This window comes from Klebsiella sp. GFKo11 (genome assembly GCF_056490265.1).
The window spans coordinates 5739635-5795465 of record NZ_CM151369.1; the positions used below are offsets into that span (position 1 = coordinate 5739635).

A 55831-nucleotide genomic window follows, 5' to 3' on the forward strand; every position below is an offset into this window, starting at 1 on the left:
AGAATCTGAGTGATACCCAGTATGTATAAGTTTATTTACTCTTTGATGACATTAATTCAGAGTTTTCGTTTCAGGCATCCGATGAAGGTAGTATAAGTCGCCGATTTTGGACGAATTTGTGCGTTAACCCGCAAACTGGCACCATCATTGCGGGTAATGCTCATAGATCGCACTTATGATTAAAGAAGACCAAGTGGTCGGATCACCTGCAAAAATAATAAAAGGAAACACCATGACCCTACGTAGATTACTGGCCGCTTCATGTCTCCTCTTCCCACTGGTGGCGTCGGCACATAACTTTGTCGACGGTCAGCGCGTCGCGCCGGTCGGCGTGGCGGACCGGGGAGAATTAGTGCTGGATAATGATAAGTTTAGCTATAAAAACTGGAATAGCTCGCTGCTGGCAGGAAAAGTGCGCGTCGTACAGCACATTGCCGGACGCTCATCGGCAAAAGAGAAAAACGCAACGCTGATTGAGGCGATTAAAAGCGCGAAGTTGCCGCACGATCGCTATCAAACCACCACCATCGTCAATACCGACGATGCTATCCCCGGCTCGAGTATATTTGTCCGCAGCAGCATTGAGAGCAATAAGCAGCTCTATCCGTGGTCGCAGTTTATTGTCGATAGCAATGGCGTGGTGCGCAAAGCGTGGCAGCTTAATGAAGAGAGTTCCGCAATCGTGGTGTTGGATAAAGACGGTCGCGTGCAGTGGGCCAAAGATGGTGCGCTCACTCAGGATGAAGTGCAGCAGGTGGTCGCCCTGCTGCACAAACTACTCAGTAAATAGAGACCCGGAAGCCGGGGTTGAGGAACGATTCACGCGGCGTGTAATCAAGGGTGCGCCCCTGCCAGTCGTGAACGTGCGCCCCGGCAGCGCTGGCTACGGCGTGACCAGCTGCGGTGTCCCAGGTACAGGTCGGCCCGAAACGCGGATAAAGTTGGGCCTGACCTTCAGCCACCAGGCAGAACTTGAGCGAGGAACCGATTGAGGTGGTCTGGTGTTCACCAAGCTGCTCCAGATACTCCTTCAGCTCCGGATCATTGCCGTGGGAGCGGCTAATCACCACCAGCGGCGGGCGCGCATCACGAACCTGAATCTGCTTATGGACGCCGCACTCTTCTTTCCATGCTTTCCCCTTTTCCGCGCTGTACATCACCTTCATTACCGGGGCATAAACCACACCAAGCGTCGGTTTCCCGTTTTCAATCAAGGCGATATTGACGGTGAATTCACCGTTACGTTTGATAAATTCTTTGGTACCGTCCAGCGGGTCTACCAGCCAGTAGCGCTGCCAGTGTTGGCGGATTTCCCATGCCGGCGGATCCTCCTCCGACAGAACCGGGATATCAGGAGTCAACGCCATCAGGCCGCTAATAATCACCTTATGCGCTGCAATATCCGCCGCCGTGACCGGAGAATCGTCCTTCTTGCTGGCAACATCCATCGGTTGTTTTCCATCGTAAACGTCCATGATGGCATCACCCGCGATCCGTGCAAGCTGACATACTTGTTCTAACATTCTCCACCTCTTCTGGTTACAGTGGCGTTAACTCGTTGTTTTATTTATATCGCATCATGGTGAGTTCCGCTATCTGTGATAACGCTGGCGGTTTCATTGACCGTTTTTCTGGCATGATTCACATTTCTGTAAGCAACAGAATGTAAAAACATTTTCTACTGTGTCATAGCTCATGAAAGGATGCCTCTGATGATTAAGTTTAGCGCAACGCTGCTGGCCACGCTGATCGCTGCCAGCGTAAATGCGGCAACGGTCGATCTACGAATTATGGAAACCACCGATCTGCACAGCAACATGATGGACTTTGACTATTACAAAGATACCGCGACGGAAAAATTTGGTCTCGTACGCACCGCATCTTTGATTGAAAAAGCGCGTCAGGAAGCCAAAAACAGCGTGCTGGTTGATAATGGCGATGCTATCCAGGGAAGCCCGCTGGCTGACTATACGGTTGCTGAAGGGCAGAAAAAAGGCGATATCCACCCAGTATATAAAGCGATGAATACCCTGGATTATGTGGTAGGCAACCTCGGCAACCACGAATTTAACTATGGTCTCGAGTTCCTGCGCAAAGCGCTTTCGGGTTCGAAATTCCCCTACGTAAACGCCAATATCATCGACGCCACGACCAACAAACCGATGTTTACCCCTTACCTCATTCAGGATACTCAGGTTCAGGATCATGACGGTAAAACTCACACATTGCGTATTGGCTATATTGGCCTTGTGCCGCCGCAAATCATGAGCTGGGATAAAAAAAATCTCCAGGATAAGGTCACCGTCGAGGACATTACCGAAACTGCCAAAAAATACGTTCCGGAGATGCGTGAAAAAGGCGCTGATGTGGTGGTGGTGATCGCCCACTCCGGCCTTTCTGCCGATCCCTATCAGGCGATGGCGGAAAACTCCGTTTACTATTTAAGCGAAGTTCCCGGCGTCGACGCCATTATGTTTGGCCACGCTCATGCGGTGTTCCCGAGCAAAGATTTCGCCGATATTAAAGGCGCAGATATCGACAAAGGTACGCTTAACGGCGTTCCGGCGGTCATGCCTGGAATGTGGGGAGATCATCTTGGGGTCGTCGATCTGGTGCTAAATAACGACAGCGGTAAATGGCAGGTCACTCAGGCGAAAGCCGAAGCTCGGCCAATTTATGATGCCGTCGCAAAAAAATCGCTGGCGGCGCAGGACAGTAAAATGGTGGCGGTATTAAAAGCCGACCATGACGCTACACGCGAGTTCGTCGGTAAACCGATCGGTAAATCGTCGGACAACATGTACAGCTACCTGGCGCTGGTACAAGACGATCCGACCGTGCAGGTGGTGAATATGGCGCAGAAAGCCTATGTCGAGCGCCATCTTGAGGAGAATTCTGACCTGGCGGATCTGGCGAAACTGCCGGTACTCTCCGCCGCCGCGCCGTTCAAGGTTGGCGGACGTAAAAACGACCCGGCTGGCTTTGTTGTTGTGGAAAAAGGCGAGCTAACCTTCCGCAACGCGGCAGACCTGTATCCGTTCCCAAATACTTTGGTGGTGATGAAGGTCAGCGGTACAGAGGTCAAAGAGTGGCTGGAGTGCTCCGCCGGGCAGTTCAATCAGATCGACCCAACCAGCAGTAAACCACAATCTCTAATTAACTGGGACGACTTCCGCACCTATAACTTTGATGTCATTGATGGTGTGGATTACCAGATTGATATTACTCAACCAGCACGCTACGACGGCGAATGTAATGAAATTAATCCGCAAGCCGAGCGGATTAAGAACCTGACCTTTAACGGTAAACCTGTTGACCCGAATGCCACATTCCTCATTGCCACCAACAACTACCGCGCCTACGGCGGTAAATTCAAGGGCACCGGCGAAGACCATATTGCCTTCGCCTCGACCGATGAGAACCGCACAGTGCTGATAGACTGGGTTGACGCACAGACGAAGAAAAATGGAGAGATCCACCCAACAGCGGATAACAACTGGCGCCTGGCCCCCATCCACAGTAAAACACCGCTGGATATTCGCTTTGAGACTTCACCGGACAATAAAGCCGCAGCGTTTATTAAAGAGAAAGCACAGTATCCGATGCATCAGGTAGATACCGACAAGATTGGTTTCGCCATTTATCAGCTGGATTTGAGTAAGTAATGACCTGTTAGCCGGGAACTCTCCCGGCTCACGCCACTTGCTCGTGGTTCGCCAGAACTGCGGGCAGATTCAGCTCTATCCAGTCAGCCAGTTCCGCCACCTTCTCACTCACCTGCTCGCCGAGCGGAGTCAGACTATATTCAACATGCGGCGGTACAACGGGATACGACACGCGATCGATAAACCCATCCAGCTCCAGCGCCTGCAGCGACTGGGCCAGCATCTTTTCGCTCACGCCGCCTATCTTGCGGCGCAGATCGCTAAACCGATGGGTGCCATCACGCAGGGCCACCAGAATCAGTACGCCCCAGCGGCTGGTCACATGCTTGAGCACTTCGCGTGAAGGGCACTGTTCGGCAAACAGGTTGCCGTTGCGTAGCTGCTCACTCAACGTCAGATTCGCCATATTCATACTTACCTTTTTGTACGTACTTACTAAAAGTTAGTTAAGGTGTTAGCTTACCACAACTACTCATGAACACGAAGGAGAAGACCCATGATCGCAATTACTGGTGCTACCGGCCAGCTTGGTCAGCACGTTCTGGAAAACCTGTTAAACACCATCCCTGCCGGGCAGATTGTCGCTATTGTGCGCAATCCTGCCAAAGCCGAATCTCTAAGCCAACGAGGCGTAGTGGTTCGTCAGGGCGACTACAGCGATGAAGCCGCGTTGACCGCCGCCCTGCAGGGTGTCGATAAACTGCTGCTGATCTCATCGAGCGAAGTGGGCCAGCGCGCCGTCCAGCACCGCAACGTGATTAATGCCGCTAAGGCCGCTGGGGTGAAATTTATCGCGTATACCAGCCTGTTGCACGCCGATACATCCCCGCTGGGGCTGGCGGATGAACATATCGCCACCGAAAAAATGCTCGCTGACTCCGATATTGCGTATGCCCTGCTGCGCAACGGCTGGTACACCGAAAACTACCTCGCCAGCGCGCCGCCGTCGATTGAGCATGGCGTGTTTATCGGTGCCGCCGGTAACGGCAAAATCGCCTCCGCCACCCGCGCTGATTACGCCGCCGCCGCGGCTCGCGTGATCGTCGAAGAGGGCCATGCCGGGAAAGTGTATGAACTGGCGGGTGACGACGCCTGGACGCTGAGCGAACTTGCCGCAGAGCTGGGCAAACAAAGCGGTAAAAACGTGGTATATCAAAACCTCAGCGAAGCCGACTTCGCCGCTGCGCTGAAAGGCGTCGGCCTGCCTGCTGGTCTGGCTGATATGCTGGCCGACTCTGATGTTGGCGCATCAAAAGGCGGCCTGTTTGACGATAGCCGCACCCTGAGCGCGCTGATTGGCCGCCCGACCACTACGCTGGCTGAGAGCGTCAAAGGCATTCTGTAACTGTTACATACTGGTTAATTTTTGTAGCATCCCGGCGGGCCATCCTCAATAATGAAAGGATGTTCGTCGGGAGTAATTACATGCAAGGCGTACCAGAACAGTTCAATGATGAAAAAGACAGCGCGCGCTTTCGCCACCTGGCGCAGGTGCCAGGCGTCGAACTGTACCATGCCCATATCTCCCGCTACGCCTTTGAACCACACACCCACGAAGCCTTTGGTATTGGCGCGATTGAACTCGGTGCCGAGCGTTTTCGCTATCGCGGCAGCCAGCACGTGGCGTCGGTCAACTCCATCGTTACCATGAACCCCGATGAACTGCATACCGGCGAGGCGGAAACCGCCGATGGCTGGCGCTATCGAATGATATATCTCGATCCGGATATGCTGGAAGAGGTGACCGGCGTGCGCCACTGGTGGTTCAGGGAAGTGGTACGTCAGGACCCGCTGCGCTCCCGGCAAATTGGCAATTTGATCTACGGCCTGTGGCACACCGACGATCCGCTGGCGCAGCAGGGTCTGCTGCTGGATTTAATCGACACCTTCCGTCCGTTCGCCCACCACGCCGCTATATTGCCCGAGGCTGCTCACCGCTTTGAGCGCGTACGCGAATATCTGCACGACAACTATATGCGCACAGTTACCCTGGATGAGCTGGCGCAGGTGGCGGCGCTCAGCCCGTATCATTTCCAGCGCCAGTTTAAGGCCCACTTCCACGTTACGCCACACCAGATGCTGATGGCTATCCGCCTGTGGCGCGCCAAAGCTTTTCTCACCCACGGCATGCCCGCCGCCGATGTCGCCCTCGCCGCCGGATTAACCGACCAGTCGCATCTGACCCGCGCGTTCACCCGCCGCTATGGCATTACGCCAGTACGTTATCAAAAACAGGTTCTCCCGCGCTAAAGCGCAATCTCATACAATATTCTCGCATTCACCCCACCTATACTTTCGCCAACAGAAATAGCGATGGAAGACATGATGATTAGCGGTGTGCTGTATGCCCTGCTGGCAGGGTTGATGTGGGGATTGATATTCGTCGGTCCATTATTGGTCCCGGAATATCCGGCGGTATTGCAGTCGATGGGGCGCTACCTGGCGCTGGGGCTAATTGCCCTGCCGCTGGCCTGGCTTGGTCGCGCCCGGCTGCGTCAGCTCTCCGGCAAAGACTGGTGGACGGCGCTGGGGCTGACCATGATGGGCAACTTAATCTATTACGTCTGCCTGGCCAGCGCCATTCAACGTACTGGCGCGCCGGTCTCAACGATGATTATCGGTACCCTGCCGGTGGTGTTGCCGGTCTTTGCCAACCTGCTCTATAGCCAGCGTGACGGTAAGCTACCGTGGCGACGTCTGTTCCCGGCGCTAATTTGCATTGCCGTCGGCCTGGCGTGCGTCAATATCGCCGAACTGCGTCAGGGTCTGCCTGATTTCAGCCCCTGGCGCTATGGCTCCGGCGTTGGTCTGGCCTGCATTTCTGTGGTCTGTTGGGCCTGGTATGCCCTGCGCAATGCGCGCTGGCTGCGGGAAAACCCCGATAAACCGCCGATGATGTGGGCCACGGCGCAGGCGCTGGTGACGCTGCCGGTTTCGCTGGCCGGATACCTTGCCGCCTGCTGGTGGCTGCACGGACAGCAGGTTAGCTTTCCGCTGCCCTTTGGCCCGCGCCCAACGGTGTTTATCACGTTGATGCTGGCGATCGCCGTGTTCTGTTCATGGGTCGGCGCGTGGTGCTGGAACGTAGCCAGCCAGCGCCTGCCGACGGTGATCCTTGGGCCGCTGATTGTCTTCGAAACCCTCGCCGGTCTGCTGTATACCTTTATTTTGCGCCAGAGTCTTCCGCCGTTTCTGACGTTCAGCGGCATTCTGCTACTGGTGCTCGGCGTGGTGTCCGCAGTGCGTGCTCGTCCGGAAAAACCCGTATTACAAGAACTGGTCAGCGAGAAAAAATAGCCAGGTACCCTAAAGGGGTATTCCCTTGCCAATAAGATGCATTTAAAATACATCTTATATTTTTGATAACGAGGTAACTGCATATGGCTTTCCGTGACCAACCTTTAGGTGAGCTGGCGCTGACAATTCCGCGCGCCTCCGCGCTGTTCCGTAAATACGATATGGACTACTGCTGCGGCGGCAAACAGACGCTGGATCGCGCGGCATCCCGCAAAGAGCTGGACGTCGCGGTGATTGAGGCCGAGTTAGCGAAACTGGCGGAGCAGCCAGTCGAGCGCGACTGGCGAGTGGTGCCGTATGCGGAAATCATCGATCATATTATCGTTCGCTACCACGACAGGCACCGCGAGCAGCTGCCGGAGCTGATTTTACAGGCCACTAAAGTGGAACGCGTTCACGCCGACAAACCTAACGTTCCTAAAGGCTTGACCAAATATCTGACCATGCTGCATCAGGAGCTTTCCAGCCATATGATGAAGGAAGAGCAGATTTTGTTCCCGATGATCAAACAGGGGATGGGGACTCAGGCTGGCGGCCCCATCAGCGTGATGGAAAGTGAGCATGATGATGCTGGCGAGCTGCTGGAAGTGATTAAACACATCACCAACAACGTGACGCCGCCACCAGAAGCCTGCACCACCTGGAAAGCGATGTACAACGGCATCAACGAACTCATTGATGACCTAATGGAGCACATCAGCCTGGAAAACAACGTGCTGTTCCCGCGTGCACTGGCTGGCGCTTAAGACATCCCACGCCGTCGCAGTGTTGCGGCGGCGCACGATTTAACGCCAGGGTTCCGGCTTTTGCGCTTTGGCCGGAAAAAATTCATTGTTAGAAGAGCTGTACGTTCCTTCCACTGTGATCAGATCGCCACTCTCACTGAGGTGAGCGGCATCAAGTTCGCGCGTTTCGTGACGCCGTAAGCCATCGTGGATAAGCCATTCGCCTAAATAGTAGATATAGCGCCCGTCATGAGCAAAGTCTGGAGAGCGCACGCCATCAGGGCGTTTAAACCACGTTAGCGGCCCGGTCGCTTCGATAGTTTGCACATTATCAGCATCAATAACGTAGATCTGGTTACCTGCAATATTAAAACCGCGCTTCAGCTCCAGCTTAGGGTCAGGCAACCGCGTCACCGTCAGCGCTTTATCCTGTGCAGAAATAAACTTCACCTGATACAACAAATCCTTATACTGCGCCGCCGTCTCATTAAGCGGACGGAAATATTGCGGGTCGACATCGGGAATAGTTGCTACCCGGCAGTCATCGCCTCGCCGGGAAGCATCACGCATAAGCCATGTGACTTTATCCTGCTGAACATCAAAAGTGTTGAGACAGTCCTTGCCGAATGAGTAACGTTTCTCACCCGCTTTATCGCGATAAATCAGCAGCGAACCGGGGATCCAGCGCACAATATGGAAGGAATCCGCGTCGCCATCAATCGCTACGCCGTTGACAAAAACCTGCGTGGCGGTACGCAGAATGGTATCCCACGGCCCGGGATTATTACTGAGATCGCAGGACGTTTTCGGCGACAGCGGGCCGCGCGGATCCCAGGATTTAATCCCCAGGATAGCGTATCCCTGCGCTTCGCCCAGCCAGCGCCCCTGAAAATAGAGGTTGCGGTAATCTTTGAGCACTTCCCCGGAATCATTGAATTGAAGGTTACCGCCAACCTGTTGTAGCGAGGCGATATCCACCCGCTTTTCACCATGGTTATCATCCGTGCGCACGCCGTCAAAATAGAGGTTGTCTTTATCGGCGGCAAAGCGGCCGTATGCGCGGAACGACACCACATCAACCTTTGGCGTACCCGCAGGATTTTGTACGATTTTCCCCGCCCACAGAACATGGCGACCATCGGTCAGCCAGTCAAAGCGCCAGCCGCCATTTTTAATTAATTCGGAAAAAGCCGCCCGCATAACAGCGTCATGATTAATCTCGCCAGGTGGGTCGTATTCATCATACTCACGCGGGATAGCGTCAGGGACGTGCCGCAGTTGGCTAAATTTAACCTGCGGCAGAGGGATCGCCGGAAAATCGATACCATAATCATTGTAGTCTTCAACAACATATTGCGTTCCCTGTCCCATTGGCTGATAGGAGAACGAGGCCGATGGAATACCGGAGCAGGCCAGAGAGAGCGGCGGGGCCAGCATGAAAACCAGGGAAAGACAGAGCTGTTTTTTTCGCAACATGGCGTCATCCTGATGCTGTTAGCGCGATGAATTTGTCTGAGGATATAGAGAAATAAGGCCCGTCGGTTTTTGCGACACCGTTATCCATATTGATGATTGTGGGTTATAGCGTTGCCATACGTTTTCAGATAACTGGCGATATAATTGCCCGTTCGCCGTCATCGATAAATTTCGGGAGTACAGTGTCCCCATCGCGAAATAGTCTTCATTGAGAAACGATGGCAGTTCCTGCGGGGTGATGATGCGCAGATCGCCCTCACCAAGCTCATTTGTTTTCACCAGATAAATACGGCCTTTATAGCTGGCCACCTGCGCATTCAGAAGATAAAAATATTCAGGGTCAACGCCATCCAGGGTTTCAACGTTGTAATCGTTGCCTGCGGCGGTTTCCTCATGTTTAAGCCATGTCACCTTATCCTGGCCGATATTAAAAAAGCCGCAATCCTGCAGCCACTCATGACACTCCATACTCCAGGCGGCCCCGGTGAATAAAGGTAGCGCTACAACTAACCACCGGACTTGTTTAGCCATAATATCGCCCTGAGATAAGTCACAAATTTTGATGATAAGCCTCAGCCCTGGCGTACTGTCCAGTGCATGTCGACTTTTTAGGATTCTATCAAGATGGTCTTCAGGGCATGAAAAAGGGCGTCCGTAGACGCCCTCAAACGGGGTAAACCCAGTCGATATTTTATTTCGCCAGACGTTTCTTACCAGCAAACAGCCAGCCAGCCCCCAGCAGAATAAACCACAGCGGGGTCACGATCAGCGCTTCGCGCGTATCGGCTTCCAGCGTCAGCAGCACCAACACAAAGACGAAGAACGCCATGCATACCCAGCACATCAGCTTGCCCAGCGGCATCTTATATTTAGACTGCTCATGCAGTTGCGGACGCTTTTTGCGATACACCAGATATGAGCACAGGATAATCGTCCAGACGAACATGAACAGAATCGCTGAAACCGTGGTGATCATGGTAAAAGCAGCAATCACGCTCGGGTTGACCATCAGCATCACCACGCCGCCAAGCAGGCACATGCAGGAGAAGGTCAGGCCTTTCGCCGGGACAGCACGCTTAGACAGTTTGGCGAACATTTTCGGTGCCTGTCCATCCTGCGCCAGACCAAACAGCATACGGCTGGTCGAGAATACGCCGCTGTTGGCGGAAGAAGCCGCCGAAGTCAGCACCACGAAGTTAATCAGGCTGGCTGCCGCTGGCAGACCGACCAGCACAAACAGCTCAACGAACGGGCTCTTCGACGGTACCACTGAGCTCCACGGCGTCACCGACATAATCACAATCAGCGCGAAAACGTAGAACATAATGATACGCAGCGGGATGGAATTAATTGCGCGCGGCAGGGATTTCTCCGGATCTTTGGTTTCCGCCGCCGTGGTGCCCACCAGCTCGATACCGACAAAAGCAAAGACTGCTATCTGGAAGCCGGCAAAGAATCCGCTAATACCTTTCGGGAACCAGCCGCCGTCATTCCATAGATGAGCGAAAGAGGCTTCGACGCCGGTCGGTGACTGGAAGTGCATCAGCACCATCACCAGCCCAACCACGATCAGCGCCACAATGGCGACGATTTTGATCATCGCAAACCAGAACTCCATCTCACCGAACATCTTCACGGTGGCGAGGTTAAGGCTCAGCAGCAGCAGAATAACCGCCAACGATGCAACCCAATCGGAAAGCCCCGGGAACCAGAACTGAGCGTAGGCGGTGATCGCCACCACGTCCGCCATGCCGGTGACCACCCAACAGAACCAGTAGGTCCAGCCGGTAAAATAGCCTGCCCACGGCCCCAGCAGGTCGGCGGCAAAGTCGCTAAACGATTTATATTCGAGATTCGAAAGCAGTAATTCACCCATGGCGCGCATGACGAAAAACAGCATGAAGCCGATTATCATATAAACAAAAATAATTGATGGCCCGGCGAGGCTAATAGTTTTGCCGGAGCCCATAAACAGCCCGGTGCCTATCGCACCACCGATAGCAATAAGCTGAATATGCCGGTTAGTGAGATTTCGCCGCAGCGATTGTTCAGTCGGAGCCTGCTCGTCGGCAGCGACTTTGACCTGATCTACCATGTGATTTTTTCCTGTTGTACCTGTCTGTGTTGTTCGGGCTCTATTGGCCCTTAATTCGTCTTAACCCTGGAACGAGGGGTTTATCGATATTAGGTAAGAATCGGAGGGATGAATACTATGATTTAGAGATAATGTTAATTTTATGTTTAAAGTGAGTGTTATATCACTCCAGTTGCGCGAAAGAGCTCACAAAAATACACCCATAAAGCAGATATGCAATACAAAGCTCTAATAAATTCCTAACTTAAGGGTTTTACACTATTTAAAGCGCCCCCTCCCCCTAACGGGAGAGGAAGCCCCTGCTGTTTAGATAATATCCAGCAGTTCAACTTCAAAAATCAGGGTGCTGAACGGAGGAATGGATGCTCCCGCGCCGCGCTCACCGTAGGCCAGGTTGTGTGGAATGGTCAGTTCCCATTTGGAGCCCACCGGCATCAGGGTCAGCGCTTCAATCCAGCCGCCGATAACGCCGGTTACCGGGAACTCAGCCGGCTCGCCGCGCGCGACGGAGCTATCAAAGACGGTACCGTCAATCAGTTTACCGGTGTAATGAACGCGAACGTGGTCAGTACGGGCCGGGATCGGGCCTTCACCCTGGGTCAGAACGCGGAACTGCAGGCCGGATTCGGTGCTGTTCACACCTTCGCGTTCGCGGTTTTCATCCAGGTATTTCTCGCCATCCGCGGCCATTTCCTGGAAACGCTCGCGACGCACGGCATCCGCACGTTCGTGGATTTCACGCAGCGCGCGATGAACGGCTTCCACCGGCACCTGCGGCTGTTTACCTTCCAATGCATCAGCGATACCGGCGACCAGCGCTTCCGGTAGCAGCCCCTGCAGGCCAGATTCGCTCAGCTGTTGTCCAACCTGCAAGCCGATACCGTAACTTGCCTGTGCTTCAGTCGTGTCAAAAGTCGGGGTTGCCATCTTTGTTCCTTTTTTCAGGGGGAATCTCATACTCTATGGATCTCGAATTGCGAGAAGACGACGAGTAGAGAAAAATAGGTGGGAAGCATAGCAGTCGCAGCACGACGGGTAAAACTTTGTCGCCTGGATGATGACAAATCTAAGGGAAACAGAAACAATAGAGAAGTAAGGTTAACCTCACGAAACATATCTTTGTCTCGTCCTTCAGGAAGTTAGCCATCTATACTCTAGAGAGCAGGATAAAAATATGCGGAGCAGGAGGAAAGCCATGCCCGGGCGCTTTGAACTGACATCTACCCTGGCGAAGATCTGGCACGCCCCGGATCGTATTCGCATCATGGACCCATTACCGCCCATGCATCGCCGGGGCATCATTGCTGGTGCCCTGCTGGTGATTATCGGTATTCTGCTCCCGTCTGAAGATAACAGCAGCCCGGCGCAGGCCAGCCGTGAAGCGAATCTCGACCTGCAATCTCAGTCGCAGCCGCAATCTTCAGGCAATCAGGCCGTCCCGTTGCCGCCTATCACCAACACGCCGCCGGTCAACGACGCCGACCAGATGGCACCGGTTGCGCCGGAGCCCATTCAGGATGAACAACCGGACCAGGCACCACAGCAGACTGCATCTCAACCGTACCAGGAGCCACAATCAACCCCCGGTATAGAGCAGCAGTGGCGGACCTATCGCATTGAATCAGGTAAAACTCTCGCGCAGCTATTCCGCGACCATAACCTGCCGCCAACCGATGTTTACGCCATGGCGCAGGTGGAAGGCCCGGGTAAACCGCTCAGTACACTGCAAACCGGGCAGACGGTGCAGATTCGCCAGAACGCCAGCGGCGTGGTGACCGGGCTGACTATCGATACCGGCGGCGGCCAGCAGGTGTTGTTTACCCGCCAGTCGAACGGTAGCTTTATTCGCGCCCGCTAAGAGAACCAGGCGTCACGAGAAGCCAGCTCAGAATGGTTTCTTTGATGACCCGACGCCTGACTTCCAGAGCCTGCGGCGAGACCATACTAATGTGGTAAACCAGCCCTAAAGTATGCTGGTTAATTAAGTAATACCCCCCAAGGGCGGCAATACTAATATTGACCTGGAGCGGGTCGATATCGGCTTTGAAGATATTTTGTCGCTTCCCTTCGTCAAGCAGCGAAGCCATTAGTTGCAGGTGCGAGTGGTTAATTTCCGGCAGACGCGTTGATTTTGCATAATGAACACCTTTGCTCTGGTTTTCACTATGAACGATTTTGAGAAACCAGGGATTGTCGATGTAATAATCCCACGTAAAATCGATAATCTTCTCGATGGCTTTATTAGGGGAAAGCCCTGATACATCAAGATTTTTCTCTTTCTGGCGAATATCGTTCCAGATATATTCCAGGACTTCGATAAATAAATTTTCTTTATTACCGAAGTGGTGGTAAACGGTTTGTTTACTGCACTCTGCCGCTTTAACAATATTATCAACCCTGGCGCCTTCATAACCATATTCGGCAAATTCATTGACTGCGCTTAAAAGCAGTTTTTCTTTCAGGCTTTGTGCATTGCTGGTATCAAGATACATTCCGGTTCCCCATTCGCCCCACGCGGTACTTATCATAACGTTATTTTGCACCAGCTCCAGTAAAAAGCATAAAAACAATACAATTCAGTATGTTATTAAGAACCCAGTGATCGAACTCACAAACCAACCAACTAGATGGTTGATCTTTTAATGTTCCGGAGGCATTTTGATACCACCAGGGGATGCCCTTCTTCATTGTGAGGTTACAAATGACATCGAATAAATCCGTCGCCATCATCACCGGAGCCGCTCGCGGTATTGGCAAAGGCTGCGCGCTTGAGCTGGCTCGTGCCGGATTCAATCTTTTAATCAACGATCGTCCGGATGCTGAAAGTATTGAAAAGCTGAAAGCCACCCAGCAGGAATGCATCGCCGAAGGCGCGGAGGTTATCAGCTTCCCGGCGGATATTGCCGACCTGTCGCTGCACGAAGAGATGCTCGACGCCGCGCAAAATCAATGGGGTCGGCTGGATTGCCTGTTGAACAACGCCGGGATCTCGGTCAAAAAGCGCGGCGATATTCTCGACATGCAGCCGGACAGCTTTGACGAAAATATTGCCGTCAACACCCGCGCCCCCTTCTTCCTCGCGCAGTCGTTCAGCAAGCGCCTGCTGGCGCAGCCGAAGCCGGAAAACGAACTCCCGCATCGCTCGATTATTTTCGTCAGCTCAATCAACGCCATCATGCTGGCAATGAATCGCGGCGAATACACGATGGCCAAAACCGCCGTCTCTGCCGCCGCTCGCCTGTTCGCAGCCCGCCTGTGCAACGAGCAAATTGGCGTTTATGAAGTCCGTCCCGGGCTGATTAAAACCGAAATGACCGTTCCCGCCACCGCCTACTATGACGATCTGATCGCCAAAGGGCTGGTGCCGTGGGGCCGCTGGGGCTTCCCGGCAGATATCGCTTCAACCGTCCGTGCCATGGCGGAAGGCAAGCTGATCTACACCTGTGGGCAGGCTGTTGCGATTGATGGCGGCCTGAGCATGCCGCGTTTCTGAGGTCGAAGAATGAGAGATTTGTTGCAACGCCCCGACCTGTTTAGCATCAATACCGCGACGCTCGGCTACAAAATGCCGCTGCCCGCCATCATTGATGCCTGCGCCGAGCGCGGTATTGGCGCGATTGCGCCGTGGCGAAGAGAGCTTGCGGGCGAAAATTTAGCAAACATCGCCCAGCAGCTGAAGGCGAACAATATGGCGGTGTCCGGATACTGCCGCAGCACGTACTACACCGCGCCGACGCTGTCAGAACGTAAGATCGCCATTGATGACAACCGCCGTGCTCTGGACGATGCCGCAACCCTGAATGCCGCCTGCTATATGCAGGTGGTGGGCGGACTACCGCAGGGGAGCAAAGATTTATACGAGGCGCGGGAGCAGGTGAAGTACGGCATTCGCCAGTTATTGCCGCATTCAAGGGAAGTCGGCGTGCCTATCGCCCTGGAGCCGCTGCACCCGATGACCGCCGCCGACCGCTCCTGCCTGTGCACCCTGCGCCAGGCGCTGGACTGGTGCGATGAACTCGATCCCGACGGCGAATACGGGCTGGGCGTAGCGGTGGATGTTTACCACGTCTGGTGGGATCCGGATCTGGCGAATCAGATCCTGCGAGAGGGGAAACGCATTCTGGCCTTTCACGTCTCAGACTGGCTGGTGCCGACCACCGATTTAGTCAATGACCGGGGTATGCCGGGCGATGGCGTGATTAATATCCCGTCGATTCGTCGGCTGGTGGAAAACGCCGGTTTTAACGGCGCGGTGGAATTAGAAATTTTCTCACCGCACAACTGGTGGCAAAAGGATATCAACAGCACGCTGGATATTAGCGTCGACCGCATCGCGCATTATTGCTAAGGATGAATCATGAATGAACAACCCGTTCTGTTTAGCAGAGCGGCGGCTTCCTGTCGCCTGACGCTGAACCGTGAAGATAAATGTCACGCTATTAATGAAGAGATGATCGAATTACTCGATCGCTATTTAAACGAAATTGAAAATGACACCTCGCTGCGCCTGGTGGAATTAACCGCCACCGGGGATAAATTTTTCTGCGCAGGCGGTGATATTAAATCCTGGTCCGCTTATTCACCGCTGGATATGGGCCGAAAATGGATTAAGCGCGGCAACGAGGTTTTTTCCCGCCTGCGCAATTTACCGCAGCTTACCGTGGCGAATATTAACGGTCACACCATCGGCGGCGGCATCGAACTGGCGCTGAGTTGCGATGTTCGCATTGCCCGGCCGACGGCAAAATTCTCTACCCCAGAAGTGATGCTCGGCATGGTCCCCGGCTGGCTGGGCATCGAGCGGGTGCTGAATCAGGTCGGTCCGGTGGTGGGCCGCCAGATGCTGATGCTGGGTCAACGTCTTAACGCCCAGGAGGCGCAATCCGCAGGGCTGATTAATGAAGTCGTGGAAAAAGAGGCAGCGGAGAGCTGGCTTGCGAATCAGCTTAGTGCAGTAGAGAAATGCGGCCCGGTCGCCCTGGCGCATATTAAGCAGCTCATTCTGGCACTGGAAAATAAACATGCCGACTACTCGCACCAACTACTGGCTGGATTAATGTCCGCCACCCAGGACTGCCAGCAGGCGACGCAGGCTTTTGCCAATAAAAGCCAGGTGAGTTTCCAGAATCAATAAGGAAAGGATGATGAATAAAATCACAACCGCCGACGCTGTCGCCGCGCAGATTAAAGACGGTGCCACCATTGCTATTAGCGGCAACGGCGGCGGCATGGTCGAAGCCGACTATTTACTGGCAGCGATTGAAAAACGCTTTCTGGAAACCGGGCACCCTCGTGACCTGACGCTTATCCATTCGCTGGGCATTGGCGATCGCGACCACAAAGGCACCAACCGCTTCGCCCACGCCGGGATGCTCAAGCGGATTATCGCCGGGCATTTCACCTGGTCGCCCAAAATGCAGGCGCTGGTGAAAAACGAAGAGATTGAAGCCTACTGCTTTCCCGGCGGCGTGATTCAGGCGCTACTGCGTGAAATCGGCGCGGGTCGGCCGGGACTTATTACCCACGTTGGGCTGGGATCGTTTGTCGATCCGCGCCATGGTGGCGGAAAGTCCAACGCCTGCACCACTGACGATCTGGTCGAACTGATTGAGATCGATGGCGAAACGAAACTACGCTACCGCCCGTTTAAGGTGGATTACGCCATTGTGCGCGGCACCTACGCCGATCCGCGCGGCAACGTCAGTCTTGAAGAGGAAGCGATCAATATGGATAGCTACTCGATGGCGCTGGCAGCGCACAATAGCAGCGGCAAGGTGTTCGCTCAGGTACGCGACGTGCTGGAGTCGAGCGCAATTGCCCCGCGTAGCGTCACTCTGCCGGGGATTCTGGTCGATGGTATCGTGGAGTATCGCGAACAGCCGCAGACCTACCTCGGCGGCTACGATCTGACGATCAGCGGCCAGCATCGCCGCCTTTGTTCCAGTGATGCAATAGAGCTGGTCAGCCATCCGGTTCGTCGCCTGATTGCCCGCCGCGCCGCCCGTGAGCTGGTGGCTGGTGCATCCACCAACTTCGGCTTTGGGATTCCCGGCGGCATTCCCGGCATCGCCCTGCGCGAAGGTGTGCCTTATCAGAGCTTGTGGCTCAGCGTGGAGCAAGGCGTGCATAACGGCATGATGCTGGACGACGCATTTTTTGGCTGCGCGCGCAACGCCGATGCCATTATTCCTTCGCTGGACCAGTTTGAGTTTTACAGCGGCGGCGGGATCGATATCACTTTCCTCGGCATGGGTGAGATGGACCAGCAGGGCAACGTCAACGTGTCGCATCTCAACGGCAATCTGATTGGACCCGGCGGCTTTCTGGAAATCGCGCAGAACGCCCGCAAGGTGGTGTTCTGCGGCACATTTGACGCCAAAGGCAGCAGGGTTAACGTCACGCCAGACGGCCTGCAAATCGAGCAATCAGGGCAGATCCCGAAGCTGGTTACCGCGGTGGAAAAGATCACTTTCAGCGCCAGCTACGCCCGCCAGAGCGGACAGGAAGTGCTGTATATCACGGAACGCGCGGTGTTTCAGTTAACGGAGGCGGGCGTTGAGTTAATCGAGGTAGCCCCTGGCGTCGATATTGAGCGCGATATTCTGCCGTATATGGCTTTCCGCCCATTGTTCAACCAGCCGCGCCTGATGGACAGCGCGCTGTTTAGCGCGATGGGGGAAGCATGAGCCAGATTAATGACGCCATCCTTGACGCCCTGACGCATGTCTCTTTTCCTAAGGGATTCACTCAGGCAGAACCAAATTCCGTTCTGACGCTTGATAACGTCAACTACCCGGTATGGAAAGCCGATGCGCTGGTGGTCGGTAGCGGCGCTGCGGGGCTACGCGCTGCCGTTGAGCTAAAACGCCGCCAGCAAAACGTGCTGTTGGCAACCGCCGGATTATATATGGGGACCTCCGCCTGTTCCGGTTCGGATAAGCAGACGTTGTTTACCGCCGCCACCGCAGGCAATGGCGATAATTTCCTTAAACTGGCCGACGCGCTGGCCAGCGGCGGCGCCATGGATCACGACACCGCCTATGTGGAAGCGGTAGGTTCTCTGCACACGCTGGGCGGGTTGCAATTCCTTGGGCTGGAGCTGCCGGAAGACCGATATGGCGCGATTCTGCGCTATCAAACCGACCACGATGAAGCTGGGCGCGCCACCTCATGCGGCCCACGAACTTCGCGCCTGATGGTGAAGGTTCTGCTGGAAGAAGTGCAGCGGCTGCATATCCCGCTGCTGAGCAGCGCGACGATTATCAAGCTGCTGCGTCAGCGCGATGACTCAGGTAGCGAACGCGTTGTCGGGGCGATTATGGCAACCGGCTCCCGCGCCCATAATCCGTGGGGACTGGCGCTGGTCGTCGCACCTAACGTGGTGCTGGCCACCGGCGGCCCTGGAGAGTTGTATCGCGACAGCGTCTACCCCCATAAGTGCTTCGGTTCACTGGGGCTGGCGCTGGAGGAGGGAATGACGCTGGCCAACCTGACGGAAAGCCAGTTTGGTATCGGTACACCGCGCAGCCTCTTTCCGTGGAATTTATCCGGCACCTACGTGCAGGTGATCCCCTATATCTATTCGGTTGATAGCGACGGTAACGAGCATAATTTCCTCGCCGACTACTACCGCACCACCCAGGAGCTGGCGTCCAATATCTTCCGTAAAGGGTATCAATGGCCGTTCCATGCGACCAGGGTGATGGACTTTGGCTCCAGCCTGTTAGATATGGCGGTGGCGCATGAGCAGCAGTTGGACCGCAAAGTCTATATGGACTTTAACCGCAATCCTGAAGCGGTGCCGGGCGATCTCCCCTTCTCGCTGGAACGGCTCGAAGACGACGTGCGGGCTTATCTGGACAACAACGACGCGCTGGCGGCGCTACCGATTGAACGCTTGCGACAAATGAACCCGCTATCGATCGCCCTGTATAAAATGCACGGTCACGACCTGGCGCAAGAGCCATTGCAGTTCGCCATGAACAACCAGCATATGAATGGTGGTATTGAGGTCGACATCTGGGGGCAAACGTCCCTGCCCGGCTGCTTTGCAGTAGGTGAAGTCGCCGGAACCCACGGCGTCACCCGCCCCGGCGGCGCGGCGCTCAACGCCGGACAGGTCTTTGCCGTGCGGCTGGCACGTTATATTGCGCAAGCGGGCAGGCATGATCATCCGGACGATCTGCACGCGCTGGCTGCAACGGCGATGGCGACGGTCAGAGAGGTCATCGGCCAGGCGCTGGAGAATCAATCCGGAATGTCGTTACTGATGGTCAAAAAGCAAATTCAGGCGCGGATGTCCGATTCAGCCGGTTTTATTTGCCGTGCTGAAGATATTGGCCATGCCAGCCGCGATGCGCAGCTCCTGCTGGAGTTTGTCCGGCAGCATGGGCTGACCATCAACCACCCGGCTGAAATTGCAGAACTGTTTATGTGGCGGCAGCTAACGGTGACGTCGGCAGCGGTTCTCACCGCATTGGACCATTATGTCACGGCTGGCGGGGGAAGCCGGGGCGCAAGAATGATTCTGGATGCCAACGGAGAATGCCTGCCAGTCGCTCGCCAGGGCGCGGTAGAAGCCTGGCGCTTCCGCCCCGAAAAGAGCCATGATAAAGAGTGTAAAATCACGATCAAATATCATCAAAACAAATGGATTATTGCTGACAAAAAACTAAGGAGCCTTTGCGATATTAAGAATAATTATTTTGAAAAAAACTGGCCAGACTTTCTTTGCGGTAAAATCTATTTAAGCGAAAGTTCAAAGTAGATATTTAACACACCACCGCGCCCTACGGCCAATACATAAAAACAGCTCTGTGACATGCCTGACTTTCCCTGGTGAGTGAATCAACACCAGGGAATCAAAATATATATCTATTATAAAGGTCTGCCCATGAAGAAAATTAAAAATTATAGATGGCATATGATTGCACTCGTATGCTTTATTACCGTGATAAATTATTTAGACCGTACGGCATTAGGCATTGCCGCTCCCACAATAATGGAAACAACAGGGATTACCAAAGAGCAATATTCCTGGGTTGTCAGCGCTTTCCAACTCGCTTATACGCTTGGCCAACCCATTATGGGATTCTTTATTGATACCGTAGGATTAAAAATTAGTTTTGCCATCTGCGCCGCTATCTGGGGTCTGGCAACGATGGGACATGCTCTGACCGGGACATGGCAAGGTCTGGCATTTATGCGTAGCATCATGGGATTTAGCGAAGCCTCGGCAATTCCCGCAGGCGTCAAAACGGCTTCCACATGGTTTCCGGCAAAAGAACGCGGTATTGCCACTGGCGTCTTCAACATGGGGACATCTCTGGGGGCAATGCTCGCACCGCCGCTTATCGCCTGGTGCATCATGTTCCATAGCTGGCAATTTGCCTTTATTGTCTCAGGAGCCATGGCTTTATTTGCCGCCATCTTCTGGTTCATTTTCTATAAAGATCCAAAAGACGCCAAAGGATTATCTCAGGAAGAACGCGACTATATTGAATCCGGGCAAGAAAAACATCTTAGCTCGGAAAAAAAGGAGAGAGCTTCAGTTATCTCAATTCTTAAGCAACGTAATTTCTGGGGAATTGGCATTGCGCGTTTCCTGGCAGACCCGGCGTGGGGGACAATTAATTTCTGGGTACCGATATTCTTCGTTGAAACGCTGCATTTCAGCTTAAAAGAGATAGCGATGTTCGTCTGGCTGCCATTTCTTTTAGGTGATTTGGGTTGTCTGGCAAGCGGTTTTGTAGCGAAGTTCTTTAATGACAGGGGTATCAGCCTGATCAACTCTCGTCGTATTACATTCACTATCGCTGCCATCATTATGATGACAATTGGGTTAGTCAGTATTGTTGACAACCCCTACATCGCGGTGGTTCTCATCAGTATTGGTGCCTTCTCTCACCAGTTGCTGTCCACGGTAGCGGCAACATTGGGCGCAGATTTATTTAAAAAAGACGAGGTCGCTACCGTTGTGGGAATGGCCGGCGCATGCGCATGGTCAGGACAGTTGCTGTTTAACCTGTTCATCGGCGCTTTCGTCAGCATCATTGGCTTCGCCCCTTTCTTCGTTGCTCTGGCGTTCTTTGATATTATCGGCGCAATCGCGCTATGGGTATTAATTAAAGAACCAACGGTAACAACTGAAGAGATGCAGTTGGCGACCAACTAACGCTTCTTAATGAGGGCCAGGCACTATAACCTTGTTTATAGTGCCTGTTTATCTTACCGTGCCTGGCTTTTACTCGCCTTATTCACCCACCAGATCCCGGTACACACCAGTACCAACGCAACAACGTATTTCCAGTCCCAAATATTTTCGCCGAGGAAAATAGCCGACAGTACCGTGCCGGAAACGGGGATCAGAAAGTTAAACGGCGCGATCATGCCCACGCGATTATGCTTGAGTAAGATGCTCCATAGTGCAAAAGCGACTGAAGAGAGGAGCGTCAGATAGCCCAGAATCAACACGGATGCAGTGCCATGTACGGCGAGCGTTCCTCCGCTCAAATAGCCGCCAACTAGCAGGGCAATACCACCAAAAGACAACTGCCAGCCGGTCATCACCGTTGGGTCTACCGTCTGCGAAATGCGTTTACCGTAGAGCGTCGCCGCCGACAGAACAAAAGCCGCCAGCACCACAAAGCCATCACCCAGCCAGATAAAACTAAAGTCGCTTAGCGAGTGGTTAAAGTTCACCAGCAACACGCCAGTAAAACCAAGAATACAGCCGAGCGTTTTGTTGTAGCTTAGTTTGTCATTTTGGTAGATAAAATGTGCCAGCAGTACGCTGAAGAAGGTACCGGTGGCGTTCATAATCGACCCTTTGACGCCGGTGGTAAACGCTAATCCAATATAGAAAAAAATATACTGGATGGAGGTTTGCGTCAGCCCCAGCACCACCAGCTGTCCATACTGGCGGCCCTTCAGGCGACTGATAGGTTTATGCTGTAGCAGGGCGAAGAGCAGCAAGAGCATGCCGGCAAATAAAAAACGGTAGCCAGCAAAAACTATCTTTGACGCGATATCATCAGTGGCGATCTGAAACAGTTCATAACCGCTCTTGATCGCAGGGTAGGCGCTTCCCCACAACAAGCAGCAGAGGGTTGCACAGGCATAGGCTACATTCTTACGGGAAAAAATTGAGGGTGCATCCATTCACTTCACCAGAAATAAAATAGTGTTTTATTTTATTATCCAGAAAGTTGCTAAGAATAGCTACCATACAGGGAAAAGATTGGGCAAAGGTAGAAAAGCAAAACGCCGGCACAAGGCCGGCGTCTCGACGCGAGTTGAGTAAAAAATTACTCAGCTACAACGTTAACAACCAGTTTAGCGAAGACTTCGCTGTGAACCTGGAAGTCCACTTCGTGCTCACCGGTGGTGCGCAGAACGCCGTTCGGCAGACGAACTTCGCTCTTAGCTACGGCAACGCCAGCTGCAGTTACAGCGTCAGCGATGTCGCGGGTACCGATGGAACCGAACAGTTTACCTTCGTCGCCAGATTTAGACGCGATGGTAACGGTGCCCAGTGCGTTGATTGCTTCAGCACGTGCGTTAGCAGCGTTCAGAACGTCAGCCAGTTTGGCTTCCAGTTCAGCACGGCGTGCTTCGAAGAATTCAACGTTTTTCTTGGTAGCAGGAACAGCTTTACCCTGTGGTACCAGGAAGTTACGAGCATAGCCCGCTTTAACGTTAACCTGATCACCCAGGCTACCCAGGTTTGCTACTTTATCAAGCAGAATAACTTGCATTACCTTATCCTCTTAAAGTCGTTAATAGACAGCGGCCGATTACTGATGACGATCGGTATACGGCAGCAGGGACAAGTAGCGAGCGCGCTTGATGCAGCGAGCCAGCTGGCGCTGGTATTTTGCACGAGTACCGGTGATACGGCTCGGGACAATTTTACCGCTTTCGGTAATGTAGTTTTTCAACGTTGCGATGTCTTTGTAATCGATCTCAACAACGCCTTCCGCGGTGAAACGGCAGAACTTGCGACGACGGAAATAACGTGCCATATGGCTAGTCTCCAGAATCTATCAATTCAATCTGCTCGGCATGCAGAACCATTTTGCTCAAGCCGTTCTTTGCCTTGTGGCAAGAAATGAACCCTCGAACGATTACTGCGCTACCGACCGTTATACTGTGAGTAATGGCCTGGTTTTCGTGTCCGCTAATAATAACGGGCATTTGGCACCATGCCTGCCGATGAAAACCGGCTTCCTCCTGCACTGAACGATGCTCAAGCACGAACTGGCAGTGTGGAATTCCTGACGGGCTGACCTTACGAAGTGGAGTCCTGCAGATTATGCCGGACAGTTCCAGACGATTGGTCATCAGGATTACTCTTCAGAATCCCCAGCTTCGGAATCATCTGCGGTTTCGTTTGCGAAATCTTCGCGACGCTCACGGCGCTCGTCTTTCGCTTTAACCATCGGAGATGCTTCGGTAACTGCGTGCTTAGTACGCATTACCATGCTGCGGATAACGGCGTCGTTGAAGCGGAAGTTAGTTTCCAGCTCATCGATCGCTTCCTGCGGGGCTTCAACGTTCAGCAGAACGTAGTGAGCTTTGTGCAGTTTGTTGATCGGATAAGCCAGCTGACGGCGGCCCCAGTCTTCCAGACGGTGGATCGTACCTTCTGCTGCAGTGATTGCACCAGTGTAACGTTCGATCATACCCGGAACCTGTTCGCTCTGGTCAGGATGGACCATAAAAACGATTTCGTAATGACGCATCGAATTGCTCCTTACGGATTATTCAGCCTCCTGTCTGGGTCAGCCGCGGCCCATGGAGGCAAGGAACGTGATTAAAGGGCGGCTGAAAAATTGACGCGTCATAATACGTGCGTAAGCGGTTTAAGACAAGTGAATTGCGTAGATAATTCGCACTAAGCGCAAAGTCACACTAAACCAGTGATTTAAAATTCATCAATAACGGATGCGACAATTTTTTGAACAACTGCATCAGAAATGGTCGCGATACGCCCGGCAGACAGCTATTACACTTAGATCAGCAGCAATCCATAACCTAAAGGAGCCGGGTTAACGTCAGGACTGTCAGTAAGGAGCGTAGAGTATGAAATATATCCTCATTACCATGATGGCTGCGCTTTTGCTGAGCGCCAACGCGCTGGCCGCCATCAAAATCGATGGGCGTCAGGCACGCAACATGGACGATGTGCAGAGCCTTGGCGTTATCTATATCAACCACAACATGGCCACTGAGCAAGAAGCCGATCGGGCGCTTAGCCAGCAGAGCGATGCCGAGGGAGCGAAATATTTTCAGCCGATCCTGCTCCATGAGCCAGGAAGCAATGGCCTGATTCATGCCAGTGCAGCTATTTACCGTTAACTCCCCGTCTTTTTGACTTCGCCTCCATTGCGGGGCGAAGTCTTAATGCGATTGCGCATTATTTCGCTTCCTGGCTTATCAACAAAATTAAAAAAGGCTCCGGAGCCAGACCGGTTGATTCATCATTACGATGAAAAGCTCCGGAGCACGTACCTTACTTTTGCCCGTAATAGGCGTTTGGCCCATGTTTACGCATAAAGTGTTTGTCCATCAGCCAGCTATCGATGGGCTTTAGTTGCGGGTTAATCGCGCGGGCAATCCACGCCATTCTCGCCACCTCTTCCATCACTACCGCGTTATGCACCGCATCATGCGCATCTTTGCCCCAGGCAAACGGACCGTGCTGATAGACCACGATACCCGGCGTATGCAGAGGTTCAGCCTCGCCCAGCGTTTCGATGATGACGTGCCCGGTGTTCAGCTCATAGGCCTCTTCAACCTCCTGGGCACTTAATGCCCTGGTGCAGGGAATATCGCCAAAGAAGTAGTCCGCATGGGTCGTCCCTAGCGCGGGAATGGCTAACCCCGCCTGCGCCCAGGCCGTTGCATGAGTAGAGTGGGTATGCACCACGCCGCCAAGACTCGGATAGCGACGATACAGCGCCAGATGGGTGGCGGTATCAGAAGAAGGACGGTACTGGCCTTCTACGATATTACCGTCCATATCCACCACCACCATGTCGTCTACCTTCATGGTTTCATAAGCAACGCCGCTGGGTTTGATCGCCACTAGCCCGCGTTCACGGTCGATAGCGCTGACGTTGCCCCAGGTAAAGGTCACCAGCCCGTAGCGCGGTAGATCCATGTTGGCTTCAAAAACCTGCTGTTTGAGCTTTTGCATTACGCCGCCTCCACCAGACCGGCGCTTGCCATGCGCGCCTTCACCCAATCGCGAGCCTTCGCCACTTCGAGCGCAGGGTCGTCAGTGGTCTCACTCCACATCTCAATCAGATACGGCCCGCAATAGCCGCTCTGCTTGAGGGTTTCGAAACAGCGCTCGAAATCGACAATCCCTTCACCAAACGGCACGTTCTTGAATACGCCGGGTTTGGTATCTTTCACATGCACCGCCACGATGTGCCCGATCCCCGCCTGGAGTTCCATCTGCACGTCGTTATCCCACGCCGACAGATTGCCGATATCCGGGTAAAGCTGGAACCATGGATTGTTTAGGTAGTGCGCGTAGCCCAGCGCCTTGCTGATGGAGTTCATCAGCGGATAGTCCATAATTTCCATCGCCAGCGTCACCTGCGCGCGGCTTGCCATCTCGACGCTCTCTTTCAGTCCATCACGAAAGCGACGACGCGTCTCGTTGTTGGCTTCCTGATAGTAAACGTCGTAACCGGCCAGTTGGATCACGCGAATGCCGACGTCCTGGGCGAACTGGATCGCTTTACGCATAATCTCCAGCCCCTGCGCACGTACTGCGTCGTCTTCGCTGCCAAGTGGAAAGCGACGATGTGCGCTCAGGCACATGGACGGAACGCGCACGCCGGTTTCAGCAATCGCGTTGACCAACGCCAGACGCTGCTCGCGGCTCCAGTCGAGACGCGCCAGTCGGGCATCAGTTTCATCCACCGACATTTCGACGAAGTCAAAACCCAGCTTTTTCGCAAGCTTCAGCCGCTCCATCCAGCACTCCCCTGCGGGGAGCGCTTTTTCATAGATGCCGAGCGGAATTTGTTTCGACAGCATAGTTGCTCCTTAGCCCCAAAGCTGGGCAATAGAGCGTTTAAACTGACGCGCGGCTTCAACCGGCGAAGCGGCATCACGAATGCTACGACCAGCGATAAAGACGTGAATTGGAATGCCTTTGAACAACGGCAGATCTTCCAGCGCCAGGCCGCCGGTGACGGTAACCTTAAAGCCCATATCAGACAGGCGCTTGATGGCGCTGATGTCCGCCTCGCCCCACGCCACGCCTGCGGCCTGCGCATCGCGACTGCGGTGATACACGACCTGCCCGATACCCGCGTCGCGCCACTCCTGAGCCTGTTCCCAGGTCCAGTATCCGGTCAGTTCGATCTGCACATCGCCGTTAAACTCTTTCGCCACGTCCAGCGCGCCTTTGGTGGTGTTGATATCCGCACAGCAGATCACGGTCACCCAGTCAGCATTGGCTTCAAAACACATACGGGAGAGAATTTTGCCCGCATCGGCGATTTTGGCATCCGCCAGCACGATTTTATGCGGATACAGCGCTTTCAGGTCGCGAACCGCGCGAACGCCTTCGGCGACGCAAAGAATGGTGCCGACTTCAATAATGTCCACTTCATCAGCAATCAGGCGCGTCGTTTCATACGCAGAAGACATTGATTGGTTATCCAGCGCAACCTGCAACATAGGTAATGACATTTGATATTCCTTTTAAACAGCCGCCGCGGTGGCGTTATCAATTAAATCCAGCACTTCCTGCGCGGTGCGGCAGGCGCGTAAACGGTCGAAGTTGGCTTCATCGTCAAACAGATTAACGATCTGCATGATGCCCACTTCCTGATGAGTGTTGGCATCGACCGCCGCCATCGTTATCAGGATATCGACCGGGTCGTTATCTTCGTGGTTAAAGACCAGCGGCGTTTTCAGCGTCACCAGTGCAAAACCCGTTTTCTTCACGCCCTCTTCCGGGCGCCCGTGCGGCATCGCCAGGCCCGGCGCAATCACAAAGTACGGGCCAAATTGTTCAACTCCGTCAAGAATGGCCTGATAGTAACGAGGCTCGACCACGTCAGCCTTAACCAACAGATCAACGCTCAGTTTTACCGCTTCCTGCCAGGTGCTGGCGTCGGCTTGTAAGAGGATCGAGTTATTTTCCGCCAGCGAATCTCGTAATTTCATGGTGCGTCCTTACTTCACGTCCTGCGGGAAATGTTCTTTGATCACTTCCAGCAGCTTCGGACCAAAGTCAGCAGGCGATAGCATGTTGCGTACGCCAACCACATATTTGTTGCCGGAGACGGTGATCTCACCGGCGATATGGGTGGAGGCAATGATGATGTCTGCTCCGCTTAATTCGCTTTTGTATTCACCCACCGCGCAGCTATTCACCGTGTGATCAATATTTGACTGGGTCAAAAACTGGTCCACTTTCATTTTCATGATCATGGAACTGCCTTGCCCGTTGCCACATACAGCCAGGATACGTACGGTCATAGTCAAAACTCCTTATTGAGCAGAAGCATCTGCCAGTTGTTTTTCCGCATCTTCTTCAGCACGCAGCGTGCGTCCTGCGAAGAACATATAAGCCAGTGAAATCAGAATAATAACGGCCATAAATGCGATGCCGACGGAGGCGAAGCCTTGCATCATCGGCGGCGCCAGAATTGACCAGTCCGCCATGCCCATCCAGGCGCTCATGCCCGTCAGCTTCACCGCCCAAACGCAGCCGAAGATCTCTATCATGCCCATCACCAGGCAAATCTTGAGCGCCGCGCGCCAGCCGCCAAAATGGTTAGCAAACACGCCAATGGTGGCGTTAGAGAAGAACATCGGGATAAAGCCTGGAATGATCAGAATGGAAGAACCGACGCCCACCAGAATACCGACGGCGATCAGTTGACCGATGGTGCCCCACATAAATCCCCAGACCACGGCGTTCGGCGCGAAGCTATAAATCGCCGCGCAGTCGATAGCCAGTACAGCGCCAGGGATCAGACGCTGAGAGATACCGTTGAAGGCCTCAGAGAGCTCGGCGACAAACATGCGCACGCCCTGAGTGATGATGAAAATTGCCACCGCGAAAGAGAAGCCGGTTTGCAGGATATAGACCGTCCAGTGGGTTTTACCCGCCATCGCCTGCACCGTGTCAATGCCGAAGGAGAGCAGGATCGCGCCGAAGAAAACCGTCATTACAATGGCCGTGGAAACGATATTGTCGTGGAAGATGTTCAGCCAGCCCGGCAGCTTAAGATCCTCAACGCTCTCTTCTTTTTTCCCCAGATATGGCGCGACTTTATAGGCAATCCACGAAGCGAACTGCTGCTGGTGGCCAATCGAGAAGCCGCAACCGTCGGTCACTTCCTGGGTCGGTTTGTACATCATGTTGGAGGTGATACCCCAATACAGGGAGACCAGGACCGCCGTGCAGATAATGGTAGTCCACATCGAATAACCGAAGATGTAGAACGAAACCGCAATCAGCCCCGCCTGCTGAAACATGATGTGTCCGGTCAGCATGATGGTGCGAATACCGGTAATGCGGCGCAGCAGGACGTAACAGATGTTCAGCGCCAGCGCTAACAGTACCGCATAGCCGACCCAGCTATAGGCATCGCCCATACGCTCAATGGTTGCCATCATGGAAGCGTAGGTATCGGAAATCGCCCCGTTGATGCCGTAAACCTCAGACATCTTCGCGACGACCGGCTTGAAGGTGCTGGTCAAAATGCCGGAACCCGCCTGCAATAACATAAAACCGATAATGGTTTTAATCGTTCCTTTGACAATAACGCTGGCGCTTTTACGCAACAGGATGTAACCCAGACACGTCACGATACCCAGCAGCAGCGGGGCATTGGTCATGACCTGATTAAAGAAAACGGTAAAGATGTTGTAGAGAATCTCCATAACACGCTCCAGAAGGTGAAAGCTCTGAACGTACATTACGCCCAGGGTTTGTTGTTACGATCACTCTAATAATCAAAAATAATCACAACAAGATTATATTTGATTAAATGTGACGCACGCCGCAAATAATTATTCAATCTGTACACGAATTAATTCTCATTTATCAAAATCAAAAATTAACCCATTAAAATCAACATGGTAATAAATAATGGAGTCAATAAAGAAAGCCTGATATCACCTGAGCCGCCCTTTTACATCCCTGTAAAGCGTAAAATTCAGGATTGCATTCCTGAACAAACGATGGCAGCATTCTTCAAAACAAATCACAATGTGATTACTTTTGACAATATGTGAGGGAAAGCGCAATGAGTAAAGTACAAACCATCACCCGCGAATCATGGATCCTGAACACCTTCCCTGAGTGGGGTAGCTGGCTGAATGAAGAAATTGAACAAGAGCAGGTTGCACCTGGTACCTTTGCCATGTGGTGGTTGGGTTGTACGGGCATCTGGCTGAAATCAGAAGGCGGGGCCAATATCTGTGTCGATTTCTGGTGCGGTACGGGCAAACAAAGCCATGGCAATCCGCTAATGAAAACAGGCCACCAGATGCAGCGCATGGCAGGCGTCAAGAAACTCCAGCCAAATCTGCGCACCACCCCGTTCGTACTCGATCCGTTCGCTATTCGCCAGATTGACGCCGTTCTGTCTACGCACGATCACAACGATCATATCGACGTTAACGTTGCCGCCGCGGTGATGCAGAATTGCGCCGATAACGTACCATTTATCGGCCCGCAAACTTGTGTTGATCTGTGGATCGGCTGGGGCGTGCCGAAAGAGCGCTGCATCGTGATGAAACCGGGCGATGTGGTAAAAGTGAAGGACGTTGAAATCCACGCGCTCGACGCCTTTGACCGTACCGCACTGATTACCCTGCCAGCGGATCAAAAAGCGGCGGGCGTACTGCCGGATGGAATGGATCAGCGTGCGGTGAACTACCTGTTCAAAACGCCGGGCGGCAACCTGTATCACAGCGGCGATTCACACTATTCCAACTACTACGCTAAGCACGGAAACGAACATCAAATTGACGTCGCGCTGGGTTCCTACGGCGAGAACCCGCGCGGTATTACCGACAAAATGACCAGCGCTGATATCCTGCGCATGGCTGAGTCGCTGAACACCAAAGTCGTCATCCCGTTCCATCACGATATCTGGTCAAACTTCCAGGCTGACCCGCAGGAAATCCGCGTCTTGTGGGACATGAAGAAAGATCGTCTGAAATATGGCTTCAAGCCTTTCATCTGGCAGGTTGGCGGGAAATTCACCTGGCCGCTGGATAAGGATAATTTCGAGTACCACTATCCACGCGGATTCGACGACTGCTTCACCATGGAACCGGACCTACCGTTTAAGTCCTTCCTGTAACACTTCTCCGGCGATCGGTAATCGTTGACCGCCCGCCGGAAATTATCCCCGTCGGCATTAGTATTTTCACCTGATTTCAAATATCATCTTTGCTTATCACTTTTAATCGGATTTGCTCATGACGGAAGCGCAAAGACATCAAATTTTACTGGATTTGCTGGCACAAACGGGATTTGTCACCGTGGAGCAGGTGATTTCCCGGCTAGGAATTTCGCCAGCAACGGCACGACGCGATATCAATAAACTCGACGAAAGCGGCAAGCTGAAAAAAGTTCGCAACGGTGCGGAGGCTATCAGTGAGCAGCGCCCGCGCTGGTCACCTATGAATATTCACCAAGCGCAAAACCACGATGAGAAAGTGCGCATTGCGCGCGCGGCTTCGCAGTTGGTTAACCCAGGCGAAAGCATCGTTATCAACTGCGGCTCTACCGCATTCCTGCTGGGCCAGGAACTGTGCGGAAAGCCGGTACAAATCATCACTAACTACCTGCCTCTGGCCAACTATCTGATCGATCAAGAACATGACAGCGTTATCATTATGGGCGGGCAGTATAACCGCAGCCACTCCATCACTCTGAGCCCACAAGGTAGCGATAATAGCCTGTATGCCGGGCACTGGATGTTTACCAGCGGCAAAGGGCTGACCGCCGAAGGGCTCTACAAAACCGATATGCTGACGGCAATGGCGGAGCAAAAAATGCTTAACGTCGTCGGTAAACTCGCGGTGCTGGTCGATAGCAGCAAAGTTGGCGAGCGTGCCGGAATGTTATTCAGCCAGGCCGCACAAATCGACCTGGTGATTACCGGCAGGCAGGCGGATGAAGCGATCCTCAAGCAGCTTGAAGATCAGGGCGTTCAGGTGATTCGCGTTTAAAGATGACGCTGAAAGAACGCCACCGTCGCCGCTAATGCCTCAGGCGTAATGCGGTGACGGACGCCTTTCTGCCAGATACAAGTCAAATTGTCGGCCAGGTCGTTTTGCTGCAATGAGCGCTGAAGGCGGAACGTTTCTCCCGGTGGTACGACATCATCTTCGTCACCGTGCCAAAGCAGCAGTGGTCGGCTGGCAAGTGTATCTAGCTGCTCGCTAACGTCCCACTCGACCAGTTGTTTTACGCAAAAATCGGGCGACGGGAATAGGTTCTGCGAAAGCGAACTGAAATAGCCAGACCCCATCAGGCAGGCCACGCTTTTCAACTCCGGGTGATGAGTCATCATGCCCAGCGCCGTCATTCCGCCCATTGATGCTCCAGCGACCGCCAGTCTATCGTCAGCAAGCCATCCCTGTTCGCGAATCGCCTCCCGCAGCGCCGGGAATTCAACAAAATTCTGCATCAGGATCGGCCAAAACCGCTGCATCCTGCCTTGTTCATCGCCGACATAGCGCGCACCGTGTTCTGCAGCATCTGGCATTATCACCCGAAACCCGGCTTCTGCTAACGCGACAGCAAAATAGCTGTAGACCAGCTTAGAAGAAGTGAAACCATGATAAAAGACGATACACGGCAACGGTTTATCTGCCGCGTTCTGTGGATATGCATGCAGAATCTCCCCGCCCGCAAGGCTACGCATTTCTAGTGCAATCATTTATCGTCTCCTTTCTCTATAGTGATGTTGTGTTATTGAGCACGAAACTCGTTCGCGCATGATTCATAATGTTGAGAACCCGGTTACGCTTTCAGAATATTTTCATTCGAAAATCGCGTCCGAGATAACAATTTGGGAACATTCCCCGGAAATGACATTCAGGCTACCACTACACTATGACTATCAGGAAACGAGATATGGTTATGCGTAGGTTTACACCATGGTTACTGGCTATCGTCTTGACTGGCTGTAGTGCCTTACAAGGAACGCCAGAAGCACCACCGCCCGCAACCGACCATCCGCAAGAGATCCAGCGTAACCAGACGACGGGTCTACAAAAGATGGGCACGGTGAGCGTATTAATGTACGGCTCACCGATGGATGTAGAAGCTGCGTTAAAGGTCAAAGCAGAGAAAGCGAAAGCAGATTACTACGTCATCATCATGATTGATGACACGATGGTTCCCGGCCAGTGGTATTCGCAAGCGATTCTCTACCGTAAATAGCGGTTAATCTTTAAACGAGCTTTACACTGCTTTGCGCCCATTCACGTTTTCCTGTGCATAATAACGTTCGGCCAGCTGTAACCTGGCAGGACGTTAGCAACGGACTGCCCTCAGGACTACGTAAAATGGAGCTGACGATGAAACGATCTTTTACCCTACCCAGCCTAATGCTGACCTCGGCAACGGCCAATACCTCCGCGCAGTCAGCGGAATTTGCCAGTGCGGATTGCGTAACGGGCCTCAATGAAATTGGCCTGATTTGCGTTAACAACATCTCCGGTAGCCAGCAGGATGTTGAGCATGCCATCGCCGTACAGGCCGATGAGCAAGGTGCATCCTGGTATCGCATCGTCCAGATGTATGAAGAGCAACAGCCGGATAACTGGCGGGTGCAGGCCATTCTTTATGCCTGAATGTGCTAGCATGCGTTCGTGTTTCATTTCTCATGGCAGGAAGTCATGTTTACCCAGGGACGAAAGATCATTTGGTTGCTGCTGGCGTTAGCGCTATTCGCCGGACTGACCAGAATTGCCTTCTATGAAGGCTGGCTCCGCTTTAATTACCCTTCTCGTCAAACGTTCCCAATCCAGGGAATTGATGTTTCCCACCACCAGCAATCCATTGACTGGGCGCAGCTCAAACAACAAAACATTCAATTCGCCTTTATCAAAGCAACGGAAGGCGAGAGCTTTAAAGATAGCGCTTTTGATGCCAACTGGCGTAATGCCCGCAAGCAGGGAATCATCACCGGCGCCTACCATTTTTTTACTTTTTGTAAATCCGGTATTGCGCAGGCGGGCAACTTTATCGCCACTGTGCCCGTCAGCCCTCACGCGCTGCCGCCGGTGCTGGATCTGGAATACGGAGGTAACTGTATGCCTCAGAGCCACCAACAAATCGTTGCTGAAGTGCGGGCCATGACCGCCATGCTGGAGACGGTTTATCAGCAAAAAGTCATTCTTTATGCCACCCGCGAATTTTATGACGACCACCTACAGAATGAATTTAACGATAATCCGTTGTGGAACCGTGATATCTGGCGCCAGCCCAGGCTGGAAAGTTCGCGCCAATGGGTCTTCTGGCAGTTCGCTAATCGTGGTCGCCTTGCTGGAATAGACGCCTTTGTGGATTTGAATGTGTTTCAGGGCAGCGACGAGCAATTTACCGCCCTGCTCCATCCCTAGAAGGCACCGCCGGTCGCCCGGCTCAATACTTCGCTTAGCATCGGCTCGCTAAGCAACAAGCCGCCGCGCGCGTCGAGCATCATACGACACCAGGCTTCAGCCGTCGGTGGTGAAGCATAGCGCAATACCTGCGCGCCCACGCCTAACATATAGACCAGTTGGGTTATCTCCCTGGCCTGCCCTTCCGCTGGTCGCCGTAACCACTGTTGCAATTGCCGCCATGAGCGATCGAAATGACGATTTTGCCCTTTCACTTCCGCACATTCCGCCGCCAGAAGTTCCAGCGCCGCCGGTTGCTTCGTCAGAACGCGTATCACGTCCAGACACATGATATTGCCAGAGCCTTCCCAGATGCTATTGACCGGCATTTCGCGATATAAGCGCGGTAGTTCACTCTCTTCACAGTAACCAGCACCACCCAAGACCTCCATCGCCTCCGCGACAAACGGAATCCCGGATTTGCAGATAGCAAACTTCGCTGCAGGAGTGAACAACCTTGCCCATAGCGCTTCCTGCACATCATCACGCTTATCCCACGCGCGCGCGAGGCGGAACAAAAAGGCGGTTTGCCCCTCAAGCCGCAATGCCATTTGCCCCAGAACCTGGCGCATCATTGGCTGGTCGACCAGATTTTTTCCAAATGCCTGACGTTGCAGCGCATGGTACAGCGCCACTGAATAAGCCCGGCGCATCAACGCGTGACTGCCCAGCGCGCAATCGAAGCGGGTCATACCGCCCATTTTGAGGATTTGCCGGACGCCATCCCCCTCTTCCCCAACCAGCCAACCGCAGGCATCAAAAAACTCGACTTCGCTACTGGCATTCGCACGGTTACCTAATTTGTCTTTCAGTCTTTCCAGACGAATACCGTTACGTTGTCCGTCAGGTAACAGACGCGGGACAAAAAAACAAGAAAGACCCGCGGGTGCCTGAGCTAATATCAGATGGGCATCGCTTTGCGGTACTGAGAAAAACCATTTGTGCCCAATCAGATGATAAAAGCCTCCGGCCGTTTTTTCCGCCCGGGTGGTATTGCTCAATACATCAGACCCACCCTGCTTTTCGGTCATTCCCATCCCAATAAGCAGCCCGCGTTTCTGATTACCCGGCACAAGATGTGGATCGTAACGATCGCTCAATAATGGCAATAGCCAGTCGCTAAATAGTGTCGACAGCGAACGCTGCAATAGCGGAGTGGCGGCGAAGGTCATGGTGATGGGGCATAAGGTTCCTGCTTCCACCTGCGCATGCAGCATAAAGCGAGCAGCGCGGGCAACGAAGGAACCAGCACGAGCCTCTTTCTGCCAGGCAAGATTATGTACCTGGTTAGCGCACAACCCCTGCATCAGCAGATGCCATGCGGGATGAAAGCGCACATCATCAAGGCGTGAACCTGTTGCGTCGTAACGCAAAAGCTCCGGCGGATTGCTGTTTGCCAGGCGCCCAAGCTCCAAAGACTCTGCGGTTCCCAGCTGCTGACCGATACTCGCCAGCAGGTCACCGTCCCAGCCAGCGCCTTCGCGTACCACCGCTTCACGCAAAGCAGTATCTGACAGGAATAAGTTGCTGTTACAAAGTGGGGTGGGCTGATTGAATACGGTGTGAGTTTGCCAGTGCATTGTGTTTCCCTCCTTCAATGGCGTTGCCATTAAGTATGGTCACGCTGGGCAAACCCGCTCGCGAAAGGAGTCACAAAAAAACCATCCCGAAGGATGGTTCTGGTATTTAGCTTATGGCTGCGGCGCTTAACTGCGCTGGCGCACCGCTTCAAACAGACAAATCCCGGTCGCGACAGACACGTTCAGCGATGAAACACTGCCAGCCATCGGAATACTGATTAACTCATCGCAGTGTTCGCGGGTCAGACGGCGCATACCTTCGCCTTCCGCTCCCATCACCAGCGCCATCGAACCGGTCATCTTGCTCTGGAATAGAGTGTGGTCGGCTTCGCCAGCGGTACCCACGATCCAGACGTTCTCTTCCTGCAGCAGTCGCATGGTACGCGCGAGGTTAGTAACGCGGATAAGCGGAACGTTTTCTGCCGCCCCGCAGGCGACTTTTTTCGCCGTCGCATTGAGCTGCGCGGAGCGATCTCTCGGCACAATCACCGCGTGCACGCCAGCGGCATCGGCACTACGTAAGCAGGCGCCGAGGTTATGTGGATCGGTCACACCGTCGAGGATCAAGAAGAACGGCTGCTCGAGAGAAGCGATCAGATCCGGCAGATCGTTCTCCTGATACTGGCGCCCAGGCTTCACGCGAGCAATAATCCCCTGATGAACAGCACCTTCGCTTTTCTCATCAAGATACTGGCGGTTGGCAACCTGAATCACCACTCCCTGAGCCTCCAGGGCATGGATCAGCGGCAGCAAGCGCTTATCCTCACGGCCTTTCAGAATAAAGACTTCCTGAAAACGCTCAGGAGCGCGTTCCAGCAGTGCCTGCACCGCGTGGATGCCGTAAATCATTTCACTCATTTATGTACTCGTTTTAGGTTCTGTTAGCCGTTCCCTTCACCCAGACGTTCTCCGCTACATTAGACGGAATCAGGATGAAGGGAATCCAATCACTCAGCGATTTTCTTTTTCGCCGCGCGCTTGGCTTTGGTCGCCGCAGCGATTTTTTGGGTTTTCACCGACGGTTTCTTCGCTTTTTTCTCGCCTTTTGGCTGAGCAGCCTTCGGTTGAGATTTGCCTTTCTCTTTGCGGAATGCGCTATCTGGCTCAAAGTTCACTTGCTTTCCTGCCTGACGACGACGCCCGGAGGATTTGCCAGCGGAACCCTTTTTCGCCTTCTCTCGCTCGGTTTTACCCACGTTGCGCGGAGCGCGCTCGCTGGAGATAAGCGAGAAGTCAATCTTACGCTCGTCCATGTTGACTGCTTCAACGCGCACTTCTACGCGATCGCCCAGACGGTAGGTTTGGCCACCGGACTCGCCGATCAACCGCTGACCCACCTGGTCGAAACGATAGTAGTCATTATCGAGCGAAGAGACGTGCACCAGACCATCAATAAACAGCTCATCCAGACGCACGAAGAAACCAAAACCGGTCACGCTGGCGATCACGCCTTTGAAGACGTTACCCACCTGATCCAACATGAAATCACACTTCAACCAGTCCGACACATCGCGGGTAGCTTCGTCAGCACGGCGCTCCGTCATCGAACAGTGAGCCCCCAGTTGCAGCATCTCTTCCATGCTGTAGTGCCAGCCACCGGTCTCAGTGCTGTTGCCTTTATGCCCCTGCTCTTTCGCCAGCAGATACTTGATAGCGCGATGCAGAGAGAGATCCGGGTAGCGACGAATCGGCGAAGTGAAGTGAGCGTAAGATTGCAGCGCGAGGCCAAAGTGACCGCGATTTTCCGGGTCGTACACCGCCTGTTTCATCGACCGCAGCAGCATGGTTTGCAGCATTTCCGCATCTGGTCGATCGGCGATCGACGTCAGCAATTCGGCATAATCACGCGGCTCCGGCTTATTACCGCCAGGCAGTTCAAGTCCAAGCTCAGCAAGAACTGAACGGAATGCGGTGATCGCCTCCGTGCTCGGCTTATCGTGAATACGGAACAGCGCCGGCTCTTCAGCTTTCTCCACAAAGCGCGCAGCGGAAATGTTCGCCAGAATCATGCACTCTTCAATCAGCTTATGCGCATCGTTACGCTGAGTTTGCTCGATGCGCTCAATGCGGCGTTCAGCATTGAAGATGAATTTAGCTTCTTCACTCTCAAATGAGATGCCTCCGCGCTCTTCACGAGCAACATCCAGCACTTTGTAGAGGTTATGGAGCTCTTCAATATGCTTAACCAGCGGCGCATACTGCTCACGCAAGTCCTGGTCGCCCTGCAGCATATGCCAGACTTTGGTGTAGGTCAGACGAGCATGGGAACTCATCACCGCTTCGTAGAATTTGAAGCCGGTCAGACGGCCTTTTGATGAAATCGTCATCTCGCAAACCATACAGAGCCTGTCGACCTGAGGATTCAGCGAGCACAGACCGTTGGAAAGCACTTCCGGCAGCATCGGGACGACCTGAGATGGGAAGTAGACCGAGGTACCACGGCTGCGTGCTTCACCATCCAGCGGCGTGCCGGGACGCACGTAGTAGCTCACATCGGCAATGGCCACCCACAGACGCCAGCCGCCGCCGCGTTTCTTCTCGCAGTATACGGCGTCATCAAAGTCGCGAGCATCTTCGCCATCAATGGTGACCAGCGGCAGATTACGTAAATCAACACGTCCAGCCTTCGCCTCTTCCGGCACCTGTTCTTTCAGACTTGAAACCTGTTTTTCCACCTCTGGCGGCCAGACATGGGGGATTTCATGGGTACGCAGGGCCATATCGACCGCCATTCCGGTTCCCATGTTATCGCCCAGCACTTCGACGATTTTACCCACCGCTTTGGTGCGGCGGGTCGGGCGCTGGGTGAGCTCAACCACGACCACAAACCCCATGCGCGCGCCCATCACTGCTTCCGGCGGAATCAGGATGTCGAAGCTTAGGCGGCTGTCATCGGGAACGACAAAGCCCACACCCGCCTCGGTAAAGTAGCGGCCGACGATCTGCCCGGTTTTTGGTACCAGGACACGAACGATACGAGCCTCCCGGCGGCCTTTACGGTCCGCACCCAGAGGCTGTGCCAGCACCTGATCGCCATGAATACAGGTTTTCATCTGTTCAGATGATAAATAAAGATCATCTTTACGGCCTTCGACGCGCAGGAAGCCATAGCCATCGCGATGACCGATAACGATGCCTTTCAGCAGATCGAGACGCTCAGGCAGCGCATAGCACTGGCGACGAGTGAAGACCAGTTGACCATCACGTTCCATTGCGCGCAGTCGACGGCGCAATGCTTCTTGTTGTTCTTCGCCTTCGATATTCAGCTCTATTGCCAGCTCATCACGGCTGGCCGGTTTTTCGCGTTTTGCTAAATGATCGAGGATGAATTCCCGGCTTGGGATTGGATTTGCGTACTTTTCAGTTTCGCGGTCCAGGAAAGGATCTTGTGACATGTCGGTTCCTCCGTTGTCATCTCCAGTGAAGTTTACGTCACTCCACCAGTAATAATTTATAAAGTGGTTGATTCTTTTCAACCAAATCGGCCAACGTGTAGTTATCTAGTTCCTTAAGAAAACTTTGTGTGGCTTCTGCAAGCGCCTGCTTCAGGCGGCAGGCGGGCGTAATATGGCAAAATTCGCTGCTGCAATTGACCAACGATAACGGCTCCAAATCGCGGACAACATCGCCGACTCGAATCGTGTTTGCCGGTTTGCCAAGGCGAATTCCGCCGTTCTTTCCCCGTACTGCCGTGACGTAGCCGACACGACTTAACTGATTGATTATTTTTACCATATGATTACGAGAGACACCGTAAACCTCCGTGACTTCGGAGATACTGGTCATCCTTCCATCCGGCAACGACGCCATATATATCAGCGCACGTAATCCGTAATCAGTGAAACTCGTTAACTGCACAATCAACCTCAGGGAAAAGAAAAACAGGGTATGTCGATAGACGTAATTACTATTGATGATAAACCAGCCAGCGCTCAGGCCGCTAATTTATTTAAATGGGGCGGGCGAACAGCAAAAACAAGAGGCGCCTGAACGGCGCCCCTGGGGATAATTATGCGTCGAACGGGTCGCGCAGAATCATCGTCTCGGTACGGTCAGGACCGGTAGAGATGATATCAACCGGTACGCCGGTGAGTTCTTCAATGCGCGCGATATAGTTCAGCGCTGCCTGCGGCAGGCCGCTGCGCTCTTTCACGCCGAAGGTGGTTTCAGACCAACCTGGCATTGTTTCATAAATCGGTTCAATACCTTCCCAGTTGTCAGCAGCCAGCGGAGTGGTGGTCACTTCACGGCCATCCGGCATACGGTAAGCTACGCAGATTTTAACTTCTTTCAGGCCGTCCAGGACGTCCAGTTTAGTCAGGCAGAAGCCAGACAGGGAGTTAATCTGCACCGCACGGCGCACCGCAACGGCGTCAAGCCAACCGGTACGACGACGACGGCCGGTAGTAGCGCCGAACTCGTTACCCTGCTTGCACAGGAACTCGCCGATGTCATCAAACAGTTCAGTCGGGAATGGACCCGCGCCTACACGAGTAGAATAGGCTTTGATGATACCCAGAACGTAATCAACATAACGTGGGCCCAGGCCGGAACCGGTGGCCACGCCACCTGCGGTGGTGTTGGAAGAGGTTACGTACGGGTAGGTACCGTGGTCAATATCCAGCAGCGTACCCTGCGCACCTTCGAACATCACAAAGTCGCCACGTTGACGCGCCTGATCCAAAAGATCGGAGACATCAACAACCATGGCAGTCAGGATGTCGGCAATCGCCATTACATCATCCAGGACTTTCTGGTAGTCAACCGCTTCAACTTTGTAGAAATTCACCAACTGGAAGTTGTGATATTCCATCACTTCTTTCAGTTTGTCAGCGAAGGTTGCTTTATCAAACAGGTCACCAACGCGCAGACCGCGGCGAGCGACTTTATCTTCATAAGCCGGGCCGATACCGCGACCGGTAGTACCGATAGCTTTCGCGCCACGCGCTTTCTCACGCGCAACATCCAGCGCAACGTGATAATCGAGGATAAGCGGGCAGGCTTCAGACAGCAGCAGACGCTCACGGACAGGGATACCACGGTCTTCCAGTCCTTTCATCTCTTTCATCAGCGCAGCAGGAGACAGCACGACACCGTTACCGATGATGCTGGTAACATTCTCGCGAAGAATACCTGATGGAATGAGATGGAGGACGGTTTTTTCACCGTTGATTACGAGAGTATGGCCTGCGTTGTGACCACCCTGGTAGCGCACAACATATTTAGCCCGTTCAGTCAGGAGATCGACGATCTTCCCTTTACCTTCGTCACCCCATTGGGTGCCCAGTACGACGACGTTGTTACCCATTTTTCAAAATCACCGTTTGCTTAAAAATGGATTCTACCATCGCTTTTTCAGAGTTACAGCACTTTTTGCACTCAAGATACGGTAAATTAGGCTACTTGTTAATCAGCCAATCGTTTTCCTCAACATGTAGTAGATCACGATACCGGCAACCACAAGACCCCCACCAAAACGGCGCAATAAATTATCCGGCAACTGACTCATCGTGGCGACCATTCGCCGCCATGCCCGTGGGTAAAGTAATGGCCCGAGTCCTTCAAGTACTAAAACCAGCGCCAGTGCCAGTGCCAACCAGATTGTTGAGTTCATTATTCACCTTTATATAAATATCGCGCTGTGTAGTACCAGTGGTTTATCAATGTTGTGTTTACTCTCACTTCATATTGTCCGGCATTTCCTCTTTATTATGAACTTATTTTATGAAACAAAATTCATAACTCATTGTATTGCAGGTTATTTTTAAAATTGCAAGTATGCCCGTGCGTATCAACTTTGGATACGAGCATAAAATAATTAGGATGATTATTATGAGAGAATTAACTGCAATCGAAATCGACGCGGTAAGCGGCGCAGGCTGGCTACAAGATGGACTGGCATCACTGGGGAGTAAAACAGGTGCTGCAGTATGGTCGCTCGGCAGTAATCTGAGCATTGATTTACCTATTCTGGGCACGGTAAACCTTGCAACCATCGCGCCGGGCCTGGGCGAAACGATCGGTAATACGATTGGTTCAACTATCGGTGGAACGATTGAAAGCACTCTGGCAAGCGTACCTGTGATCGGTGGCCTGCTGAATAAACTGCTGGGCAACTAAATTCACGCTCAGTTGTAAAAAAGGCGCCTTAACAGGCGCCTTTTTGCTTACAGAATCACTTATCAGTGGGTGGTCGCCGCAGGTGATTTCATATAGCGGAAGAAATCACTATCCGGGCTGAGAACCATCACATCCTGATTGCTCTGGAAGCTATTCTCGTAAGCACGCAGGCTACGGATAAAGGCATAGAAACCCGGATCCTGGCTGAAGGCATCAGCAAACAGCTTCGCTGCTTCAGCATCACCCTCACCACGCATGATACGTCCCTGGCGCTCAGATTCTGCCAACGTTTTGGTGACTTCATAGTCCGCAGTCGCGCGCAGTTTTTCAGCTTCTTCCTGACCCTGCGAACGGTGACGACGAGCTACTGCTTCACGCTCAGCGCGCATACGGTTATAGATCGCTTCAGAGACTTCAGCAGGAAGGTTGATCTGTTTGATTCGTACGTCGACAACTTCAATACCCAGTGCCGCCATACTATTCGGGTTGATTACCTTCACCTTACCGTTAGTTTCTGCTTCAACACGCTCTGCCGCTTTGGCAATTGCATCATCAGCAGCCGGGGTGCTGACTTCATCTTCTGTGCCTGCAGAACCAGAGTTCAGCGCATCACGCACTTCCAGAGTCAAACGACCACGTGAGTCCGTTACGATGTCTTTCACATCCAGACGCCCAATTTCAGAACGCAGACGGTCAGAGAATTTACGCTTCAGCAGAACCTCAGCCTGGGAGACGTCGCCGCCGCCAGTTGCCAGATAGTAACGACTGAAGTCGCTGATACGCCACTTGATGTACGAATCAACGATCAGGTCTTTCTTCTCTTTGGTCACAAAGCGATCGGCCTGGTTATCCATGGTCTGGATACGCGCATCCAGCATTTTCACTGATTCAATGAACGGGATCTTAAAGTGCAGGCCCGGCTCATAGACCAGTGGTTTGTTTTCATCGTCGCGCAGAACTTTACCAAAGCGCAGGCTAATACCGCGCTCGCCTTCTTTAACAACAAAGACGGACATGTAGAGCACCACCAGCACGATGACAATTATCGCGATAACAGATTTACGCATCGTTATTCCCCCTGACGCTGGTAGTCGTTACGCTGCGCGTTGGCGCGGCGTTGGTCCATAATGTTGCCTCCCGTAGAGGTCTGAGCGTTACTGGCGCTGCTTGAGCTGGATGCAGGCGGCAGACGCAGCAGATCGCTTGCGCCACTGCTATCACTCTTTGCCGCTGGTGCGCCAGCACCTTTCAGCATCTGATCCAGAGGCAGAACCATCAGGTTGCTCCCCTTATCGTTAACCAGCACTTTGCGAGTATGGCTCAGCACTTTTTCCATGGTTTCGATATACAGACGCTCACGGGTAATTTCCGGAGCTGCTTTATATTCAGGCAGGATCTTCGCAAAGCGAGCAACCTCACCCTGGGCTTCGAGAACGGTCTGAGTTTTATACGCACGCGCTTCTTCAAGGATACGCTGTGCCTGACCATTCGCTCGCGGCTGAACTTCGTTGGTGTATGCTTCAGCTTCACGAATGTACTGTTGTTCGTTTTCACGCGCGGCAATCGCATCGTCAAACGCGGCTTTCACTTCTTCTGGCGGACGCGCCGTCTGGAAGTTAACGTCCAGCAGAGTAATCCCCATGTTGTACGGACGAATCGTCTCTTCCAGTTCGCGCTGGGTATCGCTACGAATCACGGTACGGCCTTCAGTCAGGATACGATCCATGGTGTATTTACCGATAACACCACGCAGAGCGCTGTCGGTGGCCTGACGCAGGCTATCATCTGCGCTGGTAACGCTAAACAGGTAACGTTCCGGATCGGTCACGCGATACTGCACGTTCATCTCGACGCGCACCACGTTTTCGTCAGAGGTCAACATGACGCCAGAAGCCGCCAGTTCACGTACTGATTCAACGTTAACCGCCTGAACGTTATCAACGAAAGTGGGTTTCCAGTTAAGGCCAGGCTCAACCAGATGGCTGAATTTACCAAAGCGTGTGACCACACCACGTTCAGCTTCCTTAATGGTATAGAAACCGCTGGCTGCCCAGATAATCACCGCAGCGGCGGCAACGATGCCGACGACACGTCCGCCCATTGGGCCACGAGGTCCCTGAGAGCCGCTACCGCCCCCCAGTCCACCTTTTCCGCCACCCAGACCGCCGAGTTTTTTACTTAGCTTACGGAAGATATCATCCAGATCGGGAGGTCCCTGCTCGCGACCACCTTTGTTGCCATTTCCCCCAGAGTTGCCGCCTTGGTTATTGCTGCTTCCCCACGGGTCGCGGTCCTGTCCGTTATTACCGGGCTGATTCCACGCCATGTATATGCTCCATATTTGTTTTTGATATCCCCACAGGGGTTAATATCTTCAGGCAAGCTGCAAGGTCAAATCACGTATTCAACCAGCGCTGGCTCTTGTTTACAAAGGCGACGCCAGTCAACGATCGGCATGCGTACCTGCAGACCAACGCTACCGTCATCCTCCATCCACTCTTTTTCTATCGCCTGAAGCTGATAAAACCGGCTTCTTAGTCGACCTTCCTGCGGTGGTAGACGCAGCGTGTGCTGAGCTACTTCACCGGAAAGCCGTTCCGTTAAAGCCTGAAAAAGGAGTGGTACGCCAACCCCGGTCTGGGCGGAGAGCCAGACCCGGATCGGTTTATTCTCTTCATCCCGGTCAATACGCGGCTCAAAATCGTCCAACATGTCGATTTTGTTCATAACCAGCAGCACCGGGATCTCATCGGCCTCGATTTCGGCGAGGACCGTATTCACTGCATCAATATTTTCCTGCACGCGGACATCGGCCGCGTCAATGACGTGCAGCAGCAGCGTCGCCTGACGAGTCTCCTGCAGAGTTGCTTTAAACGCCGCAACCAAATCATGTGGCAGATGACGAATAAAGCCAACGGTGTCCGCCAGTACGGTTTCGCCAACATCAGTGACATCAATGCGGCGTAGCGTCGGGTCCAGGGTAGCGAACAGTTGGTTCGCGGCATAAACCTCGGCTTCGGTTATCTGGTTAAACAGCGTTGATTTACCGGCGTTGGTATAACCTACCAGCGACACGGTAGGAATATCGGCTTTGGCGCGTGACCGCCGTCCTTGCTCGCGTTGTTTTTCAACTTTTTCCAGTCGCGACAGGATCTGCATAATACGGTTACGCAGCAATCGGCGGTCGGTTTCGAGCTGGGTTTCACCCGGGCCACGTAAACCAATCCCGCCCTTCTGCCTTTCAAGGTGGGTCCAGCCACGGACAAGGCGAGTCGCCATATGCCGCAACTGCGCCAGCTCGACCTGCAGCTTCCCCTCGTGGGTGCGCGCTCGCTGGGCAAAAATATCTAAAATCAGGCCGGTACGATCGATAACCCGACATTCGCATAAGCGTTCAAGGTTTCGTTCCTGTGCCGGACTCAGGGCATGATCGAAGAGCACGACCGATGCACCGGTCGCTTTTACGGCTTCCGCAATTTCGACTGCTTTACCTTCACCAACAAAATACTTCGGGTGCGGTGCTTTACGGCTACCGGTAATCACCTGCATTGCTTCGACACCGGCGGAAGAGGCCAGAGTTTCAAACTCCTGGAGGTCTTCCATATCTTTGTCTTGCGAAAAATAGATGTGTACCAGTACCGCCTGCTCACCGGCATCATAACGGTCAAACAAGCGTAAACCCCTTATAAAATACCAGCGGGGAACGCAGAAAACCTGGCTCCCCGACGTGGAAAAACAGCATCAGCCTTATTCGGCGTCTTCGCTGTCTTGCTGCGACGCAGAAGAGCCTTGCGCGCTACCACCGTGGTGATAGTTACTTGTGCCGCCGCCAGCATTATTGCTGTGGTGAGACACCGGGCGAGACGGGACAACTGTAGAAATTGCGTGCTTATAGACCATCTGGCTGACCGTGTTTTTCAACAGGATCACGAACTGATCGAAAGACTCAATTTGCCCTTGCAGCTTAATACCATTCACCAAATAAATAGAAACCGGAACGCGTTCCCGACGCAAAGCGTTCAGGAACGGATCTTGTAAAGATTGCCCCTTAGCCATTCTCTCTTTTCCTTATATGTATGCTTGTTTTGTACTCAGAACCTTACGATTCTTAAAAAAATTACGCACGATAACCGTTCAATTGTACACGTTCAGTCCAGGCTAGCACCAACTACCTGTAATACTTTGTTGAACGCCTGTTCAGGTTGTTCACTATCTAACCAGTGGACACCTTCCCAACCGCGCAGCCAGGTGACCTGACGTTTAGCTAACTGTCTCGTGGCGCAAACACCTCGATAAACCATCTCATCATACGGGATCTCGCCATTAAGGTACGACCACATCTGGCGATATCCGACACAACGAATGGAAGGCATATCCGTATGCAAATCTCCCCGGGCAAATAGCGCCCGTACTTCTGCTTCAAAACCCGAAGCCAACATCTGATGAAAACGCTGTTCTATGCGTTGATGGAGCAGTTCACGGCTCGCCGGGGCGATGGCGAACTGATGCACCTTATACGGCAGAGCGTCACCTGACGTTTGCGTCAGTTCCGTTAAAGTTTTACCCGAAATGAAAAAAACTTCCAGTGCTCGGGAAAGTCTTTGCGGATCATTTGGATGAATACGCGCCGCGGCAACCGGATCAATCTCCTGTAATTGCTGGTGTAACGCGTTCCACCCTTGCTCTGCGGCCTGTTGCTCAATTCTGGCTCTGACTGCAGGATCCGCCGAAGGTAACGGCGATAATCCTTCCAACAACGCTTTGAAATACAACATTGTTCCGCCGACCAGCAGCGGAATACGCCCGGCAGCAACAATATCAGCCATCTCTGCCAACGCATCGCGACGAAAATCTGCCGCAGAATAAGCTTCAGCCGGATCAAGAATATCCAGCAGTCGATGCGGCGCAGCGCTTAGCTCTTGCGCATCCGGCTTAGCCGTACCGATATCCATTCCTCGATAGATGAGGGCTGAATCAACGCTAATCAACTCTACGGGCAAAACTTTACGTAAAGCGATAGCTAACGCGGTTTTACCGGAGGCCGTCGGGCCCATTAAAAATATTGCCTTAGGCAGGCTCGCCTCGGTTACATCACTCATCTTTCAGGGCATTCATCGCCGAATGTAAATCAACAGGTTGTAACAGACCACCCGGCGGCGCTTTAACCAACTGCGGGCACAAACGTTCTATATCCGCCAGGACAGCAATCGCCTGCGCCATATTCCACTGCCCGTGCTCACTCGCCAGATTGCGCGCTATCCACTGGGCAATATTGTTGACGTCGAATGTTTTTTGCTGCGCCAGGTAGCCTATCAGTTCAGGAATCAAGATTTGTAAATTTTGTTGTCTTAAGGGTAAAGGCACCGCCCGAATCGTCACGTGCTGCGCATCAGATTGCAGCTCAATACCGACCTGCGTCAGCGCCGATTGCGCGTTATCCAGCGAGACTTTTTCCCCTTCAGACACTTTTAGCCGCAGCGGGATAAGCAGCGGCTGGGCGCAAACCGCTTCTACGCCGGGCGTCAGTTGCGCCTGACGCAGCCAACGTTCTGCGACCGGCAAAGCCAATAACGCTAACTTGCCATCGCGCTCTAGCAGCGCGCAGTCGCCATCAACAATCGTCAACACGCGACCAAAGCTTTGACTGTGTCCAGCCAATCCTTCTGTCACTGGTGTGGGTGATACTGGCTTTCGCTCCGGGACCGGAGTATCCAGCAGTTGGCGATACAGCGCACCCTGCTGTTTTTGATAGCCTGGCTGCGCATGGGGCCAACTTGCTCCACTAGCGGAACCCGAAGCGGTGGATTCTCGCGAGCCTCCCGCATTAAAGCGCGGCACGGCAGTCTCATCATGATATCGGGGAGGCGCCGCTTCACGCGCAACCGCCGGCTGGGCGAAATGGTTGCCGCCTGCCGCAATGCGGTTCTCCGGAACCTGGCGAGGTGCAGGTTCATCGCCCTCTTCTGCCAATGGCGCACTCAACTGCTGCTGAAGCACGCTCAGCACACCTTGATAAATAAAATCATGAACCAGTCGCGACTGATGAAAACGAACTTCATGCTTGGCCGGATGAACATTCACATCCACCTGGTGCGGATCGATTTCCAGGTAAAGCACAAAAGCGGGCTGCTGATTGGCCCCCAGCTTATCTTCACAAGCCTGACGAATTGCATGATTAATCAGGCGGTCACGCATCATCCGTCCGTTGACGTAGCAATACTGAATTTCTGCCAGCGCCGGATTCGTATGCAGAGGATCGGCCACCCAGCCGCTAAGGGTAAGATCGCCGTGCTGCCACTCGATAGCCAGGGCATGTTCAAGAAACGGCGTACCGCAAATCGCCCCCAGCCGCCGTTCACGCTGACCATCCTGTGACACGGCACGATACTGGCGCACCGCTTTACCGTTGTGGCTGAGGTTAATCGTGACGTCGAAACGCGCCAGCGCGATGCGCCGCACGATCTCGTCGATATGATTAAACTCGGTTTTTTCGGTACGCATGAATTTACGGCGAGCGGGGGTGTTATAAAACAGATCCAGTACTTCCAGCGTTGTTCCCACCGGGTGCGCCGCCGGTTTGACGGTAACGTCCTGATCGCGCCCTTCTGCGTAGGCCTGCCAGGCTTCTTGCTGCTCCTCAGTACGCGAGGTTAGCGTCAGGCGGGCGACAGAACTGATACTGGCTAAGGCTTCACCACGAAATCCGAGGCTGATTATCGCTTCCAGATCATCAAGCGAGGCGATTTTACTGGTGGCATGACGCGCCAGCGCCAACGCCAGTTCGTCTTTTTTAATCCCGCAGCCGTTGTCGCGGATGCGGATCAACTTCGCACCGCCGCGCTCAATATCAATATCGATACGCGTAGCCCCTGCATCGAGGCTATTTTCAACTAACTCTTTGACGACAGACGCCGGACGTTCCACCACTTCACCAGCGGCAATCTGGTTGGCGAGCTGCGGCGGTAGAACCTGAATCGGCATAGCCGTCTCCTTAATTTAACAACGTTCCGTCTGATGACCCCGCGCTGGCAGTCTGCGCCGCTGTCCCGCGCGGCGCTGATTGCAGCGGATGCTGCATAAAGTAGTTACGCAGACCGTTATAAATCGCCTCGGCGACCTGCTGTTGAAAAGCATCACTACCCAGCAATCTCTCTTCGCCGGTATTGCTGATAAACCCGGTTTCGACAAGGATTGACGGGATATCCGGCGAGCGCAGAACGCCCAGGCTGGCATGCTCAGGGCGACGTTTATGCAAGTCGCCGATTCGCTGTAGCTGGCTCAACACATTAGTCGCCACATCATACCCGACGCGCTGAGAATGGCCGAACTGTAAATCCAGCACCGCCTGGCTCAGGTAAGGGTCCGACTGACTATTCGCCAGCACATCGCCCGCGCCGCCCAGCAACTCAGACTGTTTCTCATGCTGTTCGAGCCAGCCGGCCATTTCACTGTTGGCACGACGGTTGGAAAGCACCCAAACCGAGGCCCCGGTTGCATCACGGTTTGGCGCAGCGTCAGCATGAATCGATACGAGGAAGTTAGCATTTTGCTTACGCGCTACGTCTGAACGTCCCATAACGGAAATGAAATAATCGCCATCGCGCGTCAGTACCGGCTTGAACTGCGGATCGGCATTCAGCAACGTGCGAAGCTTACGGGCGATAGCAATGGTCACATTCTTCTCTTTTGTGCCATTCGGACCAATTGCTCCCGGGTCCTGACCGCCGTGACCGGCATCTATAGCGATAATCACTTTATCGTCGGTCGATACAGTGCGAGTCGCGGGACGCGTGATGGTACTTGTGCTTGTGCTGGTCACCGCAGTCAGCCGATCGTTATCGGCTTTAAACGGATTACGCGCCGGTTCACTCGGACGAGAAGGTTGCACAATGGGTTTCTCAACCTGTTTCACTACCACTGGCGACGGAGGTGGTGGTGGAGGCGCATCAGCATTGATGGTAAACACCACGGTATAGTTAGAACCATTCTGTTGCTTCACCGCACGAGTTTTCCCATCGGCGGTCAGATCCACCAGCAGACGCAGCGACTGCGCGTCCTGCGGCGACCCGGAACGGATACTTTTCACCAGATTATTGCCGCTAAACTGCAGCGGTAGCCCCTGGAGCACGCCAGTCTGTTTTATATCCAGCGCCACGGTTCGCTTGCCCTGTGGGCTAAACGAATATTCAGGATCGCCGATAAAACTAATGGTAATGCGGGCCTGCTGATCTCCATTTGAGACCTGGATGTCGGATAAACTTGCCGCGGTGGCCTGAATGCTAAACAGCATCAGTGCAGCGGCCAGCCAACTGGTTATGCGATACATCATCCCGTCGTCCTTCAGGCTAATTAGCCAAACGCGCCAATAGAGACTCACCCAATGTGGAGACCGCCGTTACGCTCGCCTCCCGCCCTTGAGCCTGGTATTCAAGGTGAATTTCAACATCCGGGTCAGGCAGTACACCTGTGCCTTGTTGCGGCCATTCCACCAGGCAGATGGCATCATCGGTAAAATAATCGCGAATCCCCATAAATTCGAGCTCCTCAGGATCCGCAAGGCGATACAGGTCAAAGTGATAGACCATCAGATTATCGAGACTATAGGGTTCGACCAGCGTATAGGTTGGGCTTTTGACATTACCACGATGGCCAAGCGCATGAAGAAAGCCGCGGCTAAAGGTGGTTTTACCCGCACCTAAATCGCCATACAAATAGATAACCGTGGCGCCAGTACACGCCTGCGCTATGCGGTCGCCAAGGTTTAAAGTCGCCTGCTCGTCGGGTAAAGAAATCACTCGGTTAATCATGGTCTACGTCAATCACATCCGGGTTAACAACACGCCTGAGCGTGGAAAAAAGATCGGTCGCCAGCATTCCGCGAGTGCCATTTCTGGCGGCCAGACGATCGGCGGCTTCGCCATGAGCAACGCATCCAGCGCAGGCGGCATCATACGGCGTCAGGCGCTGGCCTAACAATGCGGCAATAATACCGGTCAGCACATCGCCCATTCCACCGCTGGCCATGCCGGCATTACCCACGTCGATAATGCCCATCTCGCCTGATTCGTTCGCGACTATCGTACCCGCGCCTTTCAGCACTACGACACCACCATAACGTTTTACCAGACGTTGTGCAGAATGTAAGCGATCGCTTTCAATTTCTGCCACACTCGTGTTCAGCAAACGGGCGGCTTCGCCGGGATGCGGCGTTAGCACGCGATTGTGACGTTTATCGGGATTGATTGCCAGCAGGTTCAGCGCATCCGCATCCCAGACCATCGGTTTACGAAAGTTCTCCGCCTGACGCAGCGCTTTTTTACCCCATTCGCTCTGGCCCAGCCCAGGTCCAATCGCCACCACATCGGCCCATTGCAAGCTCTCTTCCAGCGACTGAGCCGTCAGCTCGTGGACCATCAACTCTGGTCTGGCGGTTAGAATGGGGACGATGTTGTCTTTGTGAGTTAATACTCGCACTAACCCCGCCCCCGCACGCAGCGATGCCTCACCGGTCATACGGATGGCCCCCGCAGTACCCGGTTCACCGCCGATAATCACCAGCTTACCGTGATCGCCTTTATGTGATGTGGGGCGTCGCGGCGGTAGCCAGTCGGCGAGTTGCGAGGCATCAAAGCGGCGCAGTACGATAGCCTGACCAGCTAACCACCCCTCCAGACCGAGCGCGTGGTGATGCAAGCGGCCGACGACATCGCGGGCCTTACCGGTCAACAACCCAGGTTTAAGTGCGATAAAGGTGATGGTGTGCGCGGCGTTGATAACGGCTCCCGGCGTCGCGCCGGTCTGCGCGTTTAGCCCGGATGGGATATCCAGCGCCATAACCGGTGCCGGATATGCGTTCGTATGGTCGATAATCTCCGCGATGTCTTGTCGTGGAGCGCTATGCAACCCGGTACCCAGCAGGGCATCAATAATTAAAGTGATATTTTCCGGCCAGGGAATGTTAGCGGCATGAATCATACCGCCCGCACTGAGCCACTCTTCGCGCGCGGCGCTAGCCTCTTCCGGCAACGGTTTCTCGCTCTCTAGCGCCAGCAGCGTTACCTGAATCCCTTGCGCCTGCGCCAGGCGAGCCACCACATAGCCATCACCGCCGTTATTACCGTGACCGCAAAGAATCAGCCAGTGCTGGCTATCAGGATATTGTGCACGAGCGAGTTGGAAAGCCGCTTCACCCGCGCGGCGCATCAGTTCAAACAGCGTGAGCCCTAAACTATCTGCCGCTTCTTTTTCCGCCAGCCGTAGCGCATCCGCAGGCCAGATGATGTGTGGTATACTGTCAGCGTTTTTCGTCATCAGATGGTCCATCATGTCACAGCCCCTCGATCTCAATCAGTTAGCGCAACAAATCAAACAATGGGGCAAAGAATTAGGGTTCCAGCAGGTTGGCATCACCGATACCGATCTCAGCGCCAGCGAACCTAAACTGCAGGCCTGGCTGGATAAACAATACCATGGCGAAATGGAATGGATGGCGCGCCATGGCATGATGCGCGCGCGTCCTCATGAACTCCAGCCCGGTACGTTACGCGTGATTAGCGTACGGATGAACTATCTGCCTGCTAACGCCGCTTTCGCCCGCACCCTGAAAGATCCCTCCCTGGGTTACGTTAGCCGTTATGCCCTCGGGCGGGATTATCATAAGCTGTTACGTAACCGCCTGAAAAAACTCGGTGAGATGATTCAGGAACACTGTGCTTCGCTCAATTTTAGACCGTTTGTCGATTCCGCGCCGATTCTTGAACGTCCTTTAGCTGAAAAAGCCGGACTTGGCTGGACAGGTAAGCACTCACTTATCCTCAGTCGCGACGCCGGCTCGTTCTTTTTCCTTGGCGAACTGCTCGTCGACCTCCCTTTACCTGTCGATCGACCCGTCGAAGAAGAGTGCGGTCGCTGCGTCGCCTGTATGACTATCTGCCCAACCGGTGCGATCGTTGAGCCTTATACCGTGGATGCCCGCCGCTGTATCTCCTACCTGACCATAGAACTGGAAGGCGCAATCCCGGAAGAGTTTCGTCCACTTATTGGAAACCGCATCTACGGCTGCGATGACTGCCAGCTAATTTGTCCGTGGAATCGCTTCGCACAGCTAACCGATGAAGAAGACTTCAGCCCGCGTAAAGCGTTGCATGCCCCGGCGTTACTGGAACTATTCACCTGGAGTGAACCCTATTTTTTGAAAGTGACGGAAGGATCGGCCATTCGGCGTATTGGTCATCTGCGCTGGCTGCGTAATATCGCCGTCGCATTAGGCAATGCCCCCTGGAATGAAGCCACTCTGAAGGCTCTGGAAAGCCGCCGAGGTGAGCACCCACTTCTCGATGAGCACATTGAATGGGCGATTGCGCAGCAAATTGAGAAGCGAAATAGCAACGTGGTTGAGGTGCAGTTGCCGAAGAAACTACGGCTGGTCAGGGTAGTTGAGAAAGGGTTACCACGAGATGCCTGATTCATTCACAGGGTGTGAATAAAAATAAAAACACATTGCGTTTCAACGTGCAGTCGTTCGTCAAGTGATCGAATTAACACTTTGAAATGAAATTTTATTCTTATATTTCAACAAAATAAGAAGATACTATTTATATAGCGAAGTATTTTTCCGACTAATGGCAAAAGATTAACCTGTGGATAACTCTGTTCACAGTATTTTCCTGGGTACAACGAAAATCATCCCCGGCGCGATTTTGCGCTGTGGATAAAATGAGTATCGGAAGAAATTTTGGAGCGGGAAACGAGACTCGAACTCGCGACCCCGACCTTGGCAAGGTCGTGCTCTACCAACTGAGCTATTCCCGCTTGGGTGTGGTGACTTTCAAATTTTGGAGCGGGAAACGAGACTCGAACTCGCGACCCCGACCTTGGCAAGGTCGTGCTCTACCAACTGAGCTATTCCCGCTTAGGATGGTACTTTTCAAATTTTTGGAGCGGGAAACGAGACTCGAACTCGCGACCCCGACCTTGGCAAGGTCGTGCTCTACCAACTGAGCTATTCCCGCATACTTCTGGCCATATTTCTATAGCGTCGTGATTTGCATTTCTGCTTCGTCACGGGAGGCGCATTATACGAGAATTCGATTTACCTGCAACCCCCCTGAGAGCAATTTTTTTTGTTTTTGATTCAAGTGACCACTTTATCACCAGACATACTCTTAAATTGCCTAAATAACCATCACATGCGGCAAAATAGCTTTTTCCAGCCCGGCTAAAGGCGCAAAATCGTTCACGTTTATGGGCAGACATCGCCCGCTGACGGTCAACAACGATGACAACCAGGGAAATAAAATGAAAAAAGCGCTTACCGTCCTGCTGCTGACTACGCTTGCCGCAGGAACAGCATCGGCAACAACGCTACATTTTGGGACAACCACGGCCAATGCGCCGTATGAAACCGTCAACAGTAAAAATCAGCCTGCGGGTTTTGATATCGACCTGGCCAATGCGCTCTGCAAGCAGATGCAAGTCGAATGTAAATTTACCCCCCAAAGCTTCGATACGCTCATCCCGGCGTTGCGATTTAAAAAGTTCGACGCCGTTATCGCTGGCGTCGAAGTGATTCCGATGCGAGAAAAACAGGTCGCTTTTACTCATCCCTATCGACAAGAGCTCTCTGGCGTCGTGGTGACAGCCAAAGATGCGGCCCACACCTTTGCCGATCTAAAAGATAAAAAGCTCGGCGTCGTGAAAGGTACAATTCACCAGCACTATCTGCGGGATAAGCAAAAAGCGGTGCACGCCATTGCGTATGAAAGCGACGAAAGCGCCTTAAACGCGCTGAAAGAAGGCGCTATTAGCGGAGTAATCGGCGACCAGGAAACGCTGACTAAATGGCAGCAGGATAACCCTGATTACGGCATCATGGATGAACGCGCAACGGATCCCGCCTACTACGGCAAGCAGTTCGCCATTGCAGTGCGCAAAGATGACCCGGAGCTGCTGAATAACCTCAATGCCGCACTGGACGTCGTCAAAGCGTCGCCAGAATTCCTGGAAATGGAGCAGAAGTGGTTTAAATAGCAGAAAGTATTGCCGGGGCGTTTCTGGCCCCGGCACAGATATCAGAGCTGAATGAAGTGCTCGCGGTAGTAAGCCAGTTCCGCCACCGACTCACGGATATCGTCCATCGCCTGATGGGTCCCTTGCTTCTTAAAGCCGTCAAGAATTTCCGGTTTCCAGCGACGCGCCAGCTCTTTTAGCGTGCTGACGTCCAGATAACGATAGTGGAAGTAAGATTCCAGTTCCGGCATATATTTAAATAAAAAGCGACGATCCTGGCCGATGCTGTTACCGCAAATCGGTGATTTACCCGCAGGCACCCACTGTTTGAGGAATTCGATAGTCGCCAGCTCCGCTTCACGATCGCCCTCAGTGCTCGCTTTCACGCGCTCCACCAGCCCGCTACCGGTATGGGTGCGTACGTTCCACTCATCCATCAGCGCCAGCTGCGCATCAGACTGATGCACTGCGATCGTCGGCCCTTCCGCCAGGATGTTCAGGTTCGCGTCGGTCACCAGGGTGGCGATTTCAATGATGCGATCGCGCTCCGGATCCAGTCCCGTCATTTCAAGATCGATCCAAATCAGGTTGTTTTCATCTGCACTCATGTTATTTTCCACCCTTCTTACGTAACTATATTGATCTAAAATAGCGTGTATCATAGAGGTTTTGCCCACACAGGGCGACCAGGAGCCAGTTCGATTGAGTAAAAATAAACTCTCCAAAGGCCAAGAGCGCCGCGTGAAGGCCAACCACCAGCGCCGCCTGAAAACGACTTCGGAGAAGGCCGATTTTGATGACAATTTGTTCGGCGAGAAATCCGAAGGTATCGTCATTAGCCGCTTTGGTATGCATGCCGATGTCGAATCCGCCGACGGTAGCGTCCATCGCTGCAATATTCGTCGCACCATCCGTTCGCTGGTCACTGGCGATCGCGTCGTCTGGCGTCCAGGCAAAAGCGCAGCTGCAGGGGTTAACGTTAAAGGTATCGTTGAAGCGGTGCATGAACGAACCTCAGTGCTGACGCGCCCGGATTTCTACGACGGTGTGAAACCCATCGCCGCCAATATCGATCAGATAGTCATTGTTTCAGCAATTTTGCCTGAGCTATCACCGAATATTATCGACCGTTATCTCGTCGCCTGCGAAACGCTGAACGTTGAGCCGCTGATTGTGCTCAATAAGACCGATCTGCTG

General features: G+C 53.3%; 58 protein-coding genes and 3 tRNA genes (1 of these 61 only partly in view). 23 read left to right on the forward strand and 38 right to left on the reverse strand.

From position 1 onward, the window contains the following. Positions 1 to 232 precede the first annotated feature (232 nt). Positions 233 to 790: a YtfJ family protein gene (locus AC07P6_RS27500; RefSeq protein ID WP_139540969.1), complete on the forward strand. Its 558-nt coding sequence runs from the start codon at positions 233 to 235 to the stop codon at positions 788 to 790. Here the strand turns inward: AC07P6_RS27500 and cysQ are convergent. Beyond that, positions 780 to 1523 (reverse strand): 3'(2'),5'-bisphosphate nucleotidase CysQ, encoded by a 744-nt coding sequence (cysQ, locus tag AC07P6_RS27505; protein ID WP_478315133.1) that lies wholly within the window; start codon positions 1521 to 1523, stop codon positions 780 to 782. The genes AC07P6_RS27500 and cysQ overlap by 11 nt on opposite strands. Before the next feature lie 189 nt (positions 1524 to 1712). On the opposite strand from cysQ, the gene cpdB reads away from it, so the two are divergent. Then, positions 1713 to 3665, forward strand: coding sequence for a 2',3'-cyclic-nucleotide 2'-phosphodiesterase (gene cpdB / locus AC07P6_RS27510; RefSeq protein ID WP_478315134.1), 1953 nt, complete (start codon positions 1713 to 1715; stop codon positions 3663 to 3665). Positions 3666 to 3693: 28 nt separating this feature from the next. Here cpdB and AC07P6_RS27515 read toward each other — a convergent pair whose 3' ends face one another. After that, a complete protein-coding gene (locus tag AC07P6_RS27515; protein ID WP_112216241.1) occupies positions 3694 to 4071 on the reverse strand; it encodes a winged helix-turn-helix transcriptional regulator in 378 nt (125 codons plus the stop codon). Between the two features lie 90 nt (positions 4072 to 4161). On the opposite strand from AC07P6_RS27515, the gene AC07P6_RS27520 reads away from it, so the two are divergent. From AC07P6_RS27520 to ytfE, 4 genes are all read left to right on the forward strand, one after another. Further along, the gene (locus AC07P6_RS27520; protein ID WP_478315135.1) at positions 4162 to 5010 is read left to right on the forward strand and encodes an SDR family oxidoreductase; all 849 of its coding nucleotides are present in this window, start codon (positions 4162 to 4164) and stop codon (positions 5008 to 5010) included. Positions 5011 to 5090: 80 nt separating this feature from the next. Beyond that, positions 5091 to 5915, forward strand: a complete 825-nt coding sequence (locus AC07P6_RS27525) for an AraC family transcriptional regulator (protein ID WP_304255390.1) — start codon at positions 5091 to 5093, stop codon at positions 5913 to 5915. A gap of 75 nt (positions 5916 to 5990) precedes the next feature. Continuing rightward, the gene (locus AC07P6_RS27530; RefSeq protein WP_434664273.1) at positions 5991 to 6962 is read left to right on the forward strand and encodes a DMT family transporter; all 972 of its coding nucleotides are present in this window, start codon (positions 5991 to 5993) and stop codon (positions 6960 to 6962) included. Between the two features lie 83 nt (positions 6963 to 7045). Then, on the forward strand, positions 7046 to 7708 hold the full coding sequence (gene ytfE, locus AC07P6_RS27535; protein ID WP_304255388.1) for an iron-sulfur cluster repair protein YtfE: 663 nt from the start codon (positions 7046 to 7048) through the stop codon (positions 7706 to 7708). Positions 7709 to 7747: 39 nt separating this feature from the next. Here the strand turns inward: ytfE and AC07P6_RS27540 are convergent, their stop codons facing one another. The 4 genes from AC07P6_RS27540 to fklB form a co-directional block, all read right to left on the reverse strand. Continuing rightward, on the reverse strand, positions 7748 to 9163 hold the full coding sequence (locus AC07P6_RS27540) for a hypothetical protein (protein ID WP_478315136.1): 1416 nt from the start codon (positions 9161 to 9163) through the stop codon (positions 7748 to 7750). Positions 9164 to 9181: 18 nt separating this feature from the next. Beyond that, positions 9182 to 9694 carry a hypothetical protein gene (locus AC07P6_RS27545; RefSeq protein WP_478315137.1) on the reverse strand — a complete coding sequence of 171 codons (513 nt, stop codon included), beginning with the start codon at positions 9692 to 9694 and terminating at the stop codon, positions 9182 to 9184. A gap of 160 nt (positions 9695 to 9854) precedes the next feature. Beyond that, positions 9855 to 11258, reverse strand: a complete 1404-nt coding sequence (gene cycA / locus AC07P6_RS27550; protein ID WP_434660489.1) for a D-serine/D-alanine/glycine transporter — start codon at positions 11256 to 11258, stop codon at positions 9855 to 9857. 306 nt (positions 11259 to 11564) lie between these two features. Further along, positions 11565 to 12185, reverse strand: coding sequence for a BamJ family beta-barrel-assembly machinery protein (gene fklB / locus AC07P6_RS27555; RefSeq protein ID WP_182235749.1), 621 nt, complete (start codon positions 12183 to 12185; stop codon positions 11565 to 11567). 268 nt (positions 12186 to 12453) lie between these two features. On the opposite strand from fklB, the gene AC07P6_RS27560 reads away from it, so the two are divergent. Then, positions 12454 to 13116, forward strand: a complete 663-nt coding sequence (locus tag AC07P6_RS27560) for an OapA family protein (RefSeq protein WP_478315138.1) — start codon at positions 12454 to 12456, stop codon at positions 13114 to 13116. On the opposite strand, the gene AC07P6_RS27565 is transcribed toward AC07P6_RS27560, so the two are convergent. Continuing rightward, positions 13100 to 13750, reverse strand: coding sequence for a TetR/AcrR family transcriptional regulator (locus tag AC07P6_RS27565; RefSeq protein WP_181486507.1), 651 nt, complete (start codon positions 13748 to 13750; stop codon positions 13100 to 13102). The two genes, AC07P6_RS27560 and AC07P6_RS27565, sit on opposite strands and share 17 nt — an antisense overlap. A gap of 209 nt (positions 13751 to 13959) precedes the next feature. Here AC07P6_RS27565 and AC07P6_RS27570 point away from each other — a divergent pair, with 209 nt between their 5' ends. From AC07P6_RS27570 to AC07P6_RS27595, 6 genes are all read left to right on the forward strand, one after another. Further along, positions 13960 to 14751, forward strand: coding sequence for a 3-ketoacyl-ACP reductase (locus AC07P6_RS27570; protein ID WP_478315139.1), 792 nt, complete (start codon positions 13960 to 13962; stop codon positions 14749 to 14751). 9 nt (positions 14752 to 14760) lie between these two features. Continuing rightward, entirely contained in the window at positions 14761 to 15606 is an 846-nt protein-coding gene (locus AC07P6_RS27575) for a sugar phosphate isomerase/epimerase family protein (RefSeq protein WP_478315140.1), read from the forward strand. A 9-nt stretch (positions 15607 to 15615) separates the two neighbouring features. Next, positions 15616 to 16392, forward strand: coding sequence for an enoyl-CoA hydratase/isomerase family protein (locus AC07P6_RS27580; protein ID WP_182235745.1), 777 nt, complete (start codon positions 15616 to 15618; stop codon positions 16390 to 16392). Between the two features lie 10 nt (positions 16393 to 16402). After that, positions 16403 to 17944: an acyl CoA:acetate/3-ketoacid CoA transferase gene (locus AC07P6_RS27585; protein ID WP_478315141.1), complete on the forward strand. Its 1542-nt coding sequence runs from the start codon at positions 16403 to 16405 to the stop codon at positions 17942 to 17944. After that, a complete protein-coding gene (locus AC07P6_RS27590; RefSeq protein WP_478315142.1) occupies positions 17941 to 20025 on the forward strand; it encodes an FAD-binding protein in 2085 nt (694 codons plus the stop codon). The genes AC07P6_RS27585 and AC07P6_RS27590 overlap by 4 nt, the downstream gene beginning before the upstream one ends. A gap of 126 nt (positions 20026 to 20151) precedes the next feature. Then, entirely contained in the window at positions 20152 to 21432 is a 1281-nt protein-coding gene (locus tag AC07P6_RS27595; protein WP_112216190.1) for an MFS transporter, read from the forward strand. 53 nt (positions 21433 to 21485) lie between these two features. Here AC07P6_RS27595 and AC07P6_RS27600 read toward each other — a convergent pair whose 3' ends face one another. The 5 genes from AC07P6_RS27600 to rpsF form a co-directional block, all read right to left on the reverse strand. Beyond that, a complete protein-coding gene (locus tag AC07P6_RS27600) occupies positions 21486 to 22418 on the reverse strand; it encodes a DMT family transporter (protein ID WP_182235742.1) in 933 nt (310 codons plus the stop codon). Positions 22419 to 22564: 146 nt separating this feature from the next. Next, positions 22565 to 23014 carry a 50S ribosomal protein L9 gene (gene rplI, locus AC07P6_RS27605; protein WP_110274450.1) on the reverse strand — a complete coding sequence of 150 codons (450 nt, stop codon included), beginning with the start codon at positions 23012 to 23014 and terminating at the stop codon, positions 22565 to 22567. A gap of 39 nt (positions 23015 to 23053) precedes the next feature. Next, positions 23054 to 23281, reverse strand: coding sequence for a 30S ribosomal protein S18 (gene rpsR, locus AC07P6_RS27610; RefSeq protein WP_002210155.1), 228 nt, complete (start codon positions 23279 to 23281; stop codon positions 23054 to 23056). A gap of 4 nt (positions 23282 to 23285) precedes the next feature. Then, positions 23286 to 23600, reverse strand: a complete 315-nt coding sequence (gene priB, locus AC07P6_RS27615; protein WP_110274451.1) for a primosomal replication protein N — start codon at positions 23598 to 23600, stop codon at positions 23286 to 23288. 5 nt (positions 23601 to 23605) lie between these two features. Next, entirely contained in the window at positions 23606 to 24001 is a 396-nt protein-coding gene (gene rpsF / locus AC07P6_RS27620; RefSeq protein WP_004098001.1) for a 30S ribosomal protein S6, read from the reverse strand. 340 nt (positions 24002 to 24341) lie between these two features. On the opposite strand from rpsF, the gene AC07P6_RS27625 reads away from it, so the two are divergent. Then, positions 24342 to 24617, forward strand: a complete 276-nt coding sequence (locus AC07P6_RS27625; RefSeq protein WP_181483908.1) for a YdgH/BhsA/McbA family protein — start codon at positions 24342 to 24344, stop codon at positions 24615 to 24617. A gap of 154 nt (positions 24618 to 24771) precedes the next feature. On the opposite strand, the gene AC07P6_RS27630 is transcribed toward AC07P6_RS27625, so the two are convergent. From AC07P6_RS27630 to ulaA, 6 genes are read right to left on the reverse strand one after another with little or no spacing between them, the layout of a single operon-like run. Next, on the reverse strand, positions 24772 to 25458 hold the full coding sequence (locus tag AC07P6_RS27630) for an L-ribulose-5-phosphate 4-epimerase (RefSeq protein ID WP_478315143.1): 687 nt from the start codon (positions 25456 to 25458) through the stop codon (positions 24772 to 24774). Beyond that, complete coding sequence (gene ulaE / locus AC07P6_RS27635) at positions 25458 to 26312, reverse strand: L-ribulose-5-phosphate 3-epimerase UlaE (protein ID WP_434660497.1); 855 nt, start codon at positions 26310 to 26312, stop codon at positions 25458 to 25460. Before ulaE ends, AC07P6_RS27630 begins: the two co-directional genes overlap by 1 nt. A gap of 9 nt (positions 26313 to 26321) precedes the next feature. Beyond that, on the reverse strand, positions 26322 to 26972 hold the full coding sequence (gene ulaD, locus AC07P6_RS27640) for a 3-keto-L-gulonate-6-phosphate decarboxylase UlaD (RefSeq protein ID WP_110274456.1): 651 nt from the start codon (positions 26970 to 26972) through the stop codon (positions 26322 to 26324). Between the two features lie 12 nt (positions 26973 to 26984). Beyond that, positions 26985 to 27452: a PTS ascorbate transporter subunit IIA gene (ulaC, locus tag AC07P6_RS27645; protein ID WP_110274457.1), complete on the reverse strand. Its 468-nt coding sequence runs from the start codon at positions 27450 to 27452 to the stop codon at positions 26985 to 26987. 9 nt (positions 27453 to 27461) lie between these two features. Further along, positions 27462 to 27767: a PTS ascorbate transporter subunit IIB gene (gene ulaB, locus AC07P6_RS27650; RefSeq protein ID WP_045439008.1), complete on the reverse strand. Its 306-nt coding sequence runs from the start codon at positions 27765 to 27767 to the stop codon at positions 27462 to 27464. A gap of 12 nt (positions 27768 to 27779) precedes the next feature. After that, the gene (gene ulaA / locus AC07P6_RS27655) at positions 27780 to 29180 is read right to left on the reverse strand and encodes a PTS ascorbate transporter subunit IIC (RefSeq protein ID WP_181483913.1); all 1401 of its coding nucleotides are present in this window, start codon (positions 29178 to 29180) and stop codon (positions 27780 to 27782) included. A gap of 365 nt (positions 29181 to 29545) precedes the next feature. Between ulaA and ulaG the strand changes: the two genes are divergently transcribed. Together ulaG and ulaR are read left to right on the forward strand one after the other, a co-directional pair. Further along, positions 29546 to 30610, forward strand: a complete 1065-nt coding sequence (gene ulaG / locus AC07P6_RS27660; RefSeq protein ID WP_182235735.1) for an L-ascorbate 6-phosphate lactonase — start codon at positions 29546 to 29548, stop codon at positions 30608 to 30610. A gap of 118 nt (positions 30611 to 30728) precedes the next feature. Further along, on the forward strand, positions 30729 to 31484 hold the full coding sequence (gene ulaR / locus AC07P6_RS27665; RefSeq protein WP_142514473.1) for an HTH-type transcriptional regulator UlaR: 756 nt from the start codon (positions 30729 to 30731) through the stop codon (positions 31482 to 31484). On the opposite strand, the gene yjfP is transcribed toward ulaR, so the two are convergent. After that, positions 31481 to 32197 carry an esterase gene (gene yjfP, locus AC07P6_RS27670; protein ID WP_478315144.1) on the reverse strand — a complete coding sequence of 239 codons (717 nt, stop codon included), beginning with the start codon at positions 32195 to 32197 and terminating at the stop codon, positions 31481 to 31483. The two genes, ulaR and yjfP, sit on opposite strands and share 4 nt — an antisense overlap. 197 nt (positions 32198 to 32394) lie before the next feature. Here yjfP and bsmA point away from each other — a divergent pair, with 197 nt between their 5' ends. The 3 genes from bsmA (at position 32395) to AC07P6_RS27685 (ending at position 33887) form a co-directional block, all read left to right on the forward strand. Then, on the forward strand, positions 32395 to 32703 hold the full coding sequence (gene bsmA, locus AC07P6_RS27675; protein WP_220022289.1) for a biofilm peroxide resistance protein BsmA: 309 nt from the start codon (positions 32395 to 32397) through the stop codon (positions 32701 to 32703). A gap of 137 nt (positions 32704 to 32840) precedes the next feature. Next, positions 32841 to 33116, forward strand: coding sequence for a DUF1471 family protease activator YjfN (yjfN, locus tag AC07P6_RS27680; RefSeq protein ID WP_181421806.1), 276 nt, complete (start codon positions 32841 to 32843; stop codon positions 33114 to 33116). Positions 33117 to 33161: 45 nt separating this feature from the next. Next, positions 33162 to 33887, forward strand: coding sequence for a glycoside hydrolase family 25 protein (locus tag AC07P6_RS27685; protein WP_478315145.1), 726 nt, complete (start codon positions 33162 to 33164; stop codon positions 33885 to 33887). Here AC07P6_RS27685 and AC07P6_RS27690 read toward each other — a convergent pair. The 6 genes from AC07P6_RS27690 to AC07P6_RS27715 form a co-directional block, all read right to left on the reverse strand. After that, positions 33884 to 35506 carry an isovaleryl-CoA dehydrogenase gene (locus AC07P6_RS27690; RefSeq protein ID WP_478315146.1) on the reverse strand — a complete coding sequence of 541 codons (1623 nt, stop codon included), beginning with the start codon at positions 35504 to 35506 and terminating at the stop codon, positions 33884 to 33886. The two genes, AC07P6_RS27685 and AC07P6_RS27690, sit on opposite strands and share 4 nt — an antisense overlap. A gap of 126 nt (positions 35507 to 35632) precedes the next feature. Next, positions 35633 to 36364: a 23S rRNA (guanosine(2251)-2'-O)-methyltransferase RlmB gene (rlmB, locus tag AC07P6_RS27695; RefSeq protein WP_478315147.1), complete on the reverse strand. Its 732-nt coding sequence runs from the start codon at positions 36362 to 36364 to the stop codon at positions 35633 to 35635. 89 nt (positions 36365 to 36453) lie between these two features. Next, complete coding sequence (gene rnr, locus AC07P6_RS27700; protein ID WP_434660502.1) at positions 36454 to 38901, reverse strand: ribonuclease R; 2448 nt, start codon at positions 38899 to 38901, stop codon at positions 36454 to 36456. A gap of 37 nt (positions 38902 to 38938) precedes the next feature. Beyond that, positions 38939 to 39364, reverse strand: coding sequence for a nitric oxide-sensing transcriptional repressor NsrR (gene nsrR / locus AC07P6_RS27705; protein WP_110274468.1), 426 nt, complete (start codon positions 39362 to 39364; stop codon positions 38939 to 38941). Between the two features lie 151 nt (positions 39365 to 39515). Beyond that, entirely contained in the window at positions 39516 to 40814 is a 1299-nt protein-coding gene (locus AC07P6_RS27710) for an adenylosuccinate synthase (protein WP_110274469.1), read from the reverse strand. A 102-nt stretch (positions 40815 to 40916) separates the two neighbouring features. Next, entirely contained in the window at positions 40917 to 41120 is a 204-nt protein-coding gene (locus AC07P6_RS27715; protein ID WP_478315148.1) for a DUF2065 domain-containing protein, read from the reverse strand. A 218-nt stretch (positions 41121 to 41338) separates the two neighbouring features. Between AC07P6_RS27715 and AC07P6_RS27720 the strand changes: the two genes are divergently transcribed. After that, entirely contained in the window at positions 41339 to 41626 is a 288-nt protein-coding gene (locus AC07P6_RS27720; RefSeq protein WP_434660503.1) for a hypothetical protein, read from the forward strand. Positions 41627 to 41688: 62 nt separating this feature from the next. Here the strand turns inward: AC07P6_RS27720 and hflC are convergent, their stop codons facing one another. The 9 genes from hflC to nnr all read right to left on the reverse strand — a co-directional run bounded on the left by hflC (position 41689) and on the right by nnr (position 51937). Further along, positions 41689 to 42693, reverse strand: a complete 1005-nt coding sequence (gene hflC, locus AC07P6_RS27725) for a protease modulator HflC (RefSeq protein WP_181483922.1) — start codon at positions 42691 to 42693, stop codon at positions 41689 to 41691. A gap of 2 nt (positions 42694 to 42695) precedes the next feature. Then, positions 42696 to 43952 carry an FtsH protease activity modulator HflK gene (gene hflK / locus AC07P6_RS27730; RefSeq protein ID WP_182235728.1) on the reverse strand — a complete coding sequence of 419 codons (1257 nt, stop codon included), beginning with the start codon at positions 43950 to 43952 and terminating at the stop codon, positions 42696 to 42698. Positions 43953 to 44017: 65 nt separating this feature from the next. Beyond that, positions 44018 to 45298, reverse strand: coding sequence for a ribosome rescue GTPase HflX (gene hflX / locus AC07P6_RS27735; protein ID WP_110274472.1), 1281 nt, complete (start codon positions 45296 to 45298; stop codon positions 44018 to 44020). A 75-nt stretch (positions 45299 to 45373) separates the two neighbouring features. After that, entirely contained in the window at positions 45374 to 45682 is a 309-nt protein-coding gene (gene hfq, locus AC07P6_RS27740) for an RNA chaperone Hfq (protein ID WP_110274473.1), read from the reverse strand. A gap of 92 nt (positions 45683 to 45774) precedes the next feature. Further along, positions 45775 to 46725: a tRNA (adenosine(37)-N6)-dimethylallyltransferase MiaA gene (gene miaA / locus AC07P6_RS27745; protein WP_112216209.1), complete on the reverse strand. Its 951-nt coding sequence runs from the start codon at positions 46723 to 46725 to the stop codon at positions 45775 to 45777. Next, positions 46718 to 48607: a DNA mismatch repair endonuclease MutL gene (gene mutL, locus AC07P6_RS27750; RefSeq protein WP_434660506.1), complete on the reverse strand. Its 1890-nt coding sequence runs from the start codon at positions 48605 to 48607 to the stop codon at positions 46718 to 46720. Before mutL ends, miaA begins: the two co-directional genes overlap by 8 nt. Before the next feature lie 10 nt (positions 48608 to 48617). Beyond that, entirely contained in the window at positions 48618 to 49955 is a 1338-nt protein-coding gene (gene amiB / locus AC07P6_RS27755; protein ID WP_478315149.1) for an N-acetylmuramoyl-L-alanine amidase AmiB, read from the reverse strand. A 16-nt stretch (positions 49956 to 49971) separates the two neighbouring features. Further along, positions 49972 to 50433 (reverse strand): tRNA (adenosine(37)-N6)-threonylcarbamoyltransferase complex ATPase subunit type 1 TsaE, encoded by a 462-nt coding sequence (tsaE, locus tag AC07P6_RS27760; RefSeq protein ID WP_478315150.1) that lies wholly within the window; start codon positions 50431 to 50433, stop codon positions 49972 to 49974. Continuing rightward, the gene (gene nnr / locus AC07P6_RS27765) at positions 50426 to 51937 is read right to left on the reverse strand and encodes a bifunctional ADP-dependent NAD(P)H-hydrate dehydratase/NAD(P)H-hydrate epimerase (protein ID WP_478315151.1); all 1512 of its coding nucleotides are present in this window, start codon (positions 51935 to 51937) and stop codon (positions 50426 to 50428) included. The genes tsaE and nnr overlap by 8 nt, the downstream gene beginning before the upstream one ends. Positions 51938 to 51950: 13 nt before the next feature. Here nnr and queG point away from each other — a divergent pair, with 13 nt between their 5' ends. Then, positions 51951 to 53090, forward strand: coding sequence for a tRNA epoxyqueuosine(34) reductase QueG (gene queG / locus AC07P6_RS27770; protein ID WP_478315152.1), 1140 nt, complete (start codon positions 51951 to 51953; stop codon positions 53088 to 53090). Between the two features lie 271 nt (positions 53091 to 53361). Here the strand turns inward: queG and AC07P6_RS27775 are convergent. The 3 genes from AC07P6_RS27775 to AC07P6_RS27785 all read right to left on the reverse strand — a co-directional run bounded on the left by AC07P6_RS27775 (position 53362) and on the right by AC07P6_RS27785 (position 53637). Continuing rightward, positions 53362 to 53437, reverse strand: a tRNA-Gly gene (locus AC07P6_RS27775). 24 nt (positions 53438 to 53461) lie between these two features. Next, positions 53462 to 53537 (reverse strand) — tRNA-Gly (locus tag AC07P6_RS27780). Positions 53538 to 53561: 24 nt separating this feature from the next. Continuing rightward, positions 53562 to 53637 (reverse strand) — tRNA-Gly (locus AC07P6_RS27785). A gap of 286 nt (positions 53638 to 53923) precedes the next feature. On the opposite strand from AC07P6_RS27785, the gene AC07P6_RS27790 reads away from it, so the two are divergent. Next, positions 53924 to 54655, forward strand: a complete 732-nt coding sequence (locus AC07P6_RS27790; RefSeq protein ID WP_304255318.1) for a transporter substrate-binding domain-containing protein — start codon at positions 53924 to 53926, stop codon at positions 54653 to 54655. 41 nt (positions 54656 to 54696) lie between these two features. Here the strand turns inward: AC07P6_RS27790 and orn are convergent, their stop codons facing one another. Beyond that, entirely contained in the window at positions 54697 to 55242 is a 546-nt protein-coding gene (gene orn, locus AC07P6_RS27795) for an oligoribonuclease (RefSeq protein ID WP_478315153.1), read from the reverse strand. A gap of 94 nt (positions 55243 to 55336) precedes the next feature. Here orn and rsgA point away from each other — a divergent pair, with 94 nt between their 5' ends. Further along, positions 55337 to 55831, forward strand: partial view of a small ribosomal subunit biogenesis GTPase RsgA gene (rsgA, locus tag AC07P6_RS27800; protein ID WP_181483932.1) — the 5' end (the start) only. 564 nt of this gene lie beyond the right edge of the window; the window shows 495 of its 1059 coding nt (coding positions 1-495); it begins with the start codon at positions 55337 to 55339; its stop codon lies beyond the right edge, outside the window.

Excerpts from the sequence above, each read along its gene's own strand:
- amiB (WP_478315149.1), bottom strand. The coding sequence starts at position 49,955 with ATGATGTATCGCATAACCAGTTGGCTGGCCGCTGCACTGATGCTGTTT.
- AC07P6_RS27570 (WP_478315139.1), top strand. The coding sequence starts at position 13,960 with ATGACATCGAATAAATCCGTCGCCATCATCACCGGAGCCGCTCGCGGT.
- AC07P6_RS27710 (WP_110274469.1), bottom strand. The coding sequence starts at position 40,814 with ATGGGTAACAACGTCGTCGTACTGGGCACCCAATGGGGTGACGAAGGT.
- AC07P6_RS27600 (WP_182235742.1), bottom strand. The coding sequence starts at position 22,418 with ATGGATGCACCCTCAATTTTTTCCCGTAAGAATGTAGCCTATGCCTGT.
- AC07P6_RS27685 (WP_478315145.1), top strand. The coding sequence starts at position 33,162 with ATGTTTACCCAGGGACGAAAGATCATTTGGTTGCTGCTGGCGTTAGCG.
- AC07P6_RS27545 (WP_478315137.1), bottom strand. The coding sequence starts at position 9,694 with ATGGCTAAACAAGTCCGGTGGTTAGTTGTAGCGCTACCTTTATTCACC.
- ulaC (WP_110274457.1), bottom strand. The coding sequence starts at position 27,452 with ATGAAATTACGAGATTCGCTGGCGGAAAATAACTCGATCCTCTTACAA.
- bsmA (WP_220022289.1), top strand. The coding sequence starts at position 32,395 with ATGGTTATGCGTAGGTTTACACCATGGTTACTGGCTATCGTCTTGACT.
- miaA (WP_112216209.1), bottom strand. The coding sequence starts at position 46,725 with ATGAGTGATGTAACCGAGGCGAGCCTGCCTAAGGCAATATTTTTAATG.
- AC07P6_RS27625 (WP_181483908.1), top strand. The coding sequence starts at position 24,342 with ATGAAATATATCCTCATTACCATGATGGCTGCGCTTTTGCTGAGCGCC.
- ulaD (WP_110274456.1), bottom strand. The coding sequence starts at position 26,972 with ATGTCATTACCTATGTTGCAGGTTGCGCTGGATAACCAATCAATGTCT.
- orn (WP_478315153.1), bottom strand. The coding sequence starts at position 55,242 with ATGAGTGCAGATGAAAACAACCTGATTTGGATCGATCTTGAAATGACG.
- cpdB (WP_478315134.1), top strand. The coding sequence starts at position 1,713 with ATGATTAAGTTTAGCGCAACGCTGCTGGCCACGCTGATCGCTGCCAGC.
- AC07P6_RS27540 (WP_478315136.1), bottom strand. The coding sequence starts at position 9,163 with ATGTTGCGAAAAAAACAGCTCTGTCTTTCCCTGGTTTTCATGCTGGCC.
- yjfN (WP_181421806.1), top strand. The coding sequence starts at position 32,841 with ATGAAACGATCTTTTACCCTACCCAGCCTAATGCTGACCTCGGCAACG.
- AC07P6_RS27690 (WP_478315146.1), bottom strand. The coding sequence starts at position 35,506 with ATGCACTGGCAAACTCACACCGTATTCAATCAGCCCACCCCACTTTGT.
- yjfP (WP_478315144.1), bottom strand. The coding sequence starts at position 32,197 with ATGATTGCACTAGAAATGCGTAGCCTTGCGGGCGGGGAGATTCTGCAT.
- AC07P6_RS27560 (WP_478315138.1), top strand. The coding sequence starts at position 12,454 with ATGCCCGGGCGCTTTGAACTGACATCTACCCTGGCGAAGATCTGGCAC.
- priB (WP_110274451.1), bottom strand. The coding sequence starts at position 23,600 with ATGACCAATCGTCTGGAACTGTCCGGCATAATCTGCAGGACTCCACTT.
- hflK (WP_182235728.1), bottom strand. The coding sequence starts at position 43,952 with ATGGCGTGGAATCAGCCCGGTAATAACGGACAGGACCGCGACCCGTGG.
- rpsF (WP_004098001.1), bottom strand. The coding sequence starts at position 24,001 with ATGCGTCATTACGAAATCGTTTTTATGGTCCATCCTGACCAGAGCGAA.
- fklB (WP_182235749.1), bottom strand. The coding sequence starts at position 12,185 with ATGGCAACCCCGACTTTTGACACGACTGAAGCACAGGCAAGTTACGGT.
- rlmB (WP_478315147.1), bottom strand. The coding sequence starts at position 36,364 with ATGAGTGAAATGATTTACGGCATCCACGCGGTGCAGGCACTGCTGGAA.
- ulaE (WP_434660497.1), bottom strand. The coding sequence starts at position 26,312 with ATGCTGTCGAAACAAATTCCGCTCGGCATCTATGAAAAAGCGCTCCCC.
- cycA (WP_434660489.1), bottom strand. The coding sequence starts at position 11,258 with ATGGTAGATCAGGTCAAAGTCGCTGCCGACGAGCAGGCTCCGACTGAA.
- AC07P6_RS27525 (WP_304255390.1), top strand. The coding sequence starts at position 5,091 with ATGCAAGGCGTACCAGAACAGTTCAATGATGAAAAAGACAGCGCGCGC.
- AC07P6_RS27720 (WP_434660503.1), top strand. The coding sequence starts at position 41,339 with ATGAGAGAATTAACTGCAATCGAAATCGACGCGGTAAGCGGCGCAGGC.
- AC07P6_RS27520 (WP_478315135.1), top strand. The coding sequence starts at position 4,162 with ATGATCGCAATTACTGGTGCTACCGGCCAGCTTGGTCAGCACGTTCTG.
- AC07P6_RS27580 (WP_182235745.1), top strand. The coding sequence starts at position 15,616 with ATGAATGAACAACCCGTTCTGTTTAGCAGAGCGGCGGCTTCCTGTCGC.
- AC07P6_RS27590 (WP_478315142.1), top strand. The coding sequence starts at position 17,941 with ATGAGCCAGATTAATGACGCCATCCTTGACGCCCTGACGCATGTCTCT.
- AC07P6_RS27515 (WP_112216241.1), bottom strand. The coding sequence starts at position 4,071 with ATGGCGAATCTGACGTTGAGTGAGCAGCTACGCAACGGCAACCTGTTT.
- AC07P6_RS27595 (WP_112216190.1), top strand. The coding sequence starts at position 20,152 with ATGAAGAAAATTAAAAATTATAGATGGCATATGATTGCACTCGTATGC.
- AC07P6_RS27630 (WP_478315143.1), bottom strand. The coding sequence starts at position 25,458 with ATGCAAAAGCTCAAACAGCAGGTTTTTGAAGCCAACATGGATCTACCG.
- AC07P6_RS27575 (WP_478315140.1), top strand. The coding sequence starts at position 14,761 with ATGAGAGATTTGTTGCAACGCCCCGACCTGTTTAGCATCAATACCGCG.
- AC07P6_RS27500 (WP_139540969.1), top strand. The coding sequence starts at position 233 with ATGACCCTACGTAGATTACTGGCCGCTTCATGTCTCCTCTTCCCACTG.
- AC07P6_RS27565 (WP_181486507.1), bottom strand. The coding sequence starts at position 13,750 with ATGTATCTTGATACCAGCAATGCACAAAGCCTGAAAGAAAAACTGCTT.
- AC07P6_RS27585 (WP_478315141.1), top strand. The coding sequence starts at position 16,403 with ATGAATAAAATCACAACCGCCGACGCTGTCGCCGCGCAGATTAAAGAC.
- rplI (WP_110274450.1), bottom strand. The coding sequence starts at position 23,014 with ATGCAAGTTATTCTGCTTGATAAAGTAGCAAACCTGGGTAGCCTGGGT.
- rpsR (WP_002210155.1), bottom strand. The coding sequence starts at position 23,281 with ATGGCACGTTATTTCCGTCGTCGCAAGTTCTGCCGTTTCACCGCGGAA.
- ulaG (WP_182235735.1), top strand. The coding sequence starts at position 29,546 with ATGAGTAAAGTACAAACCATCACCCGCGAATCATGGATCCTGAACACC.
- AC07P6_RS27790 (WP_304255318.1), top strand. The coding sequence starts at position 53,924 with ATGAAAAAAGCGCTTACCGTCCTGCTGCTGACTACGCTTGCCGCAGGA.
- ytfE (WP_304255388.1), top strand. The coding sequence starts at position 7,046 with ATGGCTTTCCGTGACCAACCTTTAGGTGAGCTGGCGCTGACAATTCCG.
- ulaA (WP_181483913.1), bottom strand. The coding sequence starts at position 29,180 with ATGGAGATTCTCTACAACATCTTTACCGTTTTCTTTAATCAGGTCATG.
- nnr (WP_478315151.1), bottom strand. The coding sequence starts at position 51,937 with ATGACGAAAAACGCTGACAGTATACCACACATCATCTGGCCTGCGGAT.
- AC07P6_RS27530 (WP_434664273.1), top strand. The coding sequence starts at position 5,991 with ATGATTAGCGGTGTGCTGTATGCCCTGCTGGCAGGGTTGATGTGGGGA.
- rnr (WP_434660502.1), bottom strand. The coding sequence starts at position 38,901 with ATGTCACAAGATCCTTTCCTGGACCGCGAAACTGAAAAGTACGCAAAT.
- mutL (WP_434660506.1), bottom strand. The coding sequence starts at position 48,607 with ATGCCGATTCAGGTTCTACCGCCGCAGCTCGCCAACCAGATTGCCGCT.
- hfq (WP_110274473.1), bottom strand. The coding sequence starts at position 45,682 with ATGGCTAAGGGGCAATCTTTACAAGATCCGTTCCTGAACGCTTTGCGT.
- cysQ (WP_478315133.1), bottom strand. The coding sequence starts at position 1,523 with ATGTTAGAACAAGTATGTCAGCTTGCACGGATCGCGGGTGATGCCATC.
- queG (WP_478315152.1), top strand. The coding sequence starts at position 51,951 with ATGTCACAGCCCCTCGATCTCAATCAGTTAGCGCAACAAATCAAACAA.
- ulaR (WP_142514473.1), top strand. The coding sequence starts at position 30,729 with ATGACGGAAGCGCAAAGACATCAAATTTTACTGGATTTGCTGGCACAA.
- AC07P6_RS27715 (WP_478315148.1), bottom strand. The coding sequence starts at position 41,120 with ATGAACTCAACAATCTGGTTGGCACTGGCACTGGCGCTGGTTTTAGTA.
- tsaE (WP_478315150.1), bottom strand. The coding sequence starts at position 50,433 with ATGATTAACCGAGTGATTTCTTTACCCGACGAGCAGGCGACTTTAAAC.
- ulaB (WP_045439008.1), bottom strand. The coding sequence starts at position 27,767 with ATGACCGTACGTATCCTGGCTGTATGTGGCAACGGGCAAGGCAGTTCC.
- hflC (WP_181483922.1), bottom strand. The coding sequence starts at position 42,693 with ATGCGTAAATCTGTTATCGCGATAATTGTCATCGTGCTGGTGGTGCTC.